This is a genomic window from Pseudoalteromonas umbrosa, from assembly GCF_030125375.1.
GTDB lineage: Bacteria > Pseudomonadota > Gammaproteobacteria > Enterobacterales > Alteromonadaceae > Pseudoalteromonas > Pseudoalteromonas umbrosa.
In genome coordinates this window covers 1379054-1436724 of the sequence record NZ_JASJUU010000001.1, presented here as the reverse complement: position 1 = coordinate 1436724, position 57671 = coordinate 1379054, and the positions used below count along the sequence as shown (strand labels likewise).

Annotated in this window: 58 protein-coding genes (2 of these 58 running past the window's edge); 39 read left to right on the top strand and 19 right to left on the bottom strand. The window is 40.7% G+C overall.

Annotated features, from left to right (window positions below; all coding sequences use genetic code 11):
• Both QNM16_RS06175 and QNM16_RS06170 read left to right on the top strand, forming a co-directional pair.
• Positions 1–269, top strand: partial view of a hypothetical protein gene (locus tag QNM16_RS06175; protein WP_284019668.1) — the 3' portion only. 229 nt of this gene lie to the left of the window's left edge; the window shows 269 of its 498 coding nt (coding positions 230–498); the start codon falls outside the window, past its left edge; its stop codon occupies positions 267–269.
• A gap of 149 nt (positions 270–418) precedes the next feature.
• Complete coding sequence (locus QNM16_RS06170; protein WP_284019667.1) at positions 419–730, top strand: hypothetical protein; 312 nt, start codon at positions 419–421, stop codon at positions 728–730.
• Positions 731–953: 223 nt separating this feature from the next.
• Here QNM16_RS06170 and QNM16_RS06165 read toward each other — a convergent pair whose 3' ends face one another.
• Positions 954–3050, bottom strand: coding sequence for a winged helix-turn-helix domain-containing protein (locus QNM16_RS06165; RefSeq protein ID WP_284019666.1), 2097 nt, complete (start codon positions 3048–3050; stop codon positions 954–956).
• Between the two features lie 199 nt (positions 3051–3249).
• Here QNM16_RS06165 and QNM16_RS06160 point away from each other — a divergent pair, with 199 nt between their 5' ends.
• The 6 genes from QNM16_RS06160 (at position 3250) to QNM16_RS06135 (ending at position 8352) form a co-directional block, all read left to right on the top strand.
• A complete protein-coding gene (locus QNM16_RS06160) occupies positions 3250–4806 on the top strand; it encodes an MBL fold metallo-hydrolase (protein WP_284019665.1) in 1557 nt (518 codons plus the stop codon).
• Positions 4807–4934: 128 nt separating this feature from the next.
• Positions 4935–5372 (top strand): hypothetical protein, encoded by a 438-nt coding sequence (locus tag QNM16_RS06155; protein ID WP_284019664.1) that lies wholly within the window; start codon positions 4935–4937, stop codon positions 5370–5372.
• A gap of 30 nt (positions 5373–5402) precedes the next feature.
• Entirely contained in the window at positions 5403–5744 is a 342-nt protein-coding gene (locus tag QNM16_RS06150; RefSeq protein ID WP_284019663.1) for an SH3 domain-containing protein, read from the top strand.
• 121 nt (positions 5745–5865) lie between these two features.
• On the top strand, positions 5866–6345 hold the full coding sequence (locus QNM16_RS06145; RefSeq protein WP_284019662.1) for a ClbS/DfsB family four-helix bundle protein: 480 nt from the start codon (positions 5866–5868) through the stop codon (positions 6343–6345).
• Between the two features lie 145 nt (positions 6346–6490).
• Positions 6491–7585: a serine hydrolase domain-containing protein gene (locus QNM16_RS06140; RefSeq protein ID WP_284019661.1), complete on the top strand. Its 1095-nt coding sequence runs from the start codon at positions 6491–6493 to the stop codon at positions 7583–7585.
• Positions 7586–7668: 83 nt separating this feature from the next.
• On the top strand, positions 7669–8352 hold the full coding sequence (locus QNM16_RS06135) for an alkylmercury lyase family protein (protein ID WP_284019660.1): 684 nt from the start codon (positions 7669–7671) through the stop codon (positions 8350–8352).
• A 28-nt stretch (positions 8353–8380) separates the two neighbouring features.
• On the opposite strand, the gene QNM16_RS06130 is transcribed toward QNM16_RS06135, so the two are convergent.
• Positions 8381–9583 (bottom strand): endonuclease/exonuclease/phosphatase family protein, encoded by a 1203-nt coding sequence (locus QNM16_RS06130; protein ID WP_284019659.1) that lies wholly within the window; start codon positions 9581–9583, stop codon positions 8381–8383.
• Positions 9584–9872: 289 nt separating this feature from the next.
• On the opposite strand from QNM16_RS06130, the gene QNM16_RS06125 reads away from it, so the two are divergent.
• The 5 genes from QNM16_RS06125 to QNM16_RS06105 all read left to right on the top strand — a co-directional run bounded on the left by QNM16_RS06125 (position 9873) and on the right by QNM16_RS06105 (position 15914).
• Positions 9873–10433 carry a GNAT family N-acetyltransferase gene (locus tag QNM16_RS06125; RefSeq protein ID WP_284019658.1) on the top strand — a complete coding sequence of 187 codons (561 nt, stop codon included), beginning with the start codon at positions 9873–9875 and terminating at the stop codon, positions 10431–10433.
• A 232-nt stretch (positions 10434–10665) separates the two neighbouring features.
• Positions 10666–11070, top strand: coding sequence for a VOC family protein (locus tag QNM16_RS06120; RefSeq protein ID WP_284019657.1), 405 nt, complete (start codon positions 10666–10668; stop codon positions 11068–11070).
• Positions 11071–11374: 304 nt separating this feature from the next.
• The gene (locus QNM16_RS06115) at positions 11375–13342 is read left to right on the top strand and encodes a pyridoxal phosphate-dependent decarboxylase family protein (protein ID WP_284019656.1); all 1968 of its coding nucleotides are present in this window, start codon (positions 11375–11377) and stop codon (positions 13340–13342) included.
• Positions 13343–13533: 191 nt separating this feature from the next.
• The gene (locus QNM16_RS06110) at positions 13534–14802 is read left to right on the top strand and encodes a hypothetical protein (RefSeq protein ID WP_284019655.1); all 1269 of its coding nucleotides are present in this window, start codon (positions 13534–13536) and stop codon (positions 14800–14802) included.
• 164 nt (positions 14803–14966) lie between these two features.
• Positions 14967–15914: a hypothetical protein gene (locus QNM16_RS06105; protein ID WP_284019654.1), complete on the top strand. Its 948-nt coding sequence runs from the start codon at positions 14967–14969 to the stop codon at positions 15912–15914.
• A gap of 127 nt (positions 15915–16041) precedes the next feature.
• On the opposite strand, the gene QNM16_RS06100 is transcribed toward QNM16_RS06105, so the two are convergent.
• Complete coding sequence (locus QNM16_RS06100; RefSeq protein ID WP_284019653.1) at positions 16042–17304, bottom strand: hypothetical protein; 1263 nt, start codon at positions 17302–17304, stop codon at positions 16042–16044.
• A 367-nt stretch (positions 17305–17671) separates the two neighbouring features.
• On the opposite strand from QNM16_RS06100, the gene QNM16_RS06095 reads away from it, so the two are divergent.
• The 7 genes from QNM16_RS06095 (at position 17672) to QNM16_RS06065 (ending at position 26353) form a co-directional block, all read left to right on the top strand.
• A complete protein-coding gene (locus tag QNM16_RS06095) occupies positions 17672–19204 on the top strand; it encodes a leucyl aminopeptidase (protein ID WP_284019652.1) in 1533 nt (510 codons plus the stop codon).
• 214 nt (positions 19205–19418) lie between these two features.
• Complete coding sequence (locus QNM16_RS06090; RefSeq protein WP_284019651.1) at positions 19419–19994, top strand: ECF-type sigma factor; 576 nt, start codon at positions 19419–19421, stop codon at positions 19992–19994.
• Positions 19994–22162: a serine/threonine protein kinase gene (locus tag QNM16_RS06085; RefSeq protein WP_284019895.1), complete on the top strand. Its 2169-nt coding sequence runs from the start codon at positions 19994–19996 to the stop codon at positions 22160–22162. The genes QNM16_RS06090 and QNM16_RS06085 overlap by 1 nt, the downstream gene beginning before the upstream one ends.
• A 219-nt stretch (positions 22163–22381) precedes the next feature.
• The gene (locus tag QNM16_RS06080; RefSeq protein WP_284019650.1) at positions 22382–23020 is read left to right on the top strand and encodes a BPSL0067 family protein; all 639 of its coding nucleotides are present in this window, start codon (positions 22382–22384) and stop codon (positions 23018–23020) included.
• A gap of 314 nt (positions 23021–23334) precedes the next feature.
• Positions 23335–24030, top strand: coding sequence for a response regulator transcription factor (locus tag QNM16_RS06075; protein ID WP_284019649.1), 696 nt, complete (start codon positions 23335–23337; stop codon positions 24028–24030).
• A 9-nt stretch (positions 24031–24039) separates the two neighbouring features.
• Positions 24040–25803 (top strand): sensor histidine kinase, encoded by a 1764-nt coding sequence (locus QNM16_RS06070; protein ID WP_284019648.1) that lies wholly within the window; start codon positions 24040–24042, stop codon positions 25801–25803.
• Positions 25804–26044: 241 nt separating this feature from the next.
• Positions 26045–26353: a gamma-glutamylcyclotransferase family protein gene (locus tag QNM16_RS06065; RefSeq protein ID WP_284019647.1), complete on the top strand. Its 309-nt coding sequence runs from the start codon at positions 26045–26047 to the stop codon at positions 26351–26353.
• Between the two features lie 49 nt (positions 26354–26402).
• Here QNM16_RS06065 and QNM16_RS06060 read toward each other — a convergent pair whose 3' ends face one another.
• Both QNM16_RS06060 and QNM16_RS06055 read right to left on the bottom strand, forming a co-directional pair.
• The gene (locus QNM16_RS06060) at positions 26403–26843 is read right to left on the bottom strand and encodes a hypothetical protein (RefSeq protein WP_284019646.1); all 441 of its coding nucleotides are present in this window, start codon (positions 26841–26843) and stop codon (positions 26403–26405) included.
• A 136-nt stretch (positions 26844–26979) separates the two neighbouring features.
• The gene (locus QNM16_RS06055) at positions 26980–27999 is read right to left on the bottom strand and encodes a helix-turn-helix domain-containing protein (protein WP_284019645.1); all 1020 of its coding nucleotides are present in this window, start codon (positions 27997–27999) and stop codon (positions 26980–26982) included.
• Between the two features lie 188 nt (positions 28000–28187).
• Here QNM16_RS06055 and QNM16_RS06050 point away from each other — a divergent pair, with 188 nt between their 5' ends.
• Positions 28188–28832 (top strand): hypothetical protein, encoded by a 645-nt coding sequence (locus QNM16_RS06050; protein WP_284019644.1) that lies wholly within the window; start codon positions 28188–28190, stop codon positions 28830–28832.
• A 123-nt stretch (positions 28833–28955) separates the two neighbouring features.
• Positions 28956–29462, top strand: a complete 507-nt coding sequence (locus QNM16_RS06045) for a cytochrome b/b6 domain-containing protein (RefSeq protein WP_284019643.1) — start codon at positions 28956–28958, stop codon at positions 29460–29462.
• A gap of 44 nt (positions 29463–29506) precedes the next feature.
• Here the strand turns inward: QNM16_RS06045 and QNM16_RS06040 are convergent, their stop codons facing one another.
• Together QNM16_RS06040 and QNM16_RS06035 are read right to left on the bottom strand one after the other, a co-directional pair.
• Positions 29507–30622: a pyridoxal-phosphate-dependent aminotransferase family protein gene (locus tag QNM16_RS06040; protein ID WP_284019642.1), complete on the bottom strand. Its 1116-nt coding sequence runs from the start codon at positions 30620–30622 to the stop codon at positions 29507–29509.
• 122 nt (positions 30623–30744) lie between these two features.
• Positions 30745–31224 (bottom strand): HPP family protein, encoded by a 480-nt coding sequence (locus tag QNM16_RS06035; RefSeq protein ID WP_284019641.1) that lies wholly within the window; start codon positions 31222–31224, stop codon positions 30745–30747.
• A 114-nt stretch (positions 31225–31338) separates the two neighbouring features.
• Between QNM16_RS06035 and QNM16_RS06030 the strand changes: the two genes are divergently transcribed.
• Positions 31339–31884 carry a TetR/AcrR family transcriptional regulator gene (locus QNM16_RS06030; RefSeq protein ID WP_284019640.1) on the top strand — a complete coding sequence of 182 codons (546 nt, stop codon included), beginning with the start codon at positions 31339–31341 and terminating at the stop codon, positions 31882–31884.
• 8 nt (positions 31885–31892) lie between these two features.
• Here the strand turns inward: QNM16_RS06030 and QNM16_RS06025 are convergent, their stop codons facing one another.
• Entirely contained in the window at positions 31893–32732 is an 840-nt protein-coding gene (locus QNM16_RS06025) for a LysR family transcriptional regulator (RefSeq protein ID WP_284019639.1), read from the bottom strand.
• A 139-nt stretch (positions 32733–32871) separates the two neighbouring features.
• Between QNM16_RS06025 and QNM16_RS06020 the strand changes: the two genes are divergently transcribed.
• The 7 genes from QNM16_RS06020 (at position 32872) to QNM16_RS05990 (ending at position 36995) form a co-directional block, all read left to right on the top strand.
• Positions 32872–33531 (top strand): FMN-dependent NADH-azoreductase, encoded by a 660-nt coding sequence (locus QNM16_RS06020; RefSeq protein ID WP_284019638.1) that lies wholly within the window; start codon positions 32872–32874, stop codon positions 33529–33531.
• A 99-nt stretch (positions 33532–33630) separates the two neighbouring features.
• On the top strand, positions 33631–34110 hold the full coding sequence (locus tag QNM16_RS06015; protein ID WP_284019637.1) for an ASCH domain-containing protein: 480 nt from the start codon (positions 33631–33633) through the stop codon (positions 34108–34110).
• On the top strand, positions 34107–34760 hold the full coding sequence (hxpB, locus tag QNM16_RS06010) for a hexitol phosphatase HxpB (protein ID WP_284019636.1): 654 nt from the start codon (positions 34107–34109) through the stop codon (positions 34758–34760). The genes QNM16_RS06015 and hxpB overlap by 4 nt, the downstream gene beginning before the upstream one ends.
• Before the next feature lie 123 nt (positions 34761–34883).
• Complete coding sequence (locus QNM16_RS06005) at positions 34884–35243, top strand: response regulator (protein ID WP_063364066.1); 360 nt, start codon at positions 34884–34886, stop codon at positions 35241–35243.
• Between the two features lie 116 nt (positions 35244–35359).
• Complete coding sequence (locus tag QNM16_RS06000) at positions 35360–35749, top strand: Rid family detoxifying hydrolase (RefSeq protein WP_284019635.1); 390 nt, start codon at positions 35360–35362, stop codon at positions 35747–35749.
• A gap of 93 nt (positions 35750–35842) precedes the next feature.
• Positions 35843–36280 (top strand): GNAT family N-acetyltransferase, encoded by a 438-nt coding sequence (locus QNM16_RS05995; RefSeq protein WP_284019634.1) that lies wholly within the window; start codon positions 35843–35845, stop codon positions 36278–36280.
• A gap of 199 nt (positions 36281–36479) precedes the next feature.
• Positions 36480–36995, top strand: coding sequence for a P-loop NTPase family protein (locus QNM16_RS05990; protein WP_284019633.1), 516 nt, complete (start codon positions 36480–36482; stop codon positions 36993–36995).
• Positions 36996–37033: 38 nt separating this feature from the next.
• On the opposite strand, the gene QNM16_RS05985 is transcribed toward QNM16_RS05990, so the two are convergent.
• The gene (locus QNM16_RS05985) at positions 37034–37516 is read right to left on the bottom strand and encodes an acyl-CoA thioesterase (RefSeq protein ID WP_046357112.1); all 483 of its coding nucleotides are present in this window, start codon (positions 37514–37516) and stop codon (positions 37034–37036) included.
• 94 nt (positions 37517–37610) lie between these two features.
• Entirely contained in the window at positions 37611–39260 is a 1650-nt protein-coding gene (locus QNM16_RS05980) for an electron transfer flavoprotein-ubiquinone oxidoreductase (RefSeq protein WP_284019632.1), read from the bottom strand.
• Between the two features lie 175 nt (positions 39261–39435).
• Between QNM16_RS05980 and QNM16_RS05975 the strand changes: the two genes are divergently transcribed.
• Positions 39436–40188, top strand: coding sequence for an electron transfer flavoprotein subunit beta/FixA family protein (locus tag QNM16_RS05975; protein ID WP_039609730.1), 753 nt, complete (start codon positions 39436–39438; stop codon positions 40186–40188).
• Positions 40185–41111, top strand: a complete 927-nt coding sequence (locus tag QNM16_RS05970; RefSeq protein ID WP_284019631.1) for an electron transfer flavoprotein subunit alpha/FixB family protein — start codon at positions 40185–40187, stop codon at positions 41109–41111. Before QNM16_RS05975 ends, QNM16_RS05970 begins: the two co-directional genes overlap by 4 nt.
• A 79-nt stretch (positions 41112–41190) precedes the next feature.
• Here QNM16_RS05970 and QNM16_RS05965 read toward each other — a convergent pair whose 3' ends face one another.
• The 3 genes from QNM16_RS05965 to QNM16_RS05955 all read right to left on the bottom strand — a co-directional run bounded on the left by QNM16_RS05965 (position 41191) and on the right by QNM16_RS05955 (position 43636).
• Positions 41191–41640, bottom strand: coding sequence for a hypothetical protein (locus QNM16_RS05965; protein WP_284019630.1), 450 nt, complete (start codon positions 41638–41640; stop codon positions 41191–41193).
• Positions 41641–41732: 92 nt separating this feature from the next.
• Positions 41733–42725, bottom strand: a complete 993-nt coding sequence (locus QNM16_RS05960; protein WP_284019629.1) for a helix-turn-helix transcriptional regulator — start codon at positions 42723–42725, stop codon at positions 41733–41735.
• The gene (locus QNM16_RS05955) at positions 42725–43636 is read right to left on the bottom strand and encodes a GGDEF domain-containing protein (protein WP_284019628.1); all 912 of its coding nucleotides are present in this window, start codon (positions 43634–43636) and stop codon (positions 42725–42727) included. The genes QNM16_RS05960 and QNM16_RS05955 overlap by 1 nt, the downstream gene beginning before the upstream one ends.
• Before the next feature lie 310 nt (positions 43637–43946).
• On the opposite strand from QNM16_RS05955, the gene QNM16_RS05950 reads away from it, so the two are divergent.
• The 7 genes from QNM16_RS05950 to QNM16_RS05920 all read left to right on the top strand — a co-directional run bounded on the left by QNM16_RS05950 (position 43947) and on the right by QNM16_RS05920 (position 54329).
• Positions 43947–46736, top strand: a complete 2790-nt coding sequence (locus QNM16_RS05950) for a TonB-dependent receptor (protein ID WP_284019627.1) — start codon at positions 43947–43949, stop codon at positions 46734–46736.
• A gap of 51 nt (positions 46737–46787) precedes the next feature.
• Complete coding sequence (locus QNM16_RS05945; protein ID WP_284019626.1) at positions 46788–48062, top strand: metallophosphoesterase; 1275 nt, start codon at positions 46788–46790, stop codon at positions 48060–48062.
• Between the two features lie 253 nt (positions 48063–48315).
• The gene (locus QNM16_RS05940) at positions 48316–49179 is read left to right on the top strand and encodes a hypothetical protein (protein WP_284019625.1); all 864 of its coding nucleotides are present in this window, start codon (positions 48316–48318) and stop codon (positions 49177–49179) included.
• 234 nt (positions 49180–49413) lie between these two features.
• The gene (locus tag QNM16_RS05935) at positions 49414–49854 is read left to right on the top strand and encodes a hypothetical protein (RefSeq protein ID WP_284019624.1); all 441 of its coding nucleotides are present in this window, start codon (positions 49414–49416) and stop codon (positions 49852–49854) included.
• A 337-nt stretch (positions 49855–50191) separates the two neighbouring features.
• On the top strand, positions 50192–51031 hold the full coding sequence (locus QNM16_RS05930) for a glycosyltransferase family protein (RefSeq protein WP_284019623.1): 840 nt from the start codon (positions 50192–50194) through the stop codon (positions 51029–51031).
• 481 nt (positions 51032–51512) lie between these two features.
• Entirely contained in the window at positions 51513–53615 is a 2103-nt protein-coding gene (locus tag QNM16_RS05925; RefSeq protein ID WP_284019622.1) for a dockerin type I domain-containing protein, read from the top strand.
• A gap of 75 nt (positions 53616–53690) precedes the next feature.
• Positions 53691–54329, top strand: a complete 639-nt coding sequence (locus QNM16_RS05920; protein ID WP_284019621.1) for a cohesin domain-containing protein — start codon at positions 53691–53693, stop codon at positions 54327–54329.
• Positions 54330–54653: 324 nt separating this feature from the next.
• Here the strand turns inward: QNM16_RS05920 and QNM16_RS05915 are convergent, their stop codons facing one another.
• The 6 genes in view from QNM16_RS05915 to cyoB are tightly spaced (at most 16 nt apart) and all read right to left on the bottom strand, a layout consistent with a single transcriptional unit that may run on beyond the window.
• Positions 54654–55142 carry a hypothetical protein gene (locus QNM16_RS05915; RefSeq protein WP_284019620.1) on the bottom strand — a complete coding sequence of 163 codons (489 nt, stop codon included), beginning with the start codon at positions 55140–55142 and terminating at the stop codon, positions 54654–54656.
• Entirely contained in the window at positions 55139–55744 is a 606-nt protein-coding gene (locus QNM16_RS05910; protein ID WP_063364052.1) for an SCO family protein, read from the bottom strand. Before QNM16_RS05910 ends, QNM16_RS05915 begins: the two co-directional genes overlap by 4 nt.
• A 4-nt stretch (positions 55745–55748) precedes the next feature.
• A complete protein-coding gene (gene cyoE / locus QNM16_RS05905; protein ID WP_063364051.1) occupies positions 55749–56633 on the bottom strand; it encodes a heme o synthase in 885 nt (294 codons plus the stop codon).
• A 1-nt stretch (position 56634) separates the two neighbouring features.
• A complete protein-coding gene (cyoD, locus tag QNM16_RS05900; protein ID WP_039609741.1) occupies positions 56635–56976 on the bottom strand; it encodes a cytochrome o ubiquinol oxidase subunit IV in 342 nt (113 codons plus the stop codon).
• Complete coding sequence (cyoC, locus tag QNM16_RS05895; protein WP_039609742.1) at positions 56976–57596, bottom strand: cytochrome o ubiquinol oxidase subunit III; 621 nt, start codon at positions 57594–57596, stop codon at positions 56976–56978. Before cyoC ends, cyoD begins: the two co-directional genes overlap by 1 nt.
• 16 nt (positions 57597–57612) lie before the next feature.
• A protein-coding gene (gene cyoB / locus QNM16_RS05890; RefSeq protein ID WP_052262270.1) for a cytochrome o ubiquinol oxidase subunit I crosses the window boundary here: on the bottom strand, positions 57613–57671 show its end. 1978 nt of this gene lie beyond the right edge of the window; the window shows 59 of its 2037 coding nt (coding positions 1979–2037); its start codon lies beyond the right edge, outside the window; its stop codon occupies positions 57613–57615.

The following is a 57671-nucleotide window of genomic DNA, read 5'->3' as shown; positions in this document are numbered from 1 at the left end:
GTTTGATAACGAAAAAAAATCTCAGCAGAGCGGTTTTTAAAAAGCCATGGCATATGGAGGTGGCCGCTTTTGGGCTGCCAGCATTAATCTATGCATTTAGTTCTAATCAGGCTTATAGGGAAGGGAGTATTCGTAACTTAATATGGTTTTACGATAACCCTTTTTCATTTGTTTTTTTGTTTATATTTTTACCTTCACTCTCATCTATATTGATGGCTATGTATATAAAAACACAGTTTTATAATTGCTTTAAAAAGGATCAAGTATGACAACCCAAACAGTAGAGAACAAGAAGTTCAAGCGCTATTTAGAAGGTGATTTGAATAAGCTGCACCAAGATTTGAGCGAGTGTTTTTAAAACCCGAAAAGGGTCGCACAAATTTAGTCAAACATTACCAGCCCCTTAGCAGGGGTTTATATGTCTAAGGAAGTCATGCGTAAATTATTTGTATTTCTCGTCGCTATTTTTTCATACCCTCTTTTGGCACATGAACAAACGATGTCTGAGTTAGAAATAAAACAAAGAGATGAGGTGATAACTGAGCTTACGAGTTTATTGCTTTTTCAGTATCAAAACTTGTCTCAAAGTGAACTGGCTGCGAGACTTAAAAAGCATCCAAACGCAGTTAAAAACTCAAACTATGTTAGTGTTGAAGATAATTATGTATTCTTCGGTGCCACTACAAAGTTCGAATTTAAAAACAATAAATTAATTAAGGTTTATTGGTAAGTACATATAACAAGTCAAGTTAATGGGACAATTTTAAGGTGAGAGCCGAAAAAGCACAGGCATAGATTTAGATTAGTAAAAAATTTAGCCTCCCGATAAAGCCACGATGGCTCATCAATAACCTTGCACAGCACTGAGCCAACAAAAAACAATACGCATACCTCGGAAAAGCAAGCACTTTGGGAAGTGGAGTTCCCTCAATAACTCAAAAAATAACACAAAATTATAAGCTGAGTTCTACCACATCTTGATTCAGCTCGATAAGTTGGTCTAGCAACACATACTCACCTTTTATATCTGATATTTTCCATGCAAAGGGCTTGAGAGGCTTCAATTTTTCTATAAATTCGCCGTTTAAGCTGTACTGGGTTAAATGTCCAGATTCTGTGTCATAGCTATAAAAGTGTTCTTTGTATAACGCTAAACTGTGGCCATTCAGTGTCGGCATTCGTTTATACTCAGTGCTCTCAGAGTTAAGCATTCGCTTAAAAACCTGTCCATCAAAGTCACTGATATAGAGTGCATGGTCACTGAGCCAGACTGACTGAACATCGTCAACTGAGTGGGCTGTAAATGTTTGCTTGTCTAGGTCCAGTTGCCAAAGTGTATGGGCAGAGGGCTGAGATGCCGTGACAAAAATCCCTGATTGAGGGTGCCAGTTTAGTACTTCCACTAGTGGTGCTGGCGCTTCAATGATATGAGTTTCCCCATTCAAATTAACCATGTGGAGCTGGGTTTGATGAATGACAGCTAGGTTTTGACCATCTGGAGCCCAGCTAAACTGCTCTATTTTGCTGTGCTGCGAAAAGTGTGTCAGTTGCTTTTCTTGTACACCGTCCCAAAGCCATATCTGATCTTGTCCACTGCGAGCAGAGATGAATGCAATCAGCTCACCATTTGGTTGAAATTGGGCATACTTTTCTCGGCTTTTAGAGCGCGCAAAGCTTGGATATGGTTGCACGCTTTGGTTCATTACGCGCTCTGTTTTGAAGTCTAGCTCACCACTTAAAGGTATTTGTGCAATATCGGTATCTTTATTGCCTTTGATGGCGATGATGTTTGAAGTCAAAGGATGAGATTGCGCGCTCATAATATCATTGAGTGCAGTTTGGTACACGGTCACTTTGCCATCTAGTGTTAAATGATAAAGCTTACCATGTGAGAATGCCAATAATGCATTGCCATGACCCGAAAAACGGATAGAAAACTGGTTTACTTGCAGCTGTTGATTGTTTGTATTTATTTCGCTTTGTTGCAAGATTTCGCCGCGCTTATTGAGTATGCTCAGCATGTGCAGGTTTTCTTGATTAAAGGAAAGCACAGCATACTGAGCATGTATTGGGTCATAGTCATACATATAAACTGAGTGATCTGCCAAATTAAATAGAGTACTCGTGTGTTGCTCTAGTGCATTGAACTTAATTAAGGTCTGCGTGTTACCTTGACGGCTTAAAAATGCATATTGGTGATTTGGCAGTGCCACAGGTCGCGTTATGGAGTTGGCTTGACACTGATAGGGCACAGTAGCAACTTGTGGTGTTTTTAAGGCGGTGGCAAAATTCAGCATATTGATTTGCCAGCAATTAGCTTGCAACGGCTCGTGTTGCGTGGTTTTGCTTTGATCACAATGGCGTTGCTTTGTATAAAGTATGTTACGGCCATCCGGTGTGAAACGTGTATCGCGGTAAAAGCCGGGCTCTATACTTAGTTGTTTTTCGATACCTGTTTGTAGGTTTTTAGCCCAGATATGGCTTTGGCATGAGTGCGTATGGCGATTAAATACGATGTATTGTCCATCGGGGCTATAGGTCACTTCACTCTCAAAGGCATCTGTATAAGTGAGTTGTTTTAAATTGCTCACCTCTAAAGCTTCGGGTTGCGTATGCCACCAGGTTACTAAGCCAAGCATAATAATCAGAAAACACGGCAGCCCAATATATAGAGCCTGCTTGAGACTCAGCGAGTGTTGCATGGCGGCGAATTTGGGTTTATTTTCGGGCAGCCATTGCACATCTACCATGAGCCGATAGCCTATTTTGGGATGTGTCGCAATGATGTGTGGTGACTTAGCATCATCCCCAAGTACTTTTCTTAGCCGTGCAATACACCGCTGTAAGGCATTAGGGACAACTTCACTGCCTTTCCAAACCTCATCCATGATTTGCTGGTGGCTAACCACTTCAGGCGCGTTTTGTGCGAGTAAAAGCAGTACCTGTAAAATTTTGGGTTCTACCTTGGTACTTTGCTCTGCACAAGAAATTTCAGAACGAGATAAGTCTATGAGATGTTCTTGAATATAAAAACGCTGCGTTGGGGACATAATCTTATTTTACGGCTTGAAGTATGCTCGAGTATATGCAGTTAATCAGAGGCTGTCGAGTATCAAAATACTACATAACTTATTGTAAACTATAGATATCAGCTATTCATCATGAATTCCTCAGTGTGCCTTTGTTGTACTTTTAGGGCTTTAAAGCACAGTAATGGCGCAAAAGTCATTATTTATGAAGGGAAATATTATGCGTATCTATTTCATACGAAAAACGTGGTCAAAGGCATATGGTTGTCGAGCTCTGCTTTGTGCACTCGTGGCGCTTCAAAGTAGCTCTGCTTATGCAGATGAGGCTGCCATCAAAGCAATTACTCGCGCTACTGAAGTCTACGGTATAGACACAATTTCAAAACTCAAACAATTAAAGGTGGAGGAGTCGCTATATCGTTATATGCAAGGGCAAAGCGGTCATGTTGAAGAGGGCTCGCATAGTCTGGTCTTACATAGGTATAAACAACAACTTGAAATTGACTTTGCCGCTAAAAGTAAATCGTTTAAACGCACTGATGAGAACTTAATTGGTAATTATGGCTATCACTCATTAGTCACGCTTGATAGGCGCTTTGTAAATGGGAAAGGCATGAAGGTAGATCATTGCATACAAACATATCAGCCTAGCACCAGAATGAGTTGGGATTCTGTGGCTCCAAATATAGAACAGAGTGTAGACACGCTAATTATTAAGGAGCTCAGTGACAACCTCACAAATGTCAGCAGTGGTGGGGTTACCTATATTCAAGGACATGCTCATATGGTACTTAATTGGACGGTTAATCAAGTACGAAAAACAGCTTATGTCGGTTCAGTTTCTGGTTTGTTGTCACGTTTAACAACTAAACAAAATGGAAAAACGACGCGTTATGACTTTTTGGATCATACACAAAATAATCAAGGGCTTACATGGGCGAGTCAAACGCTTGTAAGCCAAGAGCATAAACCCACTTTGCATGTCACAAAGCGAGTTGTCACACAGAGTGCTTCAACTTTCCCCTTGGTGCTAAAACCTGATGGCTACAAACTTAGCGACAACGACACATTTTTAGATTTTGCACAGGCGAGTGTAAATGAAATTGCCAAGGGGGTATTTTTAGTCGGTCAAGGCTGGGGCTTTACTTTATTTGTAGATATTGGCAAATCCTATATCTCGGTAGGCTCATGGCAAATGCCCAATGATACATTCACTTGGCAGCAAAGGTTAAACAAGTTGAATCAGCATATGGGCACTAATAAGCCAGTGTCTCAATTTATTGTGACACATCACCATGACGACCATTTAATGGGGTTAAATGAAGTCAGTACACATGGCACTAAAATACTTTTGATGGCGGAGCATCAAAAGGCGGTAGAAGCGAGTCTAGAAAAGCCTTTAACACCAAAAAATAGTGCTTTGTTACTCGACGGTATGATGCTAGCCAATAATAAGGTACAGGTCTTTGATGTCCCCAGCAGCCATGCTGATCATAATTTGGTTGTGTATTTACCAAAGGAAAAGATTGTGTTTGCAGAAGATATGTTTGGCAGTAGTCTTGAAGCGGGGTTTCATTCACCTAATAGTTGGCCAAGTCGAGATGTGTATTACCGAGCGCAGGTTTTAGATGAGAGGCTGAAAAAGCTTGGCATTCAGGCGAAGCATTTTGTGTCGTCGCATCATGGGCGAGTACTTTCGAATGAGGAGTTTAAAGCGCTAGTTAGTTTAAGCTGTCCAGAAAATAATGTATTAATTAAGCGCCTCTATTCTAGCTAGAGCAACCCAATTATAACGGTTAATTAAACTTTTAATACGATGTCTAGTTATTTTCTTTTTCGAGTTTATATAATAAATGCATGGAAGGCAATTTTGTTCTATTGTTGTAAATTCGACTTGGAGGTCTAGTGAAATTTATATTCTTAATCTTATTAATGCTATCCGTTTTAGGTTGTAATCAGATCGATGAGGTCTCTGCACTTAAAAGTTTGAATGACTCTAAACGTGTTTGGGTATTTGCCCAGTTTAATGTGCCAGAAGAGGGAGGCGAGATAGAGTCTTATTATTACTATGGAAAAATATCTAAAGCTCTATACGAATCTATTTCAAACAATGAAATTGGTTCTGGGTTTATTTTGATGTCGCAGGTTAAATATTGGGGAAATGATGATCTAATTCATGATTATGAGAACAAAGAGACTTCAGGAGAGCTCGTCTTTCGAATTGAACATATCGCAACAGTAAACTTGATTAATACTCCACCAGTTGCAGGCAAAGGATATAATCAATTTGAAGAAAAAGATTTGCCACCAGAGAGTGAACCTTTCCAGGCTGCTAGCAGTTAAATGAATAAGCTTTAAATTAATGAGAGTTATATGAATGTAGTTGTTGTAGAGGCGCATGTATCAGAGTTTCCAGAGCCCTTTTATCTAATACGGGGTGAGCAAGTAACACTAGGAAAAATGGACGATGAATTTCCAAATTGGGTTTTCATTGAGACAAACTCAGGCCAGCAAGGGTGGGCACCAATACAGTATATTGAAAAGTACGCACTGGGGAGTATAGGAGTACTGTCACAAGACTATGATAATAATGAGTTAAACACTGCGGTTGGTGAAAATCTGACAGTGCTCTTTGAGTTAAATGCGTGGTATCGTGTGAAAAGAAGTGCTGGAGAAATAGGCTGGGTGCCTGTTAGTACAGTAAAGGCGATGTAAAAGGAGGGCAAGTACTCTAGCTTGCAGCAATGGCCTTTAACTTTTCACATTTGTCTATTTTATATTGAAAAAACAATAGCAAGGAAATGCTATGTCTAGAATTGCTTCAAATAAATAAGAATTGTTATCTGCCATTGACACTATTTTCCCTAAACTACTGACAGATTATCGCTCGATAGCTGTCAGTAAGTCTCGAGTGTTAGGTGTACAAGGGAACGTTAAAGGAACGGTTGTGAGCCCATGCGATACTTTGGCTTATTTGCTTGGATGGGGGAAGCTCGTTTTAAAGTGGCATTACCTAAAGCAACAAACGCAGCCTGTGGATTTCCCTGAGCGCGGCTTTAAATGGAATCAATTAGGGCTGCTGGCAGAGCACTTTCATCAAACATATGCTGATTGGCAATACGAAGATTTGCTTGCGGAGCTCGAGATGTGTGTCGCGGATATTCGCGTACTGATTTTAAACTCAAATAACCATGAGCTTTATGAAGTACCTTGGTATGAAAAGTGGACGCTGGGGCGCATGATCCAATTAAATACGGCTTCGCCTATGATGAGCACGCGTACGAAAATACGACGGTTCAAGCGTTTGTATTGCTAATTGTATATATCAAAAGGAATATGTGATGAAGCATGTTAAGAGTTCTCTACATCGACAAATTAAACCTAGCTATCATTGCAAATAGAGACGAGGAAATAACCTCAATTTTCGTATTGATGTTAGTTAATATAACAAGGATAACGTTATGAAAACACTGGTAGCATTTATATATGTTGTTTTTACTTTGTACAGCTTGACCGCTGTTGCTAAGCTTTCAACATTAGACGAGTCCTTGAAGATGAAGGCGCTTAGTCAGCAAATAGATATGCTCGGTCAAGAGGGAGAATTTAGTGGCAGTATTCTGTTTGCGCGTAATGGACAAGTGTTATTTCATAAAGTTATCGGGCAACTGCACCCTAGATCTAACAAACGAATTACGAAAAGTTCAGCTTTTAACTTAGGGTCATTGTCAAAGCAGTTTATTGCAATGGCCATCATGATACTTAGGTATCAAGGCAAGCTAGATTATGATAAACCGATATATTCGTATCTACCTAATTTCCCTTATTCACAAGTCACAGTAAGGCATTTGCTCACACATACTTCGGGCATGGTTGGCTATGAAAAATTGATGAATAAATCATCTTCAAAACAAGTGCTCACCAATAAGAATATAATGTCTCAGTTTTTCAAACATTCGCCGAACTTAAAATTTTCTCCAGGCAGTCGATATTACGATAACCCGATTGATTATGTGGTGCTGGCATATATTGTTGAAACTTTATCTGAGCAGCCTTTAGATGAGTTTGCTAAACAGTATATTTTTGAGCCGCTTAATATGCATAACACACATATATTCACGTCGGTGTCCCAAAATTATGAATTGAAAAATAGTGTATATGGGCAGCCAGACGACAAGCTAAATGGCCATCCGAAAACTGTAGGTGTGATCGGCGCTGGGGCTGTTTATTCAACAGCCGTTGACCTGTTTAAGTGGCATCAAGGACTGAGTAGTAATAAGTTAGTGCCGCCGTCCTTGTTAGTAGATGCATTTTCTCCAGCAATACTTACTGATGGGTCAATAAAGTATTATGGCTTTGGTTGGGTTATTGATAGGAGTAATCCTAAGATAGTTTCTCATTCAAGTCATCAGCACGGCAATTACGCATTTATTATAAGAAATATGAAAACAGATGAACTACTAATATTTATGACCAACAACACCAAAGGTATTGAGTTTTCAAAGCTCAAGACACTAATCTACTCAGGGTTTGAAACGCAGTTTAGCAATATATATTAAAATACATTGAGGTATTTAGGGTTTTGCAATAACTGGGTATGGAAGCTAAGTTATGTTTACCTAGTTTAATTGACGAGATCTGCATGGCTTTAACTCAATCACGACTGCACTATGAGATAATGAAGCACTTTGTTGAGCATGCAAAAGCGCCGAGCATTGATGAGTTATGCGTTATAAGTGAGAAAAGTAGGGCGTGTATTGTTGTGGCGCTAAAGGAATTACAACAGGATCATGGTGTTGTTTTGCACCCAGTATCGAATGAAGTCTGGGTTATGCACCCTTTTTCTTCTGCGCCAACAAACTTTTGGATTCAGTCTGGTGATATGGGCTGGTGGGGAAATTGCGCTTGGTGTGCTTTGGGCGCAGCTGCACTACTTGATCGAGACTTGACCATTACAACTACACTGGGTAGTGAGTCAAAACAGGTAGTGGTTGAAATCATAAATGGAAGCATTGCGAATAAGCATTTATATGTTCATTTTCCTATTCCTATGGAAAAAGCTTGGGACAATGTAATTTACACTTGCAGTACCATGCTGATGTTTGAGTCTGAATCTGACATTGATGTATGGTGTGAAAGACACAATATGTGCAAGGGTGATGTTCAACCAATTGAGCATATTTGGGAATTTTCAAAAGTCTGGTACGGGCACCATTTGAGTCCTGATTGGGTAAAGTGGACAGTACAAGAAGCCGCAGAGATATTCGAACGCTTTGGACTTACACATTCTATTTGGAAATTGCCAGTGGAAAAAGGTAGGTTTTGAGCAGGCTAATTAGCCTGCTCGAGAGCAATTATTTAGCACAAGTATTTGGCAATAAAATATCAACCCATACTAATCTGTGATCGGAAGAAGCAGCTCTATTAGCCACCAATTCAGCACCGGACTCATGTTGTGCAGGCCAAAATACGCCGGCATTGATGACATCTAAATCGCTAGATGGCAGTACATAATCCGCACGCATTCCCCAATGTGCAGTATGTGCCACTGCATTTGCATTTTGTGGTTTGTTTAATCTTCCACCTTCAGATTTAGGCGTGGCTAAGTTGTTTACTCGACTGTGTGTGAGGAGCTGCTTGATGGCATTAGGGTGCCCGTCACCATCGACGTCACTGGCATTTAAATCGCCGACAATCACAAAAGATGAACCGCTGAAACCGCCTTTCACACCTGCGTCATCGTAAATGTAGCTGTGACCAGTTGCAGAAATATAGTCTTTCCAAAGCCTTAGTTCATCATGATTTCTTTTACCATTTCTGTCCTCAGGCCCATCAAAAACAGGTGGTGTTGGGTGGCTAGCAAGCACGTTTAGTTGCTGGTTGCAGATCTGAACAGGAATATCCCAATGAGACTTTGAAGAAAGGCGCATGATGTCACGTTCAGGTTGTGCATACCAACTCTTACCATCTTTGGTTGTTGGCATCATGTTGTTTGGCATATCTTTCCATAGAAAGTTTTGAAAAGTACGCACTTGATCAGCGTCTATTGGGAACTTTGATAGCAGTACCATGCCATATTGGCCCGGGTATTTGCCAAAGCCATAATGAGTGAGTTTGCTGTCTTTTCCAGTCAAAGGCGTTTTAACGCCCGTATTGACAGGTGCTAAATATACATGAGGATATGAGATTGGCTCAAAGCCATTTTGAGAAACCTCTAAGTATTTGTCTTTGAATAAGTTAATACCTTGATTTGGGTTGGCAATATAGTCAAATTCATTGAGTAGGATGATATCTGGACGTGTGCGTTGAATGATCTCGGCAATATTATTGATTTGCTTTATTTCACCACTTTTTAGCGCTTTAGTTAACACATTACCAGAAACATCTAACGCTTTATCAGCTTGATAGTTAGTTGCTTCCATACTTACGTTAAACGTAGCAACACGTATCGTGGTGTCGTTAATAGTGGCTGTGTCAGTTGTTTGAGTTGATGTTTGTTGACAGCCTGTGCCCAGCAAAGTAGCAGCTAAGGCGATAGATACTAGTGATGGTTTCATTATTAACCTAATACAAAATGCAATTGATGATAGTCTACCTGTTTGTTGTTCAAAGAGGGTTTAAAAGTATGTTAATTATTTGGTTTTTTTATTTTTTGAGAATAATTATGTAGATACTTCACAAACAACGAATATGTTGGTAGTTTTTGTTATGGGTACTTGGAGTTACAAAAGAACTTGTATTTAACCTAAAAACTGCGTTTTACAAGAATATAGTTAGCTGGGTGAAGGTGCACAGTAAAACACACAAAAACACCTGTTGTAGTATTTTACACTTAGGAGTAAGGCCTTGGTAAAACTAGAAGTAAATGATGAAATTTGTTTGAAGTTATTGTCGCTGTCTGACGCCCCAACGTTATTTACACTCGTTGATGAAAACAGGCAGCACCTAAAACAGTGGCTACCTTGGCTTGATTTTACCCAGTCAGTTCACGACTCAGAAGAATTCATAAAAACAACTCACCAGCAATTGAATGATGGGCTTGGCTTGATGGGCGGGATATATTTAAATCATACTTTGGTAGGCATGTGCGGATACCACCCCATAGATAAAATAAATGGAAGTACATCAATCGGTTACTGGCTTGCAAAAAAGTATCAAGGGCAGGGTGTCGCAACCCAATGTGTGAGTCACTTAATTGACTATGCATTTGAAACTTTAACACTTAACAAAGTTTCCCTCTCTATTGCAGAACACAACTACAAAAGTCAGGACATAGCACTTCGATTAGGTTTTGTACACAAAGAGTTCAAGCCTGACGCTGAGTTTTTGTATGACCGTAGAGTTAATCATATTTGTTATTGGGTGGCTCGGGAGGAGTGGTTAGCGCATCAGGCACATATTGATTAAATGGTCTAAAGTAGTCGACTTGAATTAAAAGGTATTATATTTCTTTCGCCAAAACTGATATAGCTTGATCTTAGTTAAGTAAAGTCTTACCCAGTTTTAAATATGTACTTAGCAAAGATATTGCTAATCAATAATTAACCTGTCCCGATAGGTGTTACGCGCCTTATCTTGAGCGACTTTATTGTCTGTGTGATTTCTAGTATAAACTGGTTTTTTTTTCGTGGATAAGAGTATGATTCAATCAGTACAGCAGCAAATTGGTAACATTGCATTGGTCGTTGAAAGTTACGATGATGCCATTGAATTCTATACACAAAAATTACAGTTTGAATTAGTTGAAGACACTGATTTAGGCGATGGTAAACGTTGGGTTCAGGTTTCCCCTCCTAATTCAAATGGCACTAATTTACTGTTGGCAAAAGCAAGCAATGATGAACAACGTCAGGCGATAGGGAATCAAAGCGGTGGACGGGTGTTTTTGTTCCTGCAAACTAATGACTTTTGGCGTGACTATAATCTTATGAAAGACAATGGCGTGGTGTTTCATGAGGAGCCAAGAGTTGAACAGTACGCAACCGTCGTGGTTTTCGAAGATTTATATGGCAACAAATGGGATTTGTTAGAACTAAAAAAATAATTGCAGGCTCGAAGAGGGAACTTCGTTAAGCTGGTCATCGAATATAGGCATATACCAAAAAATAGCGCATTATTTGTATTTAAGTTTGTTTTACCTCAAATCATTGTTTAATAAACACACTTCAATTAAATTTTTTATTAATTACTGAGTCTATGAAACGTATTCTTGATGCGTTCATATATTGCTTTGCCCTAATTATACGGAAAAATGAGCGGTATACAGTGCACAGGATAGCAGCATGTGAGCGCATTAATGCGGTGGCATGGTGAATGATTGTTTTAATATACAGACTGAGTAAACTAACATGGATATAAGCCTATTCTCTCCTTATTTTCTTGGCTCTTATGGTGAAAATAACCACGAGTTCGAAGATATCTTTTTAGAGTTCTTTCGAGACCACGTTTATTGGCGACGTAGTTTTCATCCAGAAGATTTACCGCCAGTCTCAATTATTGAAAAACAATCTTCCCACTACCTAGAAACCATGGCTAAAACTAAGCAAGAACTGCATAAGTTAAGTGCGGATTTAAAGCAATCAGTGCCATTTTCAAACCCTCGCTACATTGGGCATATGGCATCGGATTTACTGTTGCCGGGAATGCTGGCGCAATTTATTACAGCGCTGTATAACCCTAATAATGTCACAGAAGAAGCCGCGCCAGTCACCGTTAAAATGGAATTAGAAGTTGGTAATAAATTAGCTGAAATGTTTGGCTACAACTTAGATGCAGACAAAGGTGCAGTGGCTTGGGGACATTTAACCTCAGGTGGCACGGTGGCGAACTATCAAAGCTTATGGATGTTCCGCTCCGTGAAATACTATCCACTGGCGGTAAAGCGCTGTGGTGAGCTGGCAGATATTGACTTTGTAGATGGGCAAGGGCGTTCATTGCAAGGCATGTCGACTTGGGAGTTAATGAATCTCTCGATTGATGAAGTAGTACAAATTCGTGTCAATTGCTTAAATAAACTCAAAGCCATGGGTGATGAGAAATATGATGAGCTGATCGAGTTACTTAGAGAGCAGCGCATTGAGCACCAAGGTCACATCGACTTTTTTGACCAACATAAAGATTTAAAACAGCCAGTAGTGTTTGTGCCTGCAACTGCTCACTATTCATGGATAAAAGCCATGAAGATTTTGGGCATAGGCAGTAAAAACCTATGGCAAGTTCCAACGGATGAAAAAATGCGTTTAGATCCGATGGCACTAAAACAGTTGCTTCTAAAAGCCAAATCTGAAAACCGTACTGTACTTGCGGTAATTGGCGTCTTGGGGACTACCGAGTTTGGAACCGTTGATCCCATCTCTGACATCGTCTCTTTGCGTGATGAAATGAGCCGAGATGAGGGACTGAATTACTATATTCACGTGGATGCCGCATGGGGTGGCTATTTGTCGTCTGTATTTAGAGATGAAAACAATCGAATGCGCGAACATGAAGCGGTCAAAGCAGGGTTTGAGTATTTCCCATCAGCCAAAGTCTACAATGCATTTGCCGCGCTATGCGAAACTGACTCCATCACGGTTGACCCGCATAAGTTAGGTTATATGCCATTTGGCAGCGGTGCATTTATCGCGAGAAACAAAAATATGTGCGGGTTTGTGGTGCAAGAAGCTGCCTATGTATTTGATAAAAAGAACCGATTTGTTGAGCCTGAGCCTAAATTAAATCAGCTAGGTCAGTATATTATGGAAGGATCAAAGCCGGGAGCTGCTGCAGCCGCAAGTTATGTGGCGCAAAATGTTTTACCACTTAATGCTGAGCACTTTGGCAAATTACCTGCCAGCACAATTCGCACCACAGAAGTGTTTTACCATAAGATTGCAGCATTGAGTGAAAAACTGGCAGGCAAAGCGACCTTGATCGCGCCCATAGAGCCTGACACAAATCTGATTTGCTTGGCCATTAACCCCGCCGGTAACTCCAGTACACGAGTGTTAAATGACTTCACACGGAAAGTGTTTGAGCACATTAAAATTGAGAAGTCGACGCCAATGTTTAGCAAAGAGTTTATTGGCTCTTACACTTCTATTTTTAGAAAAAACATCAATGATAAAGTCGCACATAATTTATGTTTTAAGCTTGGCCTTGATCCGCACTCGTTTGTGAGAGATGTTGAACAGGTTGAGTTTCAAGATAACGCACTGTTTGTCTTACGACATACTTTGATGAACCCATGGCTATCAGATGATAAAAATGGCGTTACTTATATGGATATGTATCTTAACTACCTTGAGGAGATCATTGTGAAGTTAGTAGAACAATAAATTCGACCTGTAAAAATGCTGAGCCTTGGCCTGACAACGATGTCTGGGCTGAGCTTGGTAGATTAAAAAGGTGAATATCTCAAGTTAATTCAGTCGACTGGATTATCTGCTTTTTGCTTGAGGTTATTTTTTGTATTGAATCAAAAAGCGGATAGTAGTACCAGACTCATTATTTTTCATAAGGGACAAAAATGAAAAGAATATGTTTTGGAATCGTATTACTACTTTTATCTGTATCGGTGTTTGCGCGGCACGGAGGAGACTTATGTTGGGGGTGGGATGATAGCAATCCACCCGAACTTAAAGAAGAGGCGCTAAGAAGCTTTTTGGCCGATAGCGGGATAGGTAATATTTATATCTGTGGACAACCCATATTAATTACCAAACCCTTGATAATTGATAGACCTGTCCGATTTGAAGGTATAGGGCATACCGCTCAGATTATTGCTAAAAGTAAGTTTGCTGATTCTGCTGCTATGCTCAAGTTTACCGAAAATGCCAGTGGGAGCCAGATCAGGCAAGTTGTGATTGATGGGGACTTTTTAGCAACAAAAGGCGTAGAAGTACAAGGTGTGGATGGCATTGATATTTCTTACTCGGTATTCAGTCGTTTTTTAGGGACTGATTTTAAAACTGGCACCATAACGCATTACTCAGAAATTTACCCAGCTCGGGCGATTCAGATCACAAACAGTCGTAATATTCATATTTTCAATAATTTCATAGATAGAGTTGGAGGGTATGACGCCAGTTCTGATAGGTATTTTAATGGTGTAGATCTTGTGCGGGAAGGGCGTTTGGCGCACAGGGGAATATCTATAGTCGGGTCAGCTTCTGGTCAGGTAGAAGTATCTAAAAATACCATTCGTGACGTTTTTGGTTATTTAGATTCAAGCGCAATTTACGTACAAAGTATGGACTGCGTGGATCGTTGTTATTATGGAGTTATATCAGATAATGAAATTAATGCTTTTGGTAATAATGGCATTAAGCTTTTAGCAAGTAATTTCAATGTTCACTACAACCGCCTCTTTTCAAATGGTCAAAGTAACAGTGTGGATCGCCAAACAATAGGCACTACTTCATCAGCTATATTTTCACTTTGCCACTCGACGCCATGCTCAGAAAATATAATTTCAAGCAATGTCATAGAGTTACAGAGGGCTTATAGAGGGATCCAAGCTATCGGTGAGCATTATGTTGGCGGTAATCAAGTTACAATTCATAGCCCACATATAACAGCCAGAGGTATGCTTACCTATGAGTTTTCACTTCAGGTTGGCTCAGGGTTGAGCCACTTCAGTGGTAACCGTATTTATGGGGAGGCTAAAAACCCGCATTTAGGTGCGACAAACTATGCAGATGGATACTGCATTAATAGTGTTTCACACACTTACCGTAGTGAGGTTTACCATGACTGTGATCCTGTGTTGCCCAGCACAGTCTTACTAAGGCATTAAAGGCAAATTCACTCACCCTCCTAAACTACGAAAGTGGGTGAGTGAGAGATGCTGCGTTAACGTTTCACGTAACTATTGCTCTTTGTTTTGCGATCATAAATTACTGCTCAATGTATAGACTTTTTTGCCGATAACCAAGTTACATGGATGGGCTTGGAGGAGCTATGAAAATTGAAAGTGCACAAATTGAATTGCGTAACAAACATGAAGGTCAGTTTCACGTCAGTGAGCAGCGTACAGAAGTCATGATACCTGAAGAGGATCAAAGCGCTTTGCCCATGGTTGATACTGAAGTTGCTAAGGTTGATCAAGCAGCAATTGACATGGAAATGGGCAATGATGCAAAGATGTATATTCTTAAGTTACTAGTACAGAAGCTAACCGGAAAAGAGGTAAGTTGGTACGATGACACTATCGGTAAGGATGTAGCAGAGGCTGAAGCTGCAGATGCCGAGCAACCCGAGCCAACTCATGTTATTGTTGAGCGTTTGAGTCATGAGCAGCAGTCCAATGTATTTAAAGTTGGTGGTCAAATTACACTTCAAAACGGCGAGCAGATCGCTTTTGCATTTAAGTCTGTCTTTGAACAATCCCACACTAGTTACGAGCGCACGATTGAAGATATTAATATGAAAGATCCGCTTATTATTAGCTTCACCAATAAGGCGGTAGAGTTAGATAGTGAGCAGATGCAATTTGATATTGATGCCGACGGTAAAGTAGATACATTCTCACATCTTAAAAAAGGCTATGGTTTTTTGGCACTGGACTTGAACAATAATTCACGCATCGACGACGGTACTGAACTGTTTGGCGCGTTAAGTGGCAATGGCTTTGCTGATTTAGCCCAATACGACCAAGACGGCAACGGCTTTATTGATGAAAATGATGAGGTGTTTGATAGTCTTAGAGTGTGGATAAAAAACAAGGATGAAGATAAGTTGGTGACACTGTCGGAGGCTAGCATTGGAGCCATTGGATTGCAAAATGCAGATACTCCACTGAATATTCGAGAGCAAGGCGAGCTGAAAGGTGCAATCAGAAAATCAGGCTTTTATCTTGACGAACAGGGTAAGCCAAGCCTAGTACAACAGATTGATTATGTGGTTTAGATTTGGCAGGGCAGTGAAGTAGTTTATACAACAACCGGTTCGGGGAAATTAGCAGCACCCCTATTATTTTTGTTAAAAGACGAAGCACGTTAAGGTGTATCGTCTTTTAGTGACTTGAGTATGCGAGCTACTTTATTTTTTCACTGGAGTTAGACGCAATCGCCGCGTTCCCAGCTAAATCCAACATATATACCGCCCCTGAGGAGTTACCATTATCATCGCGAAGTGGTGCGGCAACGATGGCATGGTGATTGGATAGCGCCAGATTCCAGCCAAATTTATCATCGGCTTTTCCATCTTTAGCGACGATTTTTGATGTATAGTGCCACTGACCAAGATGCTTTTTATACACATAAACAGCACCTGCATTGCTGCCGTTGGCGTCATGGTGCATGGCGCTGATTAAGGCGGTGTCTTTGGAGAGTGTAACGCCACGTGCAAATCGGTCATCTGCATGAGCATCGGGTGCAACTAGTTTTTGTGTTTGCGCCCACTTCCCATCAGTACGCTCAAAAATATACGCCGATCCTGCATCAACACCCACACCGTCAATATCGTCTCTTCTGGCTGAGATTAATGCCGTGTTGCCTTGTAGAGCAACTCTCACCCCGAAGATATCTGTATGTCCGCCATCTTTTGCCATCAGTTTGGCTTGTTGCTGCCATTGTTTACCATCAAATTCATAGGCGTAAACTGCACCGGCCTCTTGTGCAATTTCATCGTGTAGATCTGCACCGACAAGTATGGTATTGCCATCAATCGCCACACTAATACCAAATAAATCATCCTCTGCACCGTCTTTGGCAGTAAGTTTTGCTTGATACTGCCAAGCGCCATTTTCGCGAGTATATACATAAGCTGACCCAGAGTCTTTATGTGGAGCATCGCTGTGGGGGGCACCAATAACTAAAAATCGTTCAGTAAGTGCAATGCTTTGTCCAAAGACATCGCCAGCCTTGCCATCAATGGCGGTTAAAATTTGCTTTTGTGTCCAAGCTTCGGCTTGTTTTTCAAACACGACGACGGCGCCAGAGTCTTTTCCTCGACTATCCCTTCTTGATACACCCAATATGGCCATGTTATTTTTCAGTGCCACATTACCACCAAGAGTGTCTTCGCTAAAGGCTGGTTCTGCTATCAGTTTTGCTTGTTGGTACCAGCCATTGCTACCAAGTGCGTACACATAGGCAGCCCCTGCATTTTGAATTGTTTTCGTATCCGCCTTAAAGGCACCGACCAGAGCGGTTGTTCCGTCTACAGCAACACTAAATCCAAAACTGTCTTCGGCTTTGCCGTCATGAGGTAAGAGTTTTTGTTGATTAGCTTCGCCATGAGAGGCCATAAGTAGAGTAAGACAAGATAAAGCTTTAAGTAGAGCACCCGATTTCATTATTATTTTCCTTGGGTTAGATAATACCGTTCCAAATATAAGAAACTTTTAGATGTTAGACAAGAGGCTAAAAAAATAGACCAAATTAAAAGTAGTCGAGGTTCAAAGTAGAGCGAAGCGATTGTCATCTATCTATTTATGCCACGATTTAAGAGAATCGATACCTCTTATATCTAAGCCTTTTATCACGTTCCTCATCCATACACAGCGTTTTTGCTTAAACTCATCGATAACAAATAGTTACATTCACTTATACAAGGTAGAGTTCATACCGCTTAAACCTTGACTATACTCAGGGCTAATCAAGGTTTTGGCTCTTAAAGCGACACTATTGAGTGTTATCGGTTTAATTAAGCGGATTAATAGCATGATCAAATTTACACTTGCTGCGCTGACTATGTTGGCTTCAAGCATGGCGCACGCGCTACCCAATATTCAATTCTCTAAACTCGACTTAACGCAAAACAAGCGTTTAATCATTTTTGTTGATAACGCTAATTCACTAAGCGGGCTTGCTGCGCAAGTAAATACAAAAACAAATGGTCAATTGCAGGGGGCAATTGAGAGCGCTGGCTTTAAAAGTGGATTTGGTAAAACGCAAACGTTTTATGGTCTAGCGCCTTTTGCACAAATCACAGTGATCGGTACTGGCTCTAATGCATTAACACAAGCTCAACTGCAGGACTTAGGTGGCTACGCAGCGGCGAGCACTCCTGATAATGGCAAAGCTCAGTATGCTGTGATTACTGACGCGCTCAATACGCAAGTTTCAACCCCTTCAGCTTGGGTAGCAATGGGCGCAGGCCTTCGCGATTATCACTTTGACAAATATAAAGCACAAGCAAAGCAATCTTCACCTCGTAACTTTGTGCTTCATAGTAGCAACGTCGCTGCAGCTACAAAAAAATATAGTGACGATTTAAAGTATATGGTGCAAGGCGTTCACTTAACCCGTGATATGGCATCAGAGCCAGGTAAATCCATTTACCCGCAAAGCTTTGTGGACAGAGTCAAAGATGCTTTCGATGATATCGATAACGTTGATATCAAGGTGATGAAAGTCAGAGAAATGAAAAAGCGTAATATGGGCGCGATTTTAGGTGTTGGCTTAGGCTCTATCCATGAACCACGCATGTTGGTGATCAACTACCGTGGTGGTAACAAAAAAGACGCGCCCATTACACTGGTTGGTAAAGGGATCACATTTGATACCGGCGGGATCAGTTTGAAGAAAAATAGCGGCATGTGGCAAATGAAATCGGACCTTTCTGGTGCTGCAGCGGTTGCCGGTACAATGCTAGCAGTGGCTAGCAGAGGTGAAAACGTCAACGTTGTTGGTGTGATGCCGCTTGCTGAAAATATGCCCGCAGAAGATGCAATTCGCCCAGGTGATGTACTAACGACAATGCAAGGTACGACGATTGAGATCATCTCAACGGATGCGGAAGGACGTTTGCTGCTAGCCGATGCAGTACGTTATGCACAAGATGAGTTTAAACCTAGAATGCTTGTGAACATTGCGACGTTGACAGGCTCAGCTGCGAGAGCATTAAGCGATGAGTATGCGGCCATGGTTACCCGAGATTGGTCTCTTGCTCAAAATATGATGCAAGTAGGTGAAACCAGTGGTGAAGCGGTTTGGCCTCTGCCTCTGCATCCTAATTTCTTTAAGCAAATTAAGTCAGACATTGCAGATATTAAAAACTCAGGTGCAGGTAACCCAGGTGCCAGTATCGGTGCAGCAGTAGTCGCGACGTTTGTAGATAAAGACGTTCCATGGGTGCACTTAGATATTGCAGGTGTTGATTGGTTAAATCAGCCGATTGCTGTTGCACCAAAAGGTTCTCAAGGCTGGGGTGTACGCTTTTTAGATCAATTGGTTAGACAAAATAGTAATTAATATCTGACGCTTGTTAAGAGTGCAGCTGCATTACAGTGGCGCACTCTTCTTTAATCCTTCTCAAACTAGAGTATGTGTTTCATTCGGTTTAATTGTACAGTAGCTCTCGCTGCGTAGCTTATCTGCATTGACTTTCAATACATTTTGTTTACAGTTTGCTTACCTTGCGTTGGGTCGCAACAATTTATTGCGCGTTATGGATTGGCTAACTTGAATGAAAAACGATATCACTTTATTGATTAGTAATTGGAAACAAGGCTGTGAAGCATCAGAAAAAGCACTTAAGTCAGCTGTTTTTCTACATTTAAAAACCTGCTTGAAAAAACATAAGCAACAATTAGTTCGTAACCATGATGACTTAGACGTGGTGCCGAATACAACATCTTTTATCAATGAATATTTCATTCACTTTGCACCTCCTGTCAAAGATTATGAGAATAGGAAACAATATTTAAAAGATGTATCAACGTTTATTCGTAATGCCTTGATCAGCGAGATCAGAAAGAACAAAGCTTATAAACGTGGAAATTTATACGAACATACCTCTATAGAGCAATTAAACCAAATCACAGAGTATGCAAATGATGAGCAGTACAGCACATTTGATGAGGCTATTGGGCTTTTAAAAACGAGATCAGAGCCATGCTACGAAGTTGCATTATTTTATTACTTTTTAGGCATGACAGCAGATGAGATTGGACGCGAGTTGAGTTTGTCTAGAGGGAAAGTCTATCGCCAAATTGAAGTAGCAAATGCGTTTTTAAGAAGTCAGTTTATGGATGTTTTGTGATGCTTGTGCCTAACCTAAATGGAAGCAGCGCATTTGATATCTTTGAGCAGTTACTTGAATTACCAGCTGATAAAATGATGCACAATGTGAATTCCTTTGAGGGGATAGACAGCTCAGTCATAGAAGAGGTAAAAAGTCTAATTCAAGCTCATCTTCTCAATAAACGAGATATGTTTTTATCGTCATTGATATCACAGTCTGCAAAGTCTGCCTTGGGTTATGACGAGTTGTTGCATCTTAGTGGAGTAGTAATCGAAGGCTTTGAATTAACAGCTTTATTAGGAGAAGGCGGACAAGGTGTTGTGTATAAAGCGATTCGATGCGACGGTAAATTCGATCAAACCGTTGCTGTAAAACTACTCTATCCGGCATTTAATATGCCTAAAGAAGCCATTGCGATATCGGTAGAGGCACAGAGCTTAGCCAAGCTCAATCATGGCAGTATTGCACGAGTATTTACCATTGGTCAGCACCATGACTACTGTTACATGATTATGGATTTTATAAACGGCGAGTCATTAGATACTTTCTTTGCTAATTATGCGCTTACTTTAGATGACATGTTGGAGTTGTTTTTCAAAATACTGAGTGCATTGGCACACGCACATGACCAAGGTATTGTGCACGCAGATATTAAGCCGAGTAATATTTTAGTTGATATGGATAAGCGCCCAGTGCTTTTGGATTTTGGTATATCTAAGCACCTTGTCGATATGCCGGCTATTTTAGCGCCTGAGGTACAGGGATTCACCCCAAATTTTTCTAGCCCAGAGCAAAGAAACGGAGAAGCTGTGGGAGTATCGAGCGATGTTTACTCCGCTGCAAAAATGCTAAACACTCTGATGCTTAAAAGATTTTCAGATGCAGAGCTAAGAGTTCGGTTATTAAGCTTGGTATTTAAGCAAGCATATTTAGAAGATGTAAAGGTGAGAACGCCGGATGTTGAGTCACTGCAGAATATGTTGATATCGGCGATGCACTTTCAGGTACCTAAAGAAATTAATATTTCTTTAGTGGATAAACTTAAATGCATAGTTTATCGATACAAATACCTACTTGTTAGCTTTGTTCTAACCCTGCCTGTTTTGTTCACTGTCTTAAATGTTTTGTCTACTAAAAATGCTGAGTTAGCTCAACAAAAAAATGAAAATGACAAAGCGATTGATTATTTAGAACGTTTATTTGAAGCGCACGAAAACAATGGAGAGTTCTTTGATATATTGAACAGTTCTACAGAGTCTGGTCATTTGGAGACCGTGTCCGAAGACGAAGAACAAGTTTATTCAAAGCTATTTTCCGAGCATGTGTTTACCAATCATGGTGGGAAGATCAGAGAGCCAATAGCACTGAAAGTGGTCGGTAAAGGCAACCATGTATCAGATTTAGCTTTTAAAGTTACAGGGCCAGGTTATGTTAGCAACGAAGGATATTATCGGCATACTTTTACTCAAGTAGGTATTCATACAGTTACAATAGAAGCACAAAAACATGGCCTAGGATATGACAAATTGGTGCTCAGGTTTGTGATCAGGGACGGGCATGGATTACCAATTCAGTTTAAAGATGTGCCAGCGACGCACCCTCATTATAACAACATCCATTATCTTGCGATGCGTGGTGTTGTTATTGGTCGTCCGGACAAAGGTGATGGTGGACGGATATTTCAGCCGCAGCAGGTAGCAAAGCAAGCTGAGGCGTTATCGATATTATTTTTATCTGCTCATCAGAAAGGAGTTATTACCCTGACTAAGACAAGTCATCATTTTCATAACCTGAGGTTGGTTAACGACAAAGGTGATATTGAGGACTTTACTTGGGCGAATGCCTATTTGGTGTATGGAAATAAAGCTGGGTTTATGCCATATCCGGAGCAGTTTGACCCTAAAAAGCCAGTATCAAAAGAGTGGCTCGCTATGATTGTGAGCCAGCTCTTGGAGCTCTACGATCCCGATGGGGTAGACAGCTTTTCGCATTATGGTTTTAGTGATAGCACAGAGTTTAACAGCGACCAAAGTTTAAGATATGGACAGTTATGCGCTTTTTATCAATTGTGCGATGTGCACGGCAGTCAATTTCAGCCCAAAAGAGCGATGACAAGAGGTGAAGTTGCCAATATTGGCGCTAAAATTTTACAAATGACTATGCATGCAAATGCGTCTGTAAATTAGTTTAACATTATGTTTTTTATTATTTTTCGCTTTTATTTCGTTCGGTTCTGTTGTTGAACTGCACATTTCTTACTAAAAAGCTGAGAAAAAAAACGCTAAATTACGTGCCTACTCCTCAAAAGAAAGATCACTTAGATTTAATCCTGCCACTAGATAGTGGAAAACATCCACAAATTTAAACATCAATGGCTAACGGCCATAAATATATAAGGATTGAAAATGAAAGTGTTGAACAGTCTGCTAATGATCGTCACTTTAGGAGCATCACTTGTTGCGGCAGCGCAAGATTATTCTTTCGCGGTATTAAAATCTGGTGTAAAGCAAGATTTGGAACAGTTAATTGATAACCCAAATAACTTTGTACGAGAAAATGATCATGTTTTTGGGGGGAGTATGTTATACCTCAAACATACATCAAGCACTGCTAATACTTTCAGGCAGTATGGTGTCGCAAATAACCATCAACATGATAGTCGCAATATTAGTTCAGTAGCTGATTTAATCTCGGTAGGAGAGAGCTTTGATAGTTATTTTCAGTGTGTGCAATTTGTGCGTGCATTGTCAAATGCTGGCCACACAAGTAAATGGAAGTGGAGTGGCGCTAAATTGAATTCGAGCATGTATCTGAAGTGGAGAATAATAGCAAAGTTTAAGTCAGACGGTACTTATTGGCAGCCTGGAGACAGCGGGGCGCCTGGTCATGTCGCAATTGCATTGGGGTCAAATGCTAACGGCGTGTATGTCATTGACCAAAACTGGGAAGGAAATGGCTACTCAACATACGGAAAAGTGGCGGTACATTTAATTCCTTGGAGTGAAGCGAGCAAGTACTCCTTACTTACCATTCCTAAAGGTTAAGTTTAACATTATTTGGAAATTAGCACTGGCAGCCCTATAGGGCTGCTTTTTGTAGGTTAAATTAATACATCATTACTTTGTTCAATACTGTTTTATCCTTGTTTTAATGAATTGATTTGGCAGTCATGATCGGTGATAGACAAGTGATAAATATAAAATGACCCGCTTATATTTTACAAAAGTTTGCATTTAAACCTTTGTGAAAATTGGTACACTGCGTATGCATAGTAACGGGTTGCTGGGCCATCTATAAAAACTAATTAGAAAGAAGGCCAGCGATCACATCGATTTTTACATCAACAAAAGGAAGTGGTTTGAGCATTAAACCAAGATTGCTCATCGTCGAAGATGAGCCGAGTATTTTAAGAGGTCTGACGGACTTATTTGTCTTTCATGGCTATGACGTAGACAGTGCCATTGACGGAAAAGAAGGCTTAGACAAGGGGCTTTGTGGCGATTACACCTGTATTTTACTCGATGTTATGCTGCCTTCGATGAATGGCTTTGATATTTGTAATGCACTTCGAGCTCACTCTCGTACCCAACCAATTATGATGCTCACAGCAAAAAATGCAGAAGAAGACATCATTAATGCGCTGACTCTCGGTGCTGACGATTATGTATCAAAACCTTTTTCAACGTCAGAGTTAGTTTTACGAGTCAATGCATTAGTTAGGCGATCAGGGTGGACAGAAAAAGGCGATGTCATCTCACTCAGTGAGCAAGTGTCCGTATGCTTGCAGTCACTGACTGGTAACTCCTATCAAAAAGAGATGAAATATACCCGCAGAGAAGCGGAGATTTTGGCTTATTTAAATCGCAAAGGTGGTTTAGTGTCACGAGATGACTTGCTAAAAGATGTCTGGGGGTACAAAGAAACTAAAGATATAGATACGCGAACGGTAGATATACATATCGCTAAAATTCGTAAAAAAATAGAAATAGACCCCAAAACACCGAAGCATTTAATCACCCACAGAGGTGAAGGCTACCAGCTCTATACACTATAAGAATAACAAATGACTTTTATAAAAAATAAACGCTTACTTAATTATTCTGAGCGTTTAAGACGATTGCAGATTTCTGCGGTTTTACTCTTATTGCTGCTACTCATTCCTCTCTCTTTACTATTTTGTATCAGTTATCAGCAAGCGGAAAAAAACCGCTTGTCAGAGTATCAACAAGAAGCCAGCAGTTTAGTCAGGGTCATTAATAGAAAGCTGTTTCGGATGACCAGTGTTAGCAATCAAATTCCTGTAGATGCATTCAATTATTATCGCTATGTGCATAATCCAGTTACTAAGCAAACACAAAAAGTAGTGTCATCTTTAGCAGAGCTTGATGGGTCACAAAATATAACTGGACTTGTGGGCTATTTTCAAATTGATCACAAAGGCAATTTTAATTCTCCAATTTGGCCAGATGCAATTACAATTGATGAATTGTCTGACACTTCCAATGAAATACAAACCTTAGAGGCTATTACGCGCCGCGAAATGGCCGTATCTGTTTATCACACTGTATTTCAATCTAAATCGATTAGAGCCATGTTGAATAATGGGCTAGATCTCAAAAGAAGCCAGTTTGATGTGAGCTTTGATTTGCCTGAATATATCATCTTTTATCGTGTTATTTCTGTTTTGGAACTGCCTGTATTGCAAGGGTATGTAGTAAAAAGAGGCCCGTATTTACAACAGCAAGTGACGAATATTCTTGAGAATAGACGTTTTGATATACCGATTATGGTAACGCTTAAGATTGTGGATGAGACGCTAGCTCATACACACTTTTTATATCTTCCTTCAGAGAATGCACCGGCTGTTTCACTGCCTCAAACACCAGAAAGTAGTTACATGCAGCAGCCTATATATGAAACTCGGCTGGATTGGCCATATAAAAACTACACGATATCGGTGACATCAAAGCCCATGCCACTTGCTGAATCAACCATATTTAGCCTGATCTTTAACGGTATTTTATTAATCGCTATTGTTTCTGCTTGTTATGGGTTTTATCGCTTTAGTGTTAAGCAGCTTGCACTTTCAGAAGAGAAGGTGAACTTTATCTCATCGGTAAGCCATGAACTGAAAACGCCTCTTACGTCGATTAAAATGTATTCTGAGATGCTTAAATCTGGCATGGTGACTTCGCCAAAACACCAAGGCGAGTATTTTGATTTTATTTGTGATGAGAGTGATAGGTTAGCAAGACTCATTGATAACATTTTACAGCTGTCTGCCTTTGAGCGTCAGCAGCAAAATGTGGCACCAGAGTATGTTCCGCTGACAGTATTACAAAACATTATCCACTCTAAAATTTCGTCATTGACTGACAAGCATAACTTTAAACAGGTACATTGTATGGAGTTTGCAGAGCCCGAATCTATTTTGGCATATATTGAGCCTGACGCATTTACACAAGTGGTGATAAATATAACGGACAATGCCATCAAGTTTTTTGAATCAGCAAATATAGATGACAATGACAGAAAGAAAATTGATTTTACTTTTTGCAGGCACCCCACAAACCAAAATATGGTTCAATTGGAGATCCGAGACTACGGTAATGGTATAAGCAAGGAGCAAGAAGAAAAAATCTTTGAGCTGTTTTATCGAGGGAGTAGTGAACTTACGCGAAATACGAAAGGGACGGGGATTGGCTTGGCACTTGTCCGCGAACTGGTATTATCGCAGCAAGGAGAGGTTCAAGTTCAATGCAGGCAACCGGGGTTGGCCTTATTGGTCTCATTTAGGTTAAAACTGAGGGATGATGATTATGCATGAAGGGGCCAAGCTGATAAAAATAAGTCAGTGAGTAAGTAGCAAGAAATTACTTAGTATTTTATGAAGGTAGAGCGCAAGACTTTGTTTATAGATAGCAAAGTTCAGATATTGTGCATTCTTATGGAACATTTATGGCATATTTAATTATTTATTAATTTAATCAGTAGCTTGTACTTTCGTGCTCAGCGATATAAATTTCGGTTCCTAATCGTTTATTTTATTCAGTGGGAGAGGCTAAAAAATGGAAAAGCTGTTTTCATATGGCACATTGCAGTTAGAACATGTTCAAATTGAAACGTTTGGTCGAAAACTAAAAGGCAAAAAAGACCAGCTTGTTGGCTATGTGCTATCCGAGGTTAAAATTACCGATGAAGAGGTGATTAAAACCAGTGGTAAAGACGTACATCCGATTTTGAAATACACAGGTAGCGAGTCAGATATTGTTGAAGGCACGATATTTGAAATCACCCCAGAGGAGCTTGCTCAGGCTGATGAGTATGAGGTGGATGAATATGTCAGAGTTGCAGGGCAGTTTCAATCAGGTCAGTAGGTTTGGGCTTATGTTTGTGCGGTAACAGAGTCAGCAAGAGGCTGATTTTTCAGTGTTCACCTCTTAACACATTGAGCTTTGTATGTTGCTCGGCGCTTTGTAATCTAGCGGCTTTATAGTCACCATTCACTTTTGTGAAGGTGAACATTATCAAACCCGCTTCTGAGTTCAAAGAGCCTGTACTCCAAATGATAAAAGTTCTAGGTTCACTTCCTAAATATTCAAAGCCGTAGGCTTTATCCCATGGGTCGAGTGGAGAGTCATTTAACGTCTTGGCGAGTGTGTTTTTGTATTGTGTTATGTTGTCGGAGTGACTCGAATTCAGTTCCAGTGTCTTTTCGTTTAAAGCTAACATTTTGCTTATCACTGCAACATCTGATTGGATCTTTAACTTTGGTGGTGTTGGACCACATAGTGTTGTTGGTATAAACACAGGAGCAATACAGATTATTGTAAGTATAAGTGCGACATAAACAGCGTAACGTTTCACGACTCAATTTCCTTTTTACTCATTCATGTAAATACAGTTCCACTAAGCAATAACTTACTTAGGATGAATGAATCCTCACTTAATTAAACGGGTAGCCTGAGAGTGATTTATCCTGTTGCATAACTATGAAAGCTGTTTACGCATATTGAGCGCGCCACTTACTTGGGGTAGTGCCCAGTTGTTTCTTAAATTCCGTATAAAAAGAACTTTTATTATTAAAACCGCTATCAAGGGCGATTTGAGTGATGTTATCCCTTGTTGTACTTTTTTTGAGTAGCTCACAAGCGAAATGGATTCTGTGCTCATTGAGTAATGTGTAAAAGCTCTTGTTCATATGCTCATTTAACAGCTCTGAGGTTTGATGTTGAGTCAGTCCAAGCTGGTCTGCAAGCTGTGCAAGCGTCAATTGGTTGTCTAAAAATACTTGTTCTTTTTCAAGTAACTGTTTGAGCTCATCGATGCAGCTTCGGGCAATCGAGGGGCTTAGCTGTAGCTGTTTTTCTGATATTGGTGTATCAACTGATCCCGTTAGGTCAGTTTGCTTAATGCAATAGACTGCAGTGAAAGAACATGCCAATAAATAAACACAAACGCTGATGTTCAATAGTAGCCAAAGAGGATAGGTCAATGGTGATTTGCTTAAGAATGCGATGGCAACACCGCCATTGAGTGCAACTACAAACACCACCCAGAACAGCAATAACTTACTTTTTTTTAATGTTTTTGCGTTTGCTACACCTTGGCTATGCCATATCGCCGTTACATAGCTGAACATCAAGCCAAAATAGACAACATACATTAGCGCAGTCTGAGTATGAAAGTCGGTGAGTTTGACTATTAGAAAAGCAAAAAAAGGCGTGCAATGTAGCAAGATTGTATTGAGCTTAGGTGTTACCTCATATCGATAAAATAAATAAGCAAGCCCACAAAATAATAAAATACAGTTGTTGGCTAACTGGGAAAGTAAAGGTGCATGAATATTAAACTTAATTTGAAGATAGCTGGTGAATGGGATCAGCAATAAAGCACAATTCGCTAAGGTCAAAAATGGCAAGCGGGTATTAAAGCTACACTCGAATCTTTGCATTTGGCCTGCACAAAATAATGTCAATAAACACGATACGAGATAAAACTCTTGTTGTAGTTCAAGCCACATAATCAACTTATCCTTAGTGAGCGTGGTAATGCACGTTCTGAATTGTCAATTTAACTAAATTGACATGTGTAATTACCTGATAGGTATCGATATTAATTCAAAGATTTCCTCTTTTATCAAGATGGAATAATTTTGTTTGCAGCGCTTTAAAACTAAAAAGGTGATAAATACAACGACTAGGAGTCATCATGAAATCTATTCAAGCAGGTTTAGTTTTATTAGGGTCAAGTTTTTTAAGCTGTAACACCATTGCGCAGCCTTTAACACAGGCACAATCAGAGCAGCTTAAGCAAAATGTACTTGCATATATGAGTTCTTGGAATATTCACGAAGCAGCTGATCGTGTAAGTCATTTAGAGCAGGCCGTTAATCCAGGGTTTCGTTATCAAGACCCAACAACCGCTGGACTTAGAGTTACAGGGGCAGAAAGTGTCAGTAATTGGATCGGGGATTTTCAGGGGTATATGCATGAGTATGGACTCTGGCCTTATGATGCCATTTTGGTGTCAAATATTGAAATTCATGGCAGCGTTGACAGCGCGAATATAAGGTTTAACTGGCATATTTCAGCATTTGATGGTGCTGTAACCATAGCTGAAGGGGTTGATTATGGTACTTCGTCAAACCTCAAGCTCGATTCGATTACTGGCTTCTATGGCGCGCTGTCACCGCTATGTAGAGCGCCTGAGTTTGAAGCTGGCAACACCTATGTGAGAGATAACCAAGTTACATTCGAGCAGGCAATTTACAAAGCCAGCTGGTGGACTCAAAGCTCACCAGAGCAAAACCCAGAAGCTTGGGTAAAACTCACAGACTGTAGCGTCAATCCGTAACGATTAGCAATCGTCCAGAGTGGCTCATCACGAGCCCTCTTTTATTCTTTCAGAAATTATTGAAACTTTATTTCTTGGCGCTAATATAAATAGGGTCTTGTCTAAGAAATAAAGGATTATTTTATGAAGAATAAGCACTATCTTGTCGATCGTTCTCTTCACTGGTTTGCCGCTTTTTTGATCCTATTTATTTTAATGAATATGGGTACGCAAATTCACAATATCGATTATCGTATAAAAGGTCAGGCGCTGCACCGTCAAGATGCGATTGAAACGCATGCATTAATGGCGCTTGGGGTATTTGGCTTAATTTTGGCACGGCTTGGCTGGGAAAAACTGTTCGCAAACAGGCTTCCCCGTCAACCTATGCGCAATACATTCCATTTGGGATTAGTAAAGAGCGTACATGCATGTTTTTATTTAATTCTATCAGGGTTGGTGATCACAGGATTGGGTATGGCGATAAACGCTGAGGAGGTTATTCAATTATTTGGTGTGCAACTTTCTGATGCGATTAGCAGTGACGGACGCTTTTATGCCAAGATGCTAGACATCCATTTAATGCTTATTGACACCCTATGGTGGCTGATAGTTTTGCATTTTTTGGGCGTGTTGTATGCGCGCAAGTAGCTAGTTAAAGTGCAGGGGCAATGACTGCCCCTGCAAGATAATTTTTACTTGATGGTATCTTCTAAGGCTGCAAGTAATAAGGCCACGTTTTGCTCATTGGCTGTGCTGCCCATCAAACCTATGCGCCATGTCTTTCCTGCAAGCTGGCCAAGTCCAGCACCGATCTCTAGGTTGTATTTACTTAATAAAGTTGATCTGACATGAGCATCATCAACCCCATCAGGCACTAAAACAGAATTGAGCTGAGGCAGGCGATGTGCTTCATCAACCAAAAACTCAATGCCGAGCTTTTCAAGACCATGACGAAGCTTCTCATGCAATCTTTGATGACGCTGCCATGCGTTTTCTAGCCCTTCTTGCTTGAGCATAAGTAAGGATTCATGTAGCGCATACAATGAATTAATCGGGGCTGTGTGATGGTAGCAGCGTTTACCTTCACCAGACCAATAATCCATCACCAAGGATTGATCTAAAAACCAGCTTTGCACCTTACTTTGACGAGATTTAAGTATTTCAACCGCTTTTTCGCTGAAGCTGACAGGAGAGATCCCCGGTACGCATGATAAGCACTTTTGAGAACCTGAATAGATGGCGTCGATACCCCACTCATCGACTCTAAGCTCGCTGCCGCCAAGAGAAGTAACAGCATCCACGATACTTAGCGCGTTATATTGCTGTGCAATTTGGCATAAGCTTTTCGCATCACTGCGGGCACCTGTTGAGGTTTCTGCGTGCACAAACGCCAAAGCTTTTGCATCAGGGTTCGCTTTAAAGGCGTCACTCACTTTGTCAACTGAGACTGGATGACCCCATTTATCTTCGACAACAATGGCTTTGGCACCTACGCGTTCTATGTTTTCTTTTAAACGACCACCGAATACACCATTAATACACACAATGACTTTATCACCGGGCTCGATGAGATTCACAATACAGGCTTCCATACCCGCAGAGCCCGGCGCAGATAGGGCAATAGTAAAGGCATTTTGTGTGTTAAATGCATATTGCAGTAACTGTTTTATCTCGTCCATTAAGCCGATGAATTGCGGGTCTAAATGACCAATAGTTGGCCTAGATAGGGCTCCTAAAACTCTCGGAGATACATTAGAGGGACCTGGACCCATTAATATACGTGGTATTGGATTAAAAGACTCAAACATAAAAATTCCTGCTGTTAGCGTGTTAGTCGACTTAAAGGATGAAGCGTTAAAAAAGCGCTTGGATTTTATCGAAGTTTTATTGTGTGTTTATTGATACATATTATCCAGTGTTTAAAGAAAATTTATTTAATGGCGGTTTCTGTTGAGGATGTCGTTTTTTGCCATTTGACGTACATTAAATTCAAAAGGCTGGCTAGTGCAACCAAGAATAAGCAGCCGCTCAAAACCGGAAACAATAAAAAGTCGATGTGTGTATTGCCAGCCATGATGATAACAAGTGTTGTAGCGCCTGCTGGCGGATGAACTACCTTGAACAGCTGCATTAGGGCAATTGCTAATCCAACACCAATAGCGATGGATAAAAGGCTTGAGCCAAATAAAAATAACATAACCAAGCCGATGGCAGCTGAAAGGCAATGCCCGCCGATGACATTTTTTGGCCTTGATAACGGGGAATGAGGAACCGCAAAAAGTAATACACATGTAGCGCCAAACGGGGCCATTAAGATCGGGTAATGCACCAACGAAGAGAGCATGCCTAATCCCCAAATTCCCAAAAAACCACCTACGAAACCTTTTGTAATATCAGTTAATCTACTCACTTTATCTCCTTACGTTAGCGCTGTAATTTTAAGTGTGTACAAACCTGTACACATCTTGCTAAAAAGAGTACAGATTTGTACACTTCCAGACAAGTAATTTCTTGGCAAAAAAACATGGATATACAGCAGCATATTTTGGATGTGGCAGAAGACTTATTTAACCAGCATGGGTTTAACGTGGTTGGTGTTGATCTGATAAGAGATGAAGCCAAAGTGTCCAAAACCACCTTGTATCGCCGTTTTGGCGATAAGCTTGGTTTAGTGGAGGCAGTGTTGCATCGGCGGCATGAGCGCTTTGAGCAAATGCTTGATGAGGTTATCAGTGCTCATGACAGTCCGAAGGATAAAATCTCAGCTATTCTAGATTGGCATTTTAATTGGTTTGGGTCGCCGCAGTTTAAGGGCTGCATGTTTATGCATGCCCAATCAGAATTTAAATGCACACAGCAAAAACCAAGTGAAATTGCAGTGGATCATAAAGCATGGCTGCTGTCTTTATTTATTCGTGCTCTGGGTGAAAATCAAGTTAATGTACAAGAATACGCCGAGATGCTACTGACCTTTTTTGAAGGCATGATAGTACGCGCTGAATTCGGTTGTATTTTGCATGATAAAGCGTTTTACAGATCTGCCTGTTTGAAGTTACTACCATTGAAATAAACCCATGTTTAGATAAATTTCTTTCTAAGCCAGTTAACAAATTTTTGCTGTTGTTGGCTGTAGCGTACTTCTTGCGAGGACAAATAATATCCTAAGCTTGAGGAAACAGGTTGGTAAGCTGAACAAGTTAATACACCGTTTTGTTCAAGCATGTTAACTAAGCTGTGCGAGGCAAACACACAGCCAGCGCCAGCAATGGCTTCTTGAATGCAATAGAGCTCTTGGTCATAAGTGATGAGCTCATATTGTTTATCATTCATCTGGTTTTGACTTAACCACGCTGACCAAGGAGCTTCGGGAAGAGATTGATTTTTCCACTTTGGCATAAAAACAGTATTTTGATTTATGCTGTCAAGGTTTGGATTGAGATATAAATTAAATTGCTCAATTGAGAGAATTTGGTGCTTTTCAATGTGGCTAATATCACCAAATCGAATGGTAATCGCCTGATTATCATGAACTAGATGTTCGCCGGTGATCACTGATACATCAATATCTGGGTTTAATTTCGCAAAATCTCTTAAGGCTGGGATCAGCATTTGGGCTGCAAAGGACGAGGTGGTGTGCACGACTACACATTTGCTTTGCTCTACTAGCTGATGAAGCGCTCGCTCTATGGTACTAAATCCAGAACTGGTGGCTTTTGCCAGATCAGTACCAGCTGTTGTCAGCGTGACTTCTCGTGTTTTTCTAATGAATAGTTCGATGCCCAAACGCGTTTCAAGGTTTTTAATATGATGAGACACATTGGTTGCCGTGAGATTTAGCTCATCGGCTGCGAGTTTAAAACTGTTGTGGCGCGCTGCAGCGTCAAAGACCTTAAGTGCTTGCATTGAAACGTTGGTCATCGGTTATTCCTAAAAAATAAAGTCATTTTAATTATACATGAGTAAAACTTATTTATGTCTGGGTTCTTTTCATTTGTCGCGATATGGCAAAAACAGCAAAATTGCAGCCATAGAACAGCAACAATAGGTATATAACTCGATGTACTCAATACTTCATATAGACTCAAGTATCAGAAAGCGTGTTAACGACAACCCGAGCCATGATTCAATCTCTAAACGCTTAGCCCATAGCTTTATCGAGAAATTAAAAGAAAACTCATCCATAAAAGCATATCAGTACCGCGACGTGGGAATGAATCCTCCACCTTTTACTGATCAGGATTGGTTAGGTGCCGTATTTACGCCACAACGGAGCCGCAGTGAACAACAGCGCCAGAAGCTGGCAATATCAGATCAACTAATTCAAGAGGTGAAAGTGGCCGATATCATCGTTATTTCTACCCCAATGTATAACTATGGTATGCCCGCACAATTAAAAGCATGGTTTGATCAGATAGTCCGGATCCATGAAACATTTAGCTTTGACTTAAATCGAGGTGATTTTCCACTAGAGCCGATTTTGAGTGGGAAAAGCTTGGTTCTCATTACGTCATGTGGAGAGTTTGGCTTCGAAAAAGGGGGAGTAAGAGAGTCGATGAATCACTTAGCACCGCATATTAAAACCTTGTCCAAGTACTTAGGCTGTGAGCAAGTATTTGAGATTGCCTCTGAGTATCAAGAGTTTGCTGACTTACGTCATCAAAACTCATTGGAGACAGCGTTTGTTGAAACACGTTCACTAGCAAATAAGTTTGCGTAATCAATTTGTAACAGCAAAAAGCGATTTTTGCTGTTTATTCTCGTTCTGACTGTCTTTATTATTGGTGCATATCCATTAATTTGCCAAAAGGAGTATGGTTTGGCTGATAATTCTCAAGACCTTTCAGTTGCTCAAATATGTAAACGTTATTTTGATGAGCAAGGCTTACCAGAGCGGAAACTCGAAAGCTGGCACTTTTGTGATAACGAAGTGGATGCAAATGCGTGCCTCGCTTTGGTGCTTATGGGAGAGAAAAAGGCCACGTCACCGTCTTTATGGTGGTATGAAGCAAATGATGAAGCATTGCCACAAGCTGGCGATTTAAATGTAGTGACAAACTACAAAGGTGAAGCTCAATGCATTATAAAAACAACCAAAGTGTCTGTTACACCATTTAATCAGATCAGTGAAGCTTATGCGCAAATAGAAGGAGAGGGCGATAAGTCACTTGCTTATTGGCAGCGAGTGCACTGGGCATATTATCATCGGGAATTAGCGGGGACTGCATTTGTACCTAAGCCTGATATGCCTATTGTATGTGAAGAATTTGAAGTGGTTTTTGCATTGGAAAAGCTATGATAGAAGCGGTAATTTTTGACATGGATGGCACCTTAATTGATTCCGAGCCCATGTGGCAACAAGCTGAAAAACAGGTATTTACAAGTTTAGGTGTGGATGTGACAGATGATTTGGCAGCAAATACTGCGTCAATGACAACCATTGGAGCTGCCAAGTTTTGGTATCAGCAATCTCCATGGCATGGACCTTCTATTTCACAAGCCGCTGATAACGTCGTCTCTTGTGTAGCGGAACTTATTTTACAAAAAGGTAAGGCATTATCTGGTGTGCATGATGCTTTGGCTTATTTAAGTGAAAAACAGATTAAGATTGGTCTTGCGACTAATGCGCCAGAGAGGCTTATTCCTGTGGTGTTAAATGCTCTCAATATTGCACATTATTTTTCTGTTTGCTGCTCATCAGAAGACGAGCTGTCAGGTAAGCCTAGCCCAGATGTCTACTTAAGTGCTGCGGCAAGGCTCAGCGTCGCCCCAGAGAAGTGCCTAGCTGTGGAGGATTCTGTCACAGGGTTGCTTGCTGCAAAGGCTGCAAATATGCGCACATTAGCGGTGCCTTCAAGCGCTCAATTTAACTGTGATCAGTTTGCACAAGCAGATTTCAAATTGGCTAGTTTAACAGGGCTCACATCACAACATTTGATTGGAGCTTGATAAAGCAGATTGAACAAAATGCGTTCAAACACAGTTAAATAGGGTGTCTGACTTTGCAATTATTGCGAGCTGTTACTAGCATCAATTTGTGGTATGCACAAAATGACAACAGTAAGGAAGGCCATGAAGATTTTGATCGTAGATGATACCTACTTTATGAGAGAGCTTATCAGTGAAAGCCTGCAAGAACGAGGATTTAAAGAACTAACACAGGCATCCAATGGTGAAGAGGCACTCAAAGCCATGTCGGCTAAGTGTTACGATTTAATCGTAACCGATTGGAATATGCCAAAAATCAATGGGTTGGAGCTCATTAAAAGAATGAAGAAAAACCCGGCTTGTCGTCATACGAAAGTGATCATGCTCACTGGTGATACCACGCCAGAAAAAATACTTGAGATGAAAGAGTTGGGTGTAAACGGTTATATATCAAAGCCATTTACACCTGAACTACTCACGGATCTGGTACTTAAACTGGCATAGCGAAGTGATTTAATTGGTTTTAACCAGCCCACAAACCTTCCTCAAGCACTTGAAAAAAATCCAAAAGGCGGAGACTATAAGCGCAGTTTATCCACTAACCTGAAATGGAAATTAAAATGACTAAAGTTTTGCATACAGAATCTGCGCCTGCGGCAATTGGCCCATATGTTCAAGGGGTTGACTTAGGAAACATGGTAATGACTTCTGGTCAGATCCCGGTAAACCCAACGACAGGTGAAGTACCTGAAGCCATTGCTGATCAAGCAAGACAATCACTTGAGAATGTTAAAGCAGTAGTTGAGTCTTCGGGCTTGAGTGTTGCAGATATTGTAAAGCTTACTGTATTCGTTAAAGATCTAAATGACTTTGGTACAGTTAACGAGGTGTACGGTAATTTCTTCGATGAGCATCAAGTTGCTAACTACCCTGCGCGTTCGTGTGTTGAGGTTGCGCGCTTGCCAAAAGATGTAAACATCGAAATTGAAGCGATTGCAGTACGCAAATAGTGCTGATGCAACGGTTAAGAGGGGCTTAGGTTCCTCTTTAAGCTATAGAACTTTCTTAATTCATATACGAATAAAAACTCAGTAGCACAAATCATGCTTAAACTCATCCCCTCTATCGCCGAACATATTGATGCCTTCATCGAGATGGAGCGACGCAGTGATACCACGCAATTCATCATTCCTTATACGAAAGCGCAACATCAAACTGAAATGCACAAGCAGGATGTCATTTACTTATCGATATTATCGCATAAGGCTTTATCCGGATTTATCATCTTAGCGCGACAAGCCAACAGAGAAGTTGAATTTAGACGAATTGTTGTCGATAGCAAATTTCGTGGAATTGGACAGCAAGCGATTGTACAAATGGAACAGTACTGCATGGCGCATTTTGATACTCAAAGGATCTGGCTGGACGTGTTTGAGTCAAACCAGCGCGGGTTACATATCTATAATAAATTGGGTTATAAACAGTTTAAAACTTCGCAGCATCAAGAAAAGCCTCTAATTTTGATGGAAAAGTACCTGTAGATAAAAAACAGTTTTGACAAAAAATACAGGTACAGATATGCTGATAAAATGCACAAAATAATTAATCAGAATATTCGACACATTATTATCATCATTCCATAGGAATGGTGGGATTTGATGTGCAAAGATTTTATCAAACCCGCCCAATACGGCGGGTTTTTTTATGCGGTATTGGGAGACAAATCATTAAGGAAAATAAATGAAAAAAGTCGCCGTATTTGGTAAGCCCGGCAGTGGCAAATCGACATTTAGTAAATATTTAGCAAAACAGGTAGGCTTACCTCTGCATCAATTAGATATCATGGTGTTTAATCAAGATGGCAGCCAAATCTCACGAACGCAGTTTGATGACAACCACGACAAAATTTTACAGCAACCTAGCTGGATTTTAGAAGGGTTGGGTCCGTTGGGTTCTTTCAAGCAGCGCTTAGCTCACGCTGATACACTTATTTATATCGACTTACCCTATTGGTTGAGCTACTGGCTTGTGACAAAGCGCGCAATTAAGGGCTTAATTAAAACCCCAGAAGGGTGGCCACAAGGGTGTTCGATTATACAAGGTACGCGCCAGTCATATCATTACTTAAAACTATCGCGACAGTTTTGGAATGATGAGTTTGAACAGAACTTAACAAACATCGCCAGTGACAAACAACTCTATATCGTACGTTCACTGAGCGAGCTTAAGTCGTTACAACGTCAGTTAGTTAGCTAACCTCTAAATAAATGAGCAATTGCCATTGCTCATTTTTACTATTCATCTTGGTCGAATGTAGCTTGCAGTAAAGATTCTGTTTGAATCGCAATATCTTTCATTTTGATGGCATATTGTTCTAGTGCTTTTTGCTCTGGTGTTTGAGCTACAAACTTTGAAACTGGGATGGGGTAACCAGCTTGATCCATCGCGATAAAGCTAATGATACAGTGGTTGGTTTCGACCATGTGTTGCTTTTGCGGATCGCCGCATCGAACCTGAATAAAAATTTGCATACTGGTTTTGCCGGTATGCGCAATTTTTGCAGAAACCTCAACAATCTGACCAACTAAAATAGGCCTGTGAAAGCGAACGCCAGCTACGGATACGGTTACACAATAAGCACCGCTCCAGCCAGCAGCACAGGCGTAACCAGCTTGATCTATCCACTTCATAACAACACCACCGTGTACTTTCCCACCAAAATTGACATCGGTCGGTTCTGCTAAAAATCTGAAAATCACTTCTGATTGATTGGCCATGTGTACCTCATCATTTTTTGAGTCTGAGGTAAGTATAGAAAAAAAGGGGCATTTCGCCCCTTGCAATTTAGGATATGTAAATAATTGGTTGGTTTTACATATTCGGGTAGTTGGGACCGCCTGCGCCTTCAGGGGTTACCCAAGTAATGTTTTGGCTGGGATCTTTGATATCGCAGGTCTTACAGTGGATGCAGTTTTGTGCATTGATGACAAACTGTTTCTCACCTTCTTCATTTTCATTCACTTCGTAAACACCGGCAGGGCAATAGCGCTGTGCAGGCTCAGCGTACTGCTCAAGGTTCACTGAAATAGGGATCGTACTATCTGCTAACTGCAGGTGGCATGGTTGCACTTCTTCATGGTTCGTATTAGATAAAAACACCGAAGAGAGTTTGTCAAAGCTGAGTTTGCCATCTGGTTTTGGATAAGCGATTTCTGTTGCATCTTTTGCAAGTCTCAATGATTCATAATCCTTGCTGATGTCTTTGATGGTGAACGGTAAAGCGCCGGAGAAAAAGTTTTGGTCAATCATGTTGTAAGCACCACCTAAGTAGCGGCCTAACTTGTGCATGGCAGGGCCAAAATTACGAGACTGATATAACTCTTCGTGTAGCCAGCTAGCTTTAAACTTATCATCGAAGCTGTGTAAATCTGCTTTCGCATCTTCTTGTGAGAGTGCTTCGATAATGGTATCTGCGCCAATGATCCCTGATTTCATTGCTGTATGATTACCCTTGATCTTTGCAAAGTTCAAAGTCCCCGCATCACAACCGATCAATAAACCACCTGGGAAGTGCATTTTTGGTAAAGCATGTAAGCCGCCTTTGGCAATGGCTCTAGCACCGTATGAAATACGCTCGCCGCCTTCAAGTGTTTGCTTAAAGACAGGGTGGTGTTTCATGCGTTGAAATTCATCAAAGGGGCTAAGATATGGGTTTTTGTAGTTCAGGTCGATAATAAGACCCACCACAACTTGGTTATTTTCGGCATGATACATAAACGAGCCACCATGCGTCTCGTTATCAAGAGGCCAGCCTGTACCATGCACGACAGTCCCTTCTTTGTGTTTTTCAGGGTCTATTTGCCAAATTTCTTTAAAGCCAATACCGTAGTGCTGAGGTGTCGCATCTTTATCTAGCTCAAATTCTTTGATTAGCTGCTTACCAAGGTGTCCTCGGCAACCTTCGGCGAATACAGTGTATTTGGCTCTAAGCTCCATACCTGGCATATAAGTGTCTTTTGGTTGGCCATCTCTATCTAAGCCCATGTCACCTGTGACAATGCCTTTTACTTCTTTGTCTTCGATGATTAAAGAGTGTGCACTAAATCCCGGGAAGATCTCAACGCCGAGCTCTTCTGCCTGCTCTGCTAACCAACGACAGACATTACCCATTGAAACGATATAGTTACCGTCGTTTTTAAATGTTTTTGGCACCACCATGTGCGGCAAGCTTGTCGCGTTTTGCTCATCTTTGAATAGGTAGATCTCGTCTTCAGTGACTTTGGTAGTGACTGGAGCCCCTTTTTGTGCCCAATCAGGGATGAGTTCATCGAGTGCTTTGGTTTCGAATACCGCACCGGACAAAATATGCGCACCCACTTCAGAGCCTTTTTCTACCACACAGATCATGAGTTCTTGTTCTTTTTGCTGTGCTTGTTGAGCAAGTCGAATAGCGCATGATAGACCCGCAGGGCCCGCCCCCACTATGACGACATCAAATTCCATGGTTTCACGTTCGACCATTTTTACCTCGTATACATTGACGGTAGATTAACTTAAACTCGAGTTAAGTTCTTTTTACGTTAAGCTAAGGTTATTTTAGGTTGACGTTTACGTCAACAGGAAGTAGGCTGGTTTCATCAAATTGTTTCATTGACGTACGCGTCAGCTATACAAATAACCAGATGATGGAGTAACCATGAAAGTACTTGTACCAATCAAACGCGTGATTGACTACAACGTCAAAGCGAGAGTCAAGGCAGATAACAGCGATGTTGATCTTACAAATGTAAAGATGGCCATGAACCCGTTTTGCGAAATCGCAGTAGAAGAAGCGATTAGATTAAAAGAAGCAGGTAGTGCAACTGAAGTAATAGCCGTATCTATCGGTGATAAAGCTTGCCAAGAACAACTTCGTACTGCGCTGGCACTTGGTGCTGACAAGGCAATCCACATCGAAACAGATGCAACATTAGAATCTCTTCATGTTGCTAAATTACTGGCTAAATTAGTAGAACAAGAAAACCCTGAATTGGTCATTCTTGGTAAGCAGTCAATTGATGCTGATAACAACCAAACTGGACAAATGCTAGGTGCATTGACTAAACGTGGTCAAGGTACGTTTGCATCTAAGCTTGTTATTGAAGGCTCAAATGCTGTGGTAACTCGTGAAGTAGACGGTGGTCTACAAACTGTCTCACTAGCGTTACCAGCGATTGTAACCACAGACCTTCGCTTAAACGAGCCACGTTATGCAACACTGCCTAACATCATGAAAGCAAAGCGTAAGCCGCTAGATGTTATTGCAGCAGACTCATTGGGTGTGGATTTAACACCTCGTGTTGAGCTTGTTAGAGTCGATGAGCCTGCTAAGCGTGAAGCAGGTGTCATTGTAGAGAGCGTTGAAGAGCTAGTAACAAAACTTAAGACAGAAGCAAAGGTGATCTCATGAGCGTATTAGTTATTGCAGAACATGAAAATGGCGTATTGAAGCCAGAAACCGCAAAGGTGATCACTGCGGCTGTTAAAATTGGTGGTGATGTTGATGTATTAGTCGCGGGTAGCAATGTGGCTGCTGCGGCAGACTCTGTTGCTGGTATTGCTGGCGTCACGTCAGTCAAATTAGTAGACGATGCTAATTTTGAGCACCAATTAGCTGAGAACACCGCTGATTTAGTGGTCGAGTTGGCAGGTGGTTACAGCCATATCTTAGCGAGTGCTTCTACAACTGGTAAAAACATTTTACCTCGCGTTGCGGCGCTACTGGATAAATCACAAATCTCTGAAATTATCGACGTAGTAGATGCAGATACCTTTAAGCGCCCAATTTATGCGGGTAACGCGATTGCGACGGTTAAATCACTTGAGTCACAAAAAGTTATCACTGTTCGTGCAAGTGCATTTGATGCTGCGGGCGAGCAGGGCCCTGTGTCTGTAGAGTCTCTATCAAATGGCGCAGCTAACAGCCTAAGCAGTTTTGTTGGTGTTGAGCAAACTGAATCAGAGCGCCCAGAATTAACTGCTGCACCTGTGATTATCTCAGGTGGTCGCGGTATGCAAAACGGCGATAACTTTGCACTATTAAACGGTGTTGCTGACAAGCTAGGTGCAGCAATTGGTGCATCTCGTGCTGCAGTTGATGCTGGCTTTGTACCAAATGATATGCAAGTCGGTCAGACAGGTAAGATTGTCGCTCCAGATCTGTACATTGCGGTGGGCATTAGCGGTGCTATTCAGCACCTTGCTGGTATGAAAGACTCTAAAGTCATTGTAGCCATAAACAAAGATCCAGAAGCACCGATTTTCCAAGTTGCTGACTATGGCCTAGTCGCCGACTTATTTGACGTATTACCTGAGCTAGAACAAGCTCTGTAACCTATTCTGGTTGTTGAAGCCGTGTGCATTATGCCGCGGCTTTTTTCATTTTTTACGGTTGAATTACCACAATTGATAATTATGCGCTTGTATGAAAGCCGAACTGATACACTTCAAGTTTGTTGATCATAGTTTCATAATTTCTGACCACATCTTGTGTTGCTGCGCTCTGACTTTTAACGGCGGATAAGTTTTCTTTTAATTGACCTATCACATCGAACTTTTCAGTTTTTGCTTGTGCAAGCGTCGTCCCGCCGAGTTCACCATCATGTTTAATTAAATTATATCGCCCAGTTAAAAATGCAACCTCGCCAAGGCTTAACACGCCTTGCTGATAAAGCGTCTCAGCGGCATTTGATTGCTCTTCTAATGTCATATTAGAAAAATCAAATTGCCTACTGCGTATATTACTATGAGTATCTGTTTGAGCACTATTGACTGAGCTTGATTCAGTCACGGCTTGGCGGTTTTTTAAAGTTTGATGTCCACTTGGGGCTTGGTGAGAATTGGCTGTAATGTTACTGATCATCTTTATCCTTAAAATGAGATTGAGCGTATGAAATATAAGCAACAAACATTCCATGAGATATTCATTGTGAGCAGGCAACACTCGGGTACTGTCTAAGTATTTCGAAGCTCTGACGGTGTGACACCAAACCAGCGTTTAAACGCGCGGCGAAAATTAGGTAAATCGTTAAACGCGAGTGCTTTTGCTACCTGTGCATTTGAGTAACCTTGTTGTTGAATACAAAATGCAGCCTGCTGGCTAAGCACTCTGTCTTTCAAGCTACTGAATTGACTGTTATGTTGACTGAGCTTTCTTTTCATTGTGGCTTCGCTAACTTTAAAATGGTTGGCAAGATCTTCTAAGCATGCTTTGGGGTGATGGATCAAAAACGTTTCTGCATAAGATAAAAAGCCCATAGATGTGCAGGGCTGCAAAGTGGCTAGATTGCTTTGTAAAGCTGAAACGGCATCGTATTGCCGCGTCTGAAGTGCAGTTTTTCGGATCTCGACAGTACAGGCGTGGTGACCAAATGATAGCGTACCAACCTGTATGGCATGGTAATGTTCAATGTGCGTAGGCGTGATATAGGGCAGCTGAAATTGTATCTCTAAATTGTTGAACCGCCATTTGATAAAGCCATTTATTAGGCTGAGCCAAACTTCGAGTAAAAATTGATAGGTGCAAGGGGATGGCTCACTGACAGCGGGGTTTACAAGTAAATGAATAGCTTTCCCTTCTCTAAGCATACGAGTGCTGAAGTAGGGAAATAGGTCACTCTCGAGCTGCTTACAGGCTACCAGCAGCGCTTTCAAGTCGATACAATGAAATAAATACGATGCATATTTAGCACAGAGACTATGTAATAAGTGTTGACCCAACACAAAGCTAATGTCTTGGCTCAAATTGTGTTTTGTGATGTTTGTTATGATCTTTTCTAGTTGCGCATAACTAGACTTGTGGCTTTGGGTTTCGAAATCCTTGTAAAATATCTTAGTGCCTTTGAGCGCTTTGTCTGGATGTATTCCCCGTTGTTTTGCAAGCTCAACCAGTGGTTCTAACAATTGATGGCTGCTAAACCTGAGGTCGCTTGATTCAAAGTAAGGCATTAACAAGCCTGCTTATTATGTGCAAGTTGAGCCATCAGCTGCTCAAAGATCTGTTCACTTTGCATTGCAAGTGAAACTTCAATGCACGCATAGTGCAGGGTTCTAGGGTTTAACGTGACGAGATCTTTATCGTACTGATGGTGGACTTTTGCGGCACTGCATACTCTGTTTGTGATGTCTATGGCAGTACTGAGACCAGTCGCAGGGTATAAGACAATGAATTTATCCCCAGCGTAACGGCAGGCAAGGTCACAGCCTCGAATATTTAGGGTGATCAATTGTCCTGTGTCGCGAAGTAATAGTTCGCCTCTGGTGATACCCTGCTCAAAGCAAAATCGGCCATAGGCTTTTAAGTCTAAAATTGCAACACAGAACCGAGTACCCTTATCGATGAGCTGCGAAACCTCCGCGTCAATTTGCTTTTCCATGTAGCGCGCACTGTATAAACCGGTCACATAGTCGGTAAAGGTATGTTCTCTAAAGTGTCGCTCTTTTCTTAATAACGTTAAGTTTAAAAAAGTTTGCTCTTGATACCACCAATACATGGCAATACTCATCACAATCATACCGAGCAGTGCGGGGAAGGCTTCGAGTGAGCTAAGAGTTGGATGAATGTGGTTAAAAGAAAAGAACTCATCTAGGCAATCTAAGAGCAATGAAATCAGCATTAAGGTGAGGCCAAAAGAAAGTGCTGTTGTAACGCGTCCTCGCGGACGGCTCAGTAATGTTGCAACTAGCCACACTAAAGACATGGCAGCAAGTCCTCCTTCACCAATCGCGTCAAGTATTTCGAACTGGGTGTAAGGCTTTAATTCACCAAAGTGTATTGCCATTAATATTGTGATGGCGACAGACACGATAAGCAGTGCCCATAAATGAAGGTGTTTTATCGATGTAATAAAGCGAGCCATAAATTGATGCCGAGCAAAATGTTTATTGTTGTTATGTTATTGCAGTGAAATTTCTTGAACAGGGTCAATTTAGCTCATTACTTTGACAGTTTTTTTAACTTTGACGGTAATTAAAGGTAAAAACAGCCCCAGTTTATTGTTTTTGGTGTATTTAAGAGGGTGTAATTAGCTCAAATGGTCAGTGCTTTCATCTAAAAGCCTGCTAAATCAGTACCTTCTACGTAGTGATGAAATAAATAATTCATATTGTACAGATATTGTTGCCGCGATTTTTAGGGTAATCAATCAACACAATCTGTAAGAGATAAATATGAAACAATCACTACCGTTACCTTTTTCAAAGTCCTATCAAGCCATCGCGCTGCTATTGGGCGTGTTTGCAAGTGGTACACATGCAAATACACTGCAAGGGCAAGTAGGAGATACACAAAATAAAGCGTTTTTTGAAGGCGCGCATGTCAAAATTGTTGAGCTAAATAAACACATCAGCACAAGCCGAGATGGACGTTTTGTGTTTGCTAAACTGCCAGCTGGGGAATACACGCTTGAAATCACCTACATTGGCGCTCAACCGTCCGTTAAAACAATAACAATTATTGACGACCAACTAACGCAAGTGGCTGTGAAACTCAAGCCTGTGCAAGAGGATTTGGATAATATCATTGTGGTTGGTCAGCGTGCAGGACAAGCAGGGGCATTTAACCGACAAAAAAATGCCGACGGTATTGTGTCTGTGGTGAGCGCAGATGGCATTGGCCAACTTCCTGATCAAAATGCAGCAGAAGCATTACAGCGTTTACCGGGGATGTATATTCAACGCGATCAAGGTGAAGGGCGGTTTGTTGGAATTCGCGGTATCGATCCTGGGTTGAATAATGTGTCAATTAACGGCGCTAACGTACCTTCGCCTGAGGCGGGTGTGCGCAGTGTCGCAATGGATGTGATCCCCAGTGAAATTATTCAAAGCTTAGAAGTGAGCAAAACCGTCACGCCAGATATGGACGCCAGTGCGATTGGTGGCAGTATCAATGTAAAAAGCCTCAGCGCGTTTGACAGGCAAGGGCAAAGTTATAGCTTTACGGCGCAAGGCTCTTACAACGAACAGGTTAGTGAATCCAGCCCTAAATTGTCAGCGAGTTTTAGCGATATTTTTGCGCTTTCCAATGATACGCAGTTAGGTGTTGCGACAGCCGTTTCTTGGTTCGAACGAAAGTTTGGATCGCATAATATGGAAACGGACGGGGGTTGGATGGCTTTAGAACAAGAAGAGGCCTCAACAGGAGAAGATTCTGAATTTTATGGCGCCGAAGAGATAGAGCAGCGTCACTATCTAGTAACTCGTGAACGACTTGGTGCTGCGCTCAACTTAGACCTTCATCATAATACATTCAATAAGTACTATTTGCGGACTTTATATAGTGAATTCTCGGATGACGAGTATCGTCTACGCAACGAATACAAGTATGACAAAGGCAAGTACATCGAAGCAGAGTCGGGCTCAAGTGCGGCATATTTCACAGACGCGGAAATGGATAGAGACACCAAGGATAGATATGAAGAGCAAAGTATTTTGTCACTGGTGGCGGGTGGGGAGCACATACTGCAAAGCTGGTTTGTGGAATACAACCTTGGCTATTCAAAATCGGATGAAATTGAGCCTAACCGATTAGATGTCGATTTTGCGGGAGAAGGTTTTGCACTGGGTTACGGCAGTCTAGGTAACGCACCAACACTCGCTCATTCGGACAATGCCCATGATCTAAGTAATTTCGCATTAGATGAGATTGTCAGTGAGCATAACCTCAGCGAAGATGACGCACTCAGTTTTAAACTCGATGTGAGTAAAGATTTAGTTATAAGAGGACACAATGCACAGTTAAAAGCCGGTGTTAAATACAGCGACCGTGAAAAACGCAACCTTGTGAATACGCGCGTCTATGATGACGGTTTTGATGACGTTACGGCAATGCAGTTTGCAACAGACAGTCCAGAGTACGATCTTGGACAGTTTGGATCAGGTCTGTCGCGAAGTGGTATAAGACACTTTTTCGCAGAGAATCAAGCGCACTTTACACTAAATCAATTAGAAACGGACATTGAGAGCAAAGGCAAATCCTATACATCTGAAGAGCATGTAGCGGCTGCATATGTGATGGCGAGTATCGACATTAATGACTTAAATGTTATCGCTGGGCTGCGCTATGAAGATACTGACTATGAAACATCAGGGAGCCGCGTTGAGCTGCTTAAAAATGAGATTGAAGACAGCGAACAAGTTGTAATTGCACCATGGAATGTCAGCAAAAGCTACGACCATTTATTACCAAACCTGACTCTCAGGTATGCCTATTCGGATGAATTAATCACGCGCTTTGCCTACACACATACGATTGCAAGACCAAGCTTTGGTGATGCCGCTGCTTTTCAGCTATTAGAGAGCGAAACATCCGGTGATGAGGATGGGATTCAAGTTGAGCGTAAAGGCGAGGTTGGCAACCCTGATTTAAATCCTTATGAATCGAGCAACCTTGATTTATCAATTGAATATTACCCGGGCAAGATTGGCATTATGTCTGCGGGGCTGTTCCACAAAAATATCGATAATTTTATTGCTAAGCAGCAAGTGCAAGGCAATGGCAATTGGGATGGTTTTGAAGAAGTGATCCAGTCGGTAAATGGCGGCGAAGCCCAATTAAGTGGCATTGAGCTAGCGTATACGAAAAACTTTGATAGTGGGCTGATGATTTCAGCTAATGGCACTTTTATTGATGCGGATGAGGGTCTGCCAAATCAGTCTGACACAGTGGCAAACTTGATGATTGGTTATGAAAATGACGAGATCAGCGCTCGCCTCAGCTCTAGCTACAAAAGTAAGTCGTACATTATGACTGAAAATGATGCGCGTGTGCATCAAGACGCACATAACCAAATAGACTTCAGCGTGAAATATTTCATAGATGAGCAAACCCAAGTTTATTTTAATGCAGTCAACCTGACCGATGAGCCGTACTACGTGTATCACGGCGAGCAGCGTTATAACTATCAATATGAAAGTTATGGCCGCGCCTATCAATTGGGTATCACCTTAAGTTCTTTTTAATTTTCTAAAAACAACAATGGCGCTGCTTGGGTAACCTTGCAGCGAAAATGTATGAAGTTATCTACCTCTTGCTTCGCAGTATCTGCGTTATTACTCAGTGGCTCATTTAATGCGGCTGCTAAAGATTCTATTTCGTTTTTGGCTTTTGGTGACGGGGGATATCACCCTGATTATCCAAAAACTAAGCATATTAAAAAGCCTAAAAACAAACAGCAATTTATAGAAGCCGAACGCGCTGACTGGTTAGAGGATCACAGACCAATAGAGGAATTTAATCACGCGCCAATTTACGTTTATCCTGGCACAGAAATCGCGACAGAAGATACCGGTGCTGCGGCTGTTGGTAAAGCAATGGCGACACTATGTGAGCGCAAAGCTTGCGAGTTTGGCATTCAGCTGGGCGATAACATTTATCCAGATGGTGCGGATGCGAATGATGGCAAAGATGACCAAAAGCGCATGAATGATTTGATATTAGGTCCCTTAAAGCCGCTATTTGAGAATAATAAAGAGCTGGTGGTGTACTCTGCACTTGGCAATCATGATTGGAAGACATCTCGAAAGGGCGTAAAACTACAAACGCAATGGATGGCTAATCAACCAAACTTTCATATGGATAAACGGGGGTACTACAGTTACAGAATGGGTGAGATAGGCAATGACGTAGAGTTTTTTGTGCTCGATACAAATATGTTGTTGTCAGGGCAGCATTATTATGAAATTCCGCTGGCAAAAGATGGCAGTGAGCAAGGTCTTGCGACGGCACTGGCACAAGGACATGCTGAAGTGGAAGACATAGAAATACATGAGTCGCCGGTCAATGGTGAAGACCATAAGCAACTTGCTTGGCTTGCTAAGGGACTGAAAACATCAACCGCAAAATGGAAGATTGTGTATGGACATCACATCTTGTGGTCTATTGGTGGAACTAAATATGATGAGGGCCATGTACTTAGAAGACTGATTTTACCTGAGCTATGCCAATACGCAGATGCCTATATTGCAGGACATGAGCATGATCTTGAGTTACTGACTGATGATTGCTCTCGTGTTATGCCGGGTAACAGCAAGCCAAAACTTCCACTTATTATCAGTGGAGCAGCCTCAAAAATGCGTGGGACGCACACACCATTTTCTCAGCAGCAAGAAAAGCGTTATCCAGAATATGACTTAATTTGGGCTAAAAGCTTTATCTGGGGATTTGCCCATATTGAGCTCGATAATCGCAGCGACAGCTTAAATGTGAGCTTTTACACAACGCCAAATGACAAGTCTGGAGAAGTGATCCCTGAAGCGAGCTTTTCTTTTAAGCATCGTAGTGAATAACGCGTGCTCAGTTTAATCTTGAAAGTTGCTACTGTCAGTGCACCACTGCAGTAGTGACAAATACATTATGCTGAATTATCACCTGTACTTACTCGTTTTAAATGGATAGTTACATGGAAATTTTCATCCTAATTGCGGTAAGATTTTTACACATTTGATTGAAAAGTACCTGAATATGATACATGGGTACAATTGCATTTGTAATAATTATGTAAAGTTGTCGCGTGACAACAATCAAAAAAGGAATAAGGAAATGAAACTTACAAGTATAACATTGGCTGTGATTGCAACTTTGGGCGTGGCGCTATCAGGTAACGCGCAAGCTGAGGCGGAAATAAATTCACCTGTACGTGTCGCGATTGATCATCTAGGCGTGCCTTGGGTGCACAAAGATGACTCAGCTGGGTTGTGGCGTGAAAAACCATTGCCACATGGTCAAAAAGCCATTGCAACAGCTGGTGGATATTTTCACTATCATTTCGGTACCGGACCTGATGATAAAGGGTATGCATATTATGAAGGAGCGACTTTTGCGGTTGGAGAAAATGGCAATGCATATCGATACCAAAATTATGATTGGCAATCGGTTGTGGGCTGTTGGGGCGCACAGGATGTAAGCTCATTTACAGTTGACCACGCATACTGCGTGAATGGCGATGGTACTTTGAAGAAGTTCAATGATGTCAGCGATAGCTTCGAAGGTTACTATGCCATCAGCAACGAAAAAATTAAAAAAATTGATGTTGCACTAGGTGGTGTTATTTGGGCTATCACCGAAAGTGACAAGTTGTTTAAGTATGATGGCGTAAAGTGGGCGCAACAAGAAGTAGCCTGTGGCGATTTGTGTTCCCTTGTTGATATCGCTGTCGGTGGCGGCCAAGTGTTTGTTGTTGCCAGTGTTTATGGCAGTAACGATGGACCTCAGAGCGTATACACACTGAATAATGGCAATCTGGTTAAATTTGGCTCATTTTATAATATCGATGTCGATAGAGAAGGCGTCATATGGGCTATCTCAAACTATACACGAACACTATTTTTGAAACGCCCAGGCATGAGCGAATTTGTTGAAGATGTCCAAATGAGCTATAAGGTGTCGACTAATATTGGTAGCTAAATACCAATGTATATGAAGAGGGGGTATAGACCGCCTCTTCTGGCTTAAAATAAATAACTTTTATTATTTATATGTAAAACTCTGCTTTTATTAACCATTCATACTATCTTCAGCCGCTTAGCAATATCTTACCGTTCTAGATTTACATTATTCTCCACATTTCATGGCTGATTTTAAGCTAATTAATATGTGTGGAATATCAATAGATATATAAAATAAAAAAGGAAGTAATTCATGCTTAATAATTGGTATAAATCGACCTTGTTCATTACATCTTTTTGCTTTTGTTTAGGTAGCGCGCAGGCTGCGAACGATATGCCTGAACCTAATTTAAAATATGAATTTGCGCTTCAAGTTGGCACAGAGGCCTTGTATGAAGTCAAAATGACACTCAAAGATGAGCAGCCTGCGGATATTACCTACTACGATGAAAAGAATAGACCGACTTATAGAGTAGTTTTAAATGTAGACTATGAAAAATCTATCAAACGTGGAAAAGAAAGCACCATTAAGCATTCTATTCAAAAATATGAGAATAACGATTGGATAGAGTTGTTTTCTCCAGAAATGACTTACTTAGTTGGGTTGCCGGGTAAACTGGAAATATATAATGAAGACATGGTTAGAATGTCATTAAATGGTAATCTTACTATCGTTGATAATGCACACCTGTGATGATGAATTACTACGCTTTACTATAACTAAAGCTTAGCTACAGACAGGTACAATGATAAGTATTTATTTACGGTTGAATACAATTTTTATCTATTTCATTTCAGTAATGAACATCATTGGCTTATCACTTTTGCTACTCTGCGATATCACAATGTGCAAATTATAAGCTCTTATAAAAGCGATAATCTCTGATGCCTAAAGGTGTTAGGCCTAGGCTTTAATATGCGGTTGCTTTTTATCTTTTTTTGCACACTCAGATAAGGTGCACTAGACTGTGCTTGGTTAAAAAAATGTAAATTTAGTCTAGTGTATCATAAGTGATTGGATAAAAAGAGTAATGAAAAAAGCCATTTTTAGCTTGGCCATTGGTGACAACCCAATGTACAAAGCTGCACTACATAGTTTTAAGCTTTATGCACAAAAGGTGGGTGCAGATTTAATCGTATCGGATAAGTTGCACTATAAAATAGACATTGTTAACCCTAAATTTAATGCATCTCCGGCTTGGACTGAAAAGCTTAAAATAGGAGAGTTATTGAAACAGTATGACAGAGTACTTTACGTTGACTCTGATGTATTAATTACACCAAATGCGAGGGATATATTTGAGCTGTATCCTGATTTAAGTACTACTTACTGGTTTAATGAAGGGCTAAAACAAGAGCGAAAGAATGACATCGACTTGGTTCAGTCTGAACTAGGAAAAGTTGAATGGCCGTACATAGATGAGCGACCAGTCTATTATAACGCAGGTATAATATTGACATCTAAGCAGGCAGGATTGTTCAGCTTAACTCAATTGAAGGACCTTCAATTAATCTGTAATGAGATAACGCATTATGACCAAAGTTACTTTAACTATACTTTGCACAAGCATCAGCTGAGCCATGAGTCTTTTGATAAATCCTTTAACAGAATGGACATGTTCGGAAATGAAGGATATCTAGAAGCCGACTTTATTCACTATGCTGGAAAAGGGTATGCAAAAACCAGTCGACGTCGAGATGTACAGTTTTTAAAGGATTTTTCAGTTATTTTCGACGGTATTGTACCTGATGATGAAATTAAAAAGCTCAAAGAAGACGCATGGCAAGCCTACTTAGAGGTAATTTATAAAAAGTATAGTTTACCTAATATTCTAATAAAGCGATTTTGCGAGCTGTTCTTAGCGCGCTGATTGAAACTATAGATATGATTATATTAACAACAATCCTTTAAGTAATTTAATTAACTCCATGGTTGTATAGCTAGAAAGTGGATTTATTTATAAATTAAAGTTTATTAAAGGTGGGATTTAAATAGTGTGAGTAGGGGAAGGGTTAAAGATGGCTTTCGTTTTTTCTGAAATTTTATTTTTTATTCTTCATGCCTTTCAGTTCCCCCCCCTAAGCTAGAACATTTAACTGGTACAATGTTTAACGTAAAATCTTGGTAGGAATTGTCGGTACTTAACTTTGTCTTTTTTATAGTGTTGATTTTTGAATATTATATTTCTAATGCAAGGTCTTTGTCTTTAGTTTTTACTTTGGCTTTTAGTATTAATTTATTAATATACTTCCTTATGAGTTGTTTTCTTGGTGTTTTATTTTTTTAACAGGTTATTATGTTGTTTCTTCATGTGAAATAAGAAGTAAGTTAGGATAACTCAAGGAATAAAAATGAAATACAAAATTAATAAATATAAAAGGAAAAATGTATTTTCGCCAATTAAGTCAGCATGTAGCCTTACTCTAATGGGAGCTCTAGCTACACCGCTAATGAGCTATGCATCTACGCCAACGAAAATTGGAGAGGAACGCTTAGTTAATGCTACAGTAACTCAAGGAGATTTAGCAGAAACAACCTCGGTTGTACAACTAAATGATGGTAAGTATGTTGTTACTTGGCACGTAAAAAATAATGGAAAAAATCAAACATATATCCGAGGTCAAATCTTTACTCAAACCGATGAGCCTTTGAGTAGTGAGTTTACTATTGCAACTTTAAACTCAACAGCGACAAATGTACGTAGCATGCGCGATAATGTCACTCCGCTTAGTGACGGCGGCTTTTTAGTCTCATTTGAAAGTATTAACTTAAATGACTCATCGAAAAGTGATATTTTAGCGAAGCGTTTCTCTGCACATGGTTCAGCAGTTAGCACTATTACCGTAGCTTCTGGAGTGTCTCAATACAATAAACCTTCACAGGCCGTGTTAAAGAATGGTAACACCGTAGTTGTTTGGCAAAGCGAAAGCCTAGGAAATGACTCTGAAATTTTTGTGAAAGTGTTCGATAGTAATCTAAATGTTGTGAAAAATACGTTTAGTGCGACTTCTAGTGAAGTAGGAGAGCAAAAAGATGTTTCGATTGCGGCGCTGGAAAACGGCGGTTTTGTGCTCACTTGGCAAGGAGAAGGTGACGATATATATGGCCGCGTTTTTAATTCAAACTTTCAATATAGTGGCAGTGCAGTCAGAGTTAATACGACAACAGGGGGCACTCAATCGTTTGCTGACGTAACAGGGTTAAAAGATGGTGGGTATGTTGTTGTATGGGATACACCATCTAATGAGCACATTCTTGGCTCAGATAGATATATTTATACACAGAGATTTAACGCGAATGGAACTAAAAAAGGGACGGAGACGCAGGCAAATACATATTTAGGCGATCACATTCACCCTGTTGTAAGAAGCAACAAGACGGGGGGCTATTTAGTGTCGTGGGCAAGTAGATCTCAAGATGGAAATATGTGGGGTATATACGCAAGAGAATATCAGCCTGATGGAACGCCTGATGGTGATGCTTTTCCCGTAAATACTTATACTCAAGGCAGTCAGATGTACCCAAACACTGCCTTATTAGGTGAAGGAGAGTTTATCGTAACATGGTCAGATCTGGGCAGAGCAAGTGTTCATGCACAAAAGTTTACTTTTAATGAAGCTCCTGAATTTGATTTAAGCGTTACACTGCCTTCAATTACTGTATTCGATGGAGATATCATAGAGCTGCCATTAACAGCTAAAGGAGTGGGTATTTATGGTATTGATACGGTAATGACATTAGATGACCCATTTGTTGCTAGTTTTAATAATGGTAGCTACGGAGAATTTTTACCGGGAGCTGAGCGTTTGTCTATCCCAATTGGAGTTTCGGATAGCCAGTGGGATGGTGCGCTATCAATAAAAGCCCCATATCAATCTAAAAGCGGCGAAGGACTTTATGCGACTGCAACATTAGTAGCACATAAACCAGGTACGGTTAATATTGATTTGCGTTCACAATTTACAGGTGAAGATGGTAATTATCTTTATCAAGGCCATGCAAATTACACGATCAATGTACTAGAATCCGTTTCTTTATTGGGTAATGTTGGTGATCTAGGCTTTGCGGGGGACTATTCCCAAGTCACAGTTTTCATTAACGGTGAAGCTGTTCAGTTAAACCCAGATGGAAGCTTTGCAGTTAGCGTAGGGCTTGGTAATGTGACAATAGCTGTTAATGCCCCAGGTTTTCTTTCAGCACAAAAACAAATTACGCTAACTCCAAATCAAGCTGATCTTAATTTTGGCAACATAGCTTTAGTTGCAGGTGATAGTAATAGTGATGATAGTATTGATATCGCTGATTTGACTCAGTTGTTAGGAGCGTACAGAACAGATAGTTCTGACCCTTCTTTTACACCAGCTGCGGATTTCAATCGAGACGATAAAATTAATCTGCAAGATTTAACCTTGCTAGGCAAAAACTTTGGCAAACAAGGCCCAAATACTTTCTAATCTGAACTTTGCATAAGTACATAGGCCGCACCATCATGTGGCCTTTTTAAATTAACTCCAAAAGAGACTAACATAATGAAACTGCTAATAATGAGTCTGTTTCTTCTCAATAGTTTAATTACTGCTGCCTCACAGGGGAAAGCATATTTATACACGCCAGAGAAAAATATAAAGATGGGAAGCCATTTTTATGTCGATATCATGATCAAAGAAGCACCTGACGTATACGGCACTCAAATATTCTTACAGTTTGATGCCAACCAAATTTCGGTGCTAGATAAGAATGATAAGGAAGCTGGAATTCAAATTGAGCACGGCGATTTTTTTGACAGCGCTCGATTGTATACGTTACAAAACTCGACGAATATGAAGGAAGGTAGTATTAATTACATAGTTAGCCAAATTGCTCCTTCGGATAGTAGATCAGGTGATGGCAGAATTGCGAGAGTATATTTCAAGGCCAATGATGCAACTTCTGAAGCTAGTATACAGCTAGCGAAAGCTGACTTTGGTACTAAGCAAGGAGAAAAGTTTGTTTTTAGCTTAGGTAAGCCTTTACAGTTTAAATTTGATGAAGCTTACATTGAAGGGCCACAGGCTCCCCAAGATTACACAACAACGCTAATACTCTTTGGGGTTGTTGGTATGGCCTTTATCTTGGTCATTTTATCGCTTTTTAAACTAAGAAGGCAAAAGCAGTTAGTGAACGCATAAAGTTTTGCATTGCGCTTTGTTCTATATTTGCAGGTGTAAATGGACACAGTTGTCTAAAATTAGTGAAGGTATAGATTTTTTAATCACCTTCACTGTGCTATTTACAATATATTAAACAGCCTCTCAAATCTTTATGACAATGTTAAGAAACGAGAGTAGTTTTAAAGAAAAATATAGGTTTTATAGGGAACTAGATTTGATGTCAGTATGATACATTGAATCTGGAAAGTCACAGATTTATTGGTCGTTACCGAATGTATTTGAAAATAAATGAGTAGGAAATAAGGAAGTGCAGTAAGGGTTACTGCACTGAAACTTTACAGACTAAGAAGTCTTCTTCTGACGGCTAACTAAACAATAAGAACCGTCTTTTGTGCTGGTCATATAGCCAACAAAGTTTTCATCTCTTTTATGAGCAAAAACATGAGTCTCGTCGTTCAATTTACCTTTAAATAGCCACTTTTTGAATACTTCCTCACGCACCACAATGCATGGGTTTTTAACAGCAAAGCTTTCTTTATACGCTACTTCACAATGGCCCGCACTGTGAGACATAGAAAAAGTGATATGGCTTTGTCTATCTTTATATTCAAGTACACCCGTTACCAACAAAGTTTCAAGTTCATTTTTGCTGGTTTGGTTTGATACCAACAAACGATGTTTCTTTGATCCAATAATATCTCCCGCCATCGCTTTTAATTCACTATGACAATGTTTGACATCATATTTTTCAATAATCGTTTCAATCGAGTTTTTTGCAACCACCTGAGTACTTGCCATTAAAAGGCCAGCTATGAATAAATGTGTCTTCATAGCATAAGCTCTCTAATTTGAGCTGCAAGTTCATTAGGCGTTGTTGTATGGCTCATAGCGGTAATTAAATCGCCTTCTTTATTTATTATGTAGAATCTTGACGCGTGGGCTACCGAGTACTCCATAAAAGACTCTTCAAGGTTTTCGTCATCATAATAAACACCATATAATCCACCAACTTCTTTGGTTTGCGCAGCGCTGCCAGTCAAACCAGTAATACGCTCGTGAAAGTAGTCAGTATATTCCTTTAAATCTTCTACTGTATCACGCGCAGGGTCTACTGTAACAAGTAAGCCCTGCACCTGATCAAGCCCTTGCTTCTCTAAACGCATAAATGCATTTGTCATTACCGCCAGAGAGTTAGGGCATACCTCTGCACAAGACAGGTAGCCGAAGTACATGACGACGACTTGGCCTTTATAATCAGAGAGCGAAACAGGTCCGGCATAGCTTTGCAGCGTAAAATCTCCACCCAATTCATCGAACGACTTTCTTGTTTCGTTAAAGTCTTTAGTGGTTGTTGATAGATAAAACCAAATGAGTCCAATAATACCAAGAAAAGATAAAATCCAATGTAAGTGAGCGGCTTTAAACTGCTTCATAACTCTACCTTGCTGTCACATATGCATTTTGGTCAATATGAGCAAAATCAACTGACATCAGAACACTCATAGAAGTAATGGCAACCAGCGATAAAATAAATACGCGTTTTGCCCAAGTATGATTGTCCATACGATGGAAGTCGAAAATTGTGCTCAATAGCCAGATCAAACCAATGATGAACGTAAATGAGGCGAAAATAGCGCCAACATAGTTCAACGTGAATAGAGAAAGTGCAAGTACAGTAAAGGCAACAATAAAGCCAATCATGTGTTTTCTAGCAACTTCAACACCACTGACGATTGGTAAAACTGGAATATTTGCGTCTTTGTAGTCTTTGAATCGGTAAATAGCAATGGCATAAGAATGCGGGATTTGCCAAATACAGAAGATTGCCAAGATCACAACGGCGCCAATATCAAATTGACCGTTAACAGCACAGTACCCCATAACAGGAGGACATGCGCCAGAAATACTGCCTACAAAAGTACCGTATATAGATTTTCTTTTATAATAAAGCGTGTAAAGACCAACGTATACCACGAAGCCTAGCACACCGAAATAAAAGCTCATCATTGATGCATACAGTGCTAAAGAGGCGAAACCTATGCAACCCAAAAGGGTTGCATAAGCCAAAGCTTTGTTCACCGAAATCGACTCTAAGAGTGGCTTTCGGTACTTTGTGCGTGACATCAACTGGTCGATGTCACGGTCAATCACATTATTAAAAACGCAACCAGAGGCGATGATACAAACTGTACCCACTATCATTGCTGTAAATGTAACGAAATCAATATTACCTTTGGCTGCGAGCACGTAGCCCGCAACCGCAGTGATTAAGTTACCAAAGATAATGCCTGGTTTTGTAATTAACAGGTAACTTCTTAACATTTTAATGTCCCATGAGCATGTTGTGATTTAGGTGCTCCATAATCCAAATGGAGCCAATCACAACTATGGCCACTGTCAACACAATAAACGCGGCTGAAGTAGTGTTCCATATTTGCTCAGAAGATGAGTTCATGTGTAAGAAAAATACAAGTTGTACAAATAGCTGTGCAATAGCTGTAACTAGGATGATCCCAAGCGTGATAGCTGGAGATGCCATATCGTACATTACAACTAAAAACGGAATAGCAGTTAGTACTAGAGATAGAAGTAAACCTATCGTGTACTCTTTAACGCTACCGTGAGATGCACCGCCAGTGCCATGTTCATTATTAGTGTGGCCCATTACATCACTCCTACTAAGTACACAACGCTAAATACACAGATCCAGATGATGTCTAGGAAGTGCCAGAATAAGCTTAGGCAAGAAAGTCTTACCAAGTTATCTTCACTAAATCCGTCACGCTTGAAGTGAACGAATAGAACAAGCATCCAGATGATACCACCGAATACGTGCAAACCGTGTGTTGCTACTAGTGCATAGAATGCAGACCAGTAACCACTTGTTTGCGGCGTAGCACCAAGTGTACTGAAGTGCCAGAACTCATACATTTCTAAGCCAAGGAAACCAAGGCCTAGGAGTAATGTGATGACCAACCAAGTGATCATGCCTTTCATCTTGCGCTGGTTGGCTTGAAGCATTGCCATACCAAACGTAAAACTACTGAATAGTAGGAACGCAGTACCAACTGCAACTAGATTAAGGTCAAATAACTCTTTTGGTGTTGGGCCGCCTGCGAAGCCGCCACTTAGTACTGCATATGTTGCAAACAAAGTTGCGAACAAAATACAGTCACTCATGATATATATCCAGAATCCGAATATAGTATCACCACCGGTATCATGATGCTCATGATCATCGTGATGATCGTGAGCGTCGTTTGCGATTACGTGATCGTTTGACATGATTTAAAACTTTCCTCTACTTGCCTTTATTAGCTGCGTGTTCTGCAACAGCTGCCAAGTGCTTTGACTCGATTT

What these genes read in the sequence shown, in the direction of transcription:
- QNM16_RS05925 (WP_284019622.1), top strand. Translation starts at nt 51,513, where the DNA reads ATGAAATACAAAATTAATAAATATAAAAGGAAAAATGTATTTTCGCCA.
- QNM16_RS06165 (WP_284019666.1), bottom strand. Translation starts at nt 3,050, where the DNA reads ATGTCCCCAACGCAGCGTTTTTATATTCAAGAACATCTCATAGACTTA.
- QNM16_RS06065 (WP_284019647.1), top strand. Translation starts at nt 26,045, where the DNA reads ATGGAAAAGCTGTTTTCATATGGCACATTGCAGTTAGAACATGTTCAA.
- QNM16_RS05950 (WP_284019627.1), top strand. Translation starts at nt 43,947, where the DNA reads ATGAAACAATCACTACCGTTACCTTTTTCAAAGTCCTATCAAGCCATC.
- QNM16_RS06130 (WP_284019659.1), bottom strand. Translation starts at nt 9,583, where the DNA reads ATGAAACCATCACTAGTATCTATCGCCTTAGCTGCTACTTTGCTGGGC.
- QNM16_RS06005 (WP_063364066.1), top strand. Translation starts at nt 34,884, where the DNA reads ATGAAGATTTTGATCGTAGATGATACCTACTTTATGAGAGAGCTTATC.
- QNM16_RS06000 (WP_284019635.1), top strand. Translation starts at nt 35,360, where the DNA reads ATGACTAAAGTTTTGCATACAGAATCTGCGCCTGCGGCAATTGGCCCA.
- QNM16_RS05955 (WP_284019628.1), bottom strand. Translation starts at nt 43,636, where the DNA reads ATGGCTCGCTTTATTACATCGATAAAACACCTTCATTTATGGGCACTG.
- QNM16_RS05910 (WP_063364052.1), bottom strand. Translation starts at nt 55,744, where the DNA reads ATGAAGCAGTTTAAAGCCGCTCACTTACATTGGATTTTATCTTTTCTT.
- QNM16_RS06105 (WP_284019654.1), top strand. Translation starts at nt 14,967, where the DNA reads ATGAAAATTGAAAGTGCACAAATTGAATTGCGTAACAAACATGAAGGT.
- QNM16_RS05985 (WP_046357112.1), bottom strand. Translation starts at nt 37,516, where the DNA reads ATGGCCAATCAATCAGAAGTGATTTTCAGATTTTTAGCAGAACCGACC.
- QNM16_RS05995 (WP_284019634.1), top strand. Translation starts at nt 35,843, where the DNA reads ATGCTTAAACTCATCCCCTCTATCGCCGAACATATTGATGCCTTCATC.
- cyoC (WP_039609742.1), bottom strand. Translation starts at nt 57,596, where the DNA reads ATGTCAAACGATCACGTAATCGCAAACGACGCTCACGATCATCACGAT.
- QNM16_RS05930 (WP_284019623.1), top strand. Translation starts at nt 50,192, where the DNA reads ATGAAAAAAGCCATTTTTAGCTTGGCCATTGGTGACAACCCAATGTAC.
- QNM16_RS05970 (WP_284019631.1), top strand. Translation starts at nt 40,185, where the DNA reads ATGAGCGTATTAGTTATTGCAGAACATGAAAATGGCGTATTGAAGCCA.
- QNM16_RS05975 (WP_039609730.1), top strand. Translation starts at nt 39,436, where the DNA reads ATGAAAGTACTTGTACCAATCAAACGCGTGATTGACTACAACGTCAAA.
- hxpB (WP_284019636.1), top strand. Translation starts at nt 34,107, where the DNA reads ATGATAGAAGCGGTAATTTTTGACATGGATGGCACCTTAATTGATTCC.
- QNM16_RS06030 (WP_284019640.1), top strand. Translation starts at nt 31,339, where the DNA reads ATGGATATACAGCAGCATATTTTGGATGTGGCAGAAGACTTATTTAAC.
- QNM16_RS06135 (WP_284019660.1), top strand. Translation starts at nt 7,669, where the DNA reads ATGGCTTTAACTCAATCACGACTGCACTATGAGATAATGAAGCACTTT.
- QNM16_RS06100 (WP_284019653.1), bottom strand. Translation starts at nt 17,304, where the DNA reads ATGAAATCGGGTGCTCTACTTAAAGCTTTATCTTGTCTTACTCTACTT.
- QNM16_RS06070 (WP_284019648.1), top strand. Translation starts at nt 24,040, where the DNA reads ATGACTTTTATAAAAAATAAACGCTTACTTAATTATTCTGAGCGTTTA.
- QNM16_RS05980 (WP_284019632.1), bottom strand. Translation starts at nt 39,260, where the DNA reads ATGGTCGAACGTGAAACCATGGAATTTGATGTCGTCATAGTGGGGGCG.
- QNM16_RS05960 (WP_284019629.1), bottom strand. Translation starts at nt 42,725, where the DNA reads ATGCCTTACTTTGAATCAAGCGACCTCAGGTTTAGCAGCCATCAATTG.
- QNM16_RS06150 (WP_284019663.1), top strand. Translation starts at nt 5,403, where the DNA reads ATGAATGTAGTTGTTGTAGAGGCGCATGTATCAGAGTTTCCAGAGCCC.
- QNM16_RS06045 (WP_284019643.1), top strand. Translation starts at nt 28,956, where the DNA reads ATGAAGAATAAGCACTATCTTGTCGATCGTTCTCTTCACTGGTTTGCC.
- QNM16_RS06055 (WP_284019645.1), bottom strand. Translation starts at nt 27,999, where the DNA reads ATGTGGCTTGAACTACAACAAGAGTTTTATCTCGTATCGTGTTTATTG.
- QNM16_RS06120 (WP_284019657.1), top strand. Translation starts at nt 10,666, where the DNA reads ATGATTCAATCAGTACAGCAGCAAATTGGTAACATTGCATTGGTCGTT.
- QNM16_RS06140 (WP_284019661.1), top strand. Translation starts at nt 6,491, where the DNA reads ATGAAAACACTGGTAGCATTTATATATGTTGTTTTTACTTTGTACAGC.
- cyoD (WP_039609741.1), bottom strand. Translation starts at nt 56,976, where the DNA reads ATGGGCCACACTAATAATGAACATGGCACTGGCGGTGCATCTCACGGT.
- QNM16_RS05965 (WP_284019630.1), bottom strand. Translation starts at nt 41,640, where the DNA reads ATGATCAGTAACATTACAGCCAATTCTCACCAAGCCCCAAGTGGACAT.
- QNM16_RS06090 (WP_284019651.1), top strand. Translation starts at nt 19,419, where the DNA reads ATGAAAAACGATATCACTTTATTGATTAGTAATTGGAAACAAGGCTGT.
- QNM16_RS06170 (WP_284019667.1), top strand. Translation starts at nt 419, where the DNA reads ATGTCTAAGGAAGTCATGCGTAAATTATTTGTATTTCTCGTCGCTATT.
- QNM16_RS05920 (WP_284019621.1), top strand. Translation starts at nt 53,691, where the DNA reads ATGAAACTGCTAATAATGAGTCTGTTTCTTCTCAATAGTTTAATTACT.
- QNM16_RS06085 (WP_284019895.1), top strand. Translation starts at nt 19,994, where the DNA reads ATGCTTGTGCCTAACCTAAATGGAAGCAGCGCATTTGATATCTTTGAG.
- QNM16_RS05935 (WP_284019624.1), top strand. Translation starts at nt 49,414, where the DNA reads ATGCTTAATAATTGGTATAAATCGACCTTGTTCATTACATCTTTTTGC.
- QNM16_RS06020 (WP_284019638.1), top strand. Translation starts at nt 32,872, where the DNA reads ATGTACTCAATACTTCATATAGACTCAAGTATCAGAAAGCGTGTTAAC.
- QNM16_RS06160 (WP_284019665.1), top strand. Translation starts at nt 3,250, where the DNA reads ATGCGTATCTATTTCATACGAAAAACGTGGTCAAAGGCATATGGTTGT.
- QNM16_RS05940 (WP_284019625.1), top strand. Translation starts at nt 48,316, where the DNA reads ATGAAACTTACAAGTATAACATTGGCTGTGATTGCAACTTTGGGCGTG.
- cyoE (WP_063364051.1), bottom strand. Translation starts at nt 56,633, where the DNA reads ATGTTAAGAAGTTACCTGTTAATTACAAAACCAGGCATTATCTTTGGT.
- QNM16_RS06025 (WP_284019639.1), bottom strand. Translation starts at nt 32,732, where the DNA reads ATGACCAACGTTTCAATGCAAGCACTTAAGGTCTTTGACGCTGCAGCG.
- QNM16_RS06080 (WP_284019650.1), top strand. Translation starts at nt 22,382, where the DNA reads ATGAAAGTGTTGAACAGTCTGCTAATGATCGTCACTTTAGGAGCATCA.
- QNM16_RS06095 (WP_284019652.1), top strand. Translation starts at nt 17,672, where the DNA reads ATGATCAAATTTACACTTGCTGCGCTGACTATGTTGGCTTCAAGCATG.
- QNM16_RS06050 (WP_284019644.1), top strand. Translation starts at nt 28,188, where the DNA reads ATGAAATCTATTCAAGCAGGTTTAGTTTTATTAGGGTCAAGTTTTTTA.
- QNM16_RS05915 (WP_284019620.1), bottom strand. Translation starts at nt 55,142, where the DNA reads ATGAAGACACATTTATTCATAGCTGGCCTTTTAATGGCAAGTACTCAG.
- QNM16_RS05990 (WP_284019633.1), top strand. Translation starts at nt 36,480, where the DNA reads ATGAAAAAAGTCGCCGTATTTGGTAAGCCCGGCAGTGGCAAATCGACA.
- QNM16_RS06110 (WP_284019655.1), top strand. Translation starts at nt 13,534, where the DNA reads ATGAAAAGAATATGTTTTGGAATCGTATTACTACTTTTATCTGTATCG.
- QNM16_RS05945 (WP_284019626.1), top strand. Translation starts at nt 46,788, where the DNA reads ATGAAGTTATCTACCTCTTGCTTCGCAGTATCTGCGTTATTACTCAGT.
- QNM16_RS06040 (WP_284019642.1), bottom strand. Translation starts at nt 30,622, where the DNA reads ATGTTTGAGTCTTTTAATCCAATACCACGTATATTAATGGGTCCAGGT.
- QNM16_RS06115 (WP_284019656.1), top strand. Translation starts at nt 11,375, where the DNA reads ATGGATATAAGCCTATTCTCTCCTTATTTTCTTGGCTCTTATGGTGAA.